Here is a 41,150-nt window from a genome sequence, read left to right as displayed (position 1 = left end):
GGAGCAGCTCGGCGGCGGCTACGCGGTCTCGAGCTGGATCGAGCAGACGGCGTACGAGGGCGCTGCCGCCATCGTGGCGGTCAGCGACGGAATGCGGCAGGACATCCTGCGCAGCTACCCCTCGCTCGACCCGGGCAAGGTCCGCGTGATCTACAACGGCATCGACGTCGAGTCGTGGCATCCCGTCGACGATCCCGAGATGCTCGCCCGTCTGGGCGTCGACGCGACCAAGCCGTCCGTCGTGTTCGTCGGCCGCATCACGCGCCAGAAGGGACTGCCGTACTTCCTGCGCGCCGCGGAGCGGCTTCCGGCCGACGTGCAGGTCGTGCTGTGTGCGGGCGCTCCCGACACGCCGCAGATCATGGCAGAGGTGGAAGAGCTGGTGCGCGGCCTGCAGGAGACCCGCGATGGAGTCGTGTGGATCGATCGGATGCTGTCGCGCCACGAGCTGTGCACGATCCTCTCGGCCGCGACGACGTTCGTCTGCCCCTCCGTGTACGAGCCGCTCGGCATCGTGAACCTCGAGGCGATGGCGTGCGGCGCGGCCGTCGTCGGCACCGCGACCGGCGGCATCCCCGAGGTGGTCGTCGACGGCGTCACCGGGCGACTCGTGCCGATCGACCAGGCGCAGGACGGGACCGGTACGCCGACGGATCCGGAGCGGTTCGTGGGCGACCTGGCGCGCGTGCTCACGGAGGTCGTCAGCGATCCCGAGCGGGCACGCGCGTACGGAGCGGCGGGGAGGATCCGGGCCACCGAGGACTTCAGCTGGGGCAGCATCGCCGAGCAGACGGCGGCCCTGTACGCGGAGGTCGCCGCCGGCGGCCGATAGGCTGGACGACATGCCGCAGGTGCTCGAATTCTCCGACGTCGTCGTCCGCAGGAACGCCAGGGACATCGTCGACCACCTCGATTGGACCGTCAGCGATGACCAGCGCTGGGTCATCCTCGGCCCCAACGGCGCGGGCAAGACGACGGTTCTCCAGCTGGCCGACACGCTGATGCACCCGACATCGGGCGTGGTCTCGATCCTGGGGGAGCGGCTCGGCCGCACCGACGTCTTCGAGCTGCGTCCGCGGATCGGCTTCGCCTCCTCCGCCATGGCGCGCCGCGTGCCGCCGGAGGAGTCGGTCATCAACGTCGTCCTGACCGCGGCCTACTCCGTGCTCGGCCGCTGGCGCGAGGACTACGAGGACATCGACGAGCGGCGCGCGCTGCGCGTGCTCGCCGAGTGGAAGCTCGACCACCTGGCCGATCGCACCTTCGGCACGCTGAGTGACGGCGAGCAGAAGCGTGTGCAGATCGCGCGGGCGGTCATGACCGACCCCGAGCTGCTGCTCCTCGACGAGCCCACCGCGAGCCTCGACCTCGGTGCCCGCGAGGAGCTCCTGTCGCTCCTGGGCGGCTACGCGCAGGCGCCGACCACGCCGGCGATGATCATGGTGACGCACCACGTCGAGGAGATCCCGGTCGGCTTCACGCACGTGCTGCTGCTCCGCGACGGCCAGGCCGTGGCCGCGGGTCCGGTGGCGGAGACCCTCACCGCCGAGAACCTCACCGACACCTTCGGCGTGCCCATCGACCTCACCGAGCACGACGGACGCTACGCCGCCCGCGCAGCGCACTGAGGCCGGTCGGGCTCGATTCCGCGTCTGAGCCCGGAGGCTGATAGAATCGCTCTTTGGTGCGCTCGCACCTCAGACTTTGTCCGTCCTGGCAAAATCCAGGGCATCACTTTCAAAGGACTTCCCATGAAGACTGACATCCACCCCGACTACCAGGCGGTCGTGTTCCGCGACCTCGGCTCGGGCGAGACCTTCCTCACCCGCTCGACGGTGACCAGCGACAAGACGATCGAGCTCGACGGCGTCGAGTACCCCGTCATCGACGTCGAGATCTCGTCGGCGTCGCACCCGTTCTACACGGGCAAGCAGCGCATCATGGACTCGGCCGGTCGTGTCGAGAAGTTCAACCAGCGCTTCAAGAACTTCGGCTCCAAGTAAGCAGCCCACGTGCAAGGCCCCGCTTCGGCGGGGCCTTCGCCGTTCCCGGGCGCGCCCGGGGCGTCACCTGATCGGCCAGCTGCCGTCGAGGCGCTCCTCGGGCTCGATGCGCCCGATCTGCACGAAGTAGTCGGTGAGGCTCGCGGCCTGGGCGCGCGCCCAGGCGATCTGCCGGGTGTGCAGCTCGTGCACGGTGTCGGGGAGCCACGGTGCGAATCGCTCCGCCAGGGCCTGGGCGACGCGGCCGGCGGCGACGGCGTCGGCACAGGCGTCGTGGGCGCCGTCGAGCCTCACGGCGTAGTGCTCCGCGACGACCGACAGCGTTCTCTTGCCGCGACGCCAGCGGTCGTAGGCCTTGTCGACCACGAGGGGATCGATCACGGGCGACGGCGAGACGATGGGGTCGACGCCGTGACGCACGGACTCGTGCTTGAGCAGCGAGAAGTCGTACGGCGCGTTGTAGGCGACGACCGGGATGCCGGCATCGAGCAGCCCTCGGACGGCGGCGACCACCTCACCGACCACGTCGGCGGCGGGGCGTCCGTGCGCGCGGGCGTGCGCCGTCGTGATGCCGTGCACCGCGGTGGCGCCTTCGGGGATCTCGACGCCGGGATCGGCGAGCCAGTCCCGGGCGCTCATGACCGACCCGGAGGCGTCGAGCACGCCGACGTGGGCGGTCACGATCCGGTCGCTCGTGACGTCGACCCCCGTCGTCTCGAGGTCGAACACGCCGACCACGCGCAGCCACTCGGGAGTGTCGAAGAGCGACAGGGTCTCGGGCTGCCGGCGTTCCATGCCTCACACGGTATGCGCCCGGTCCGACACGGCGTCCGAGGCGCTCCGGCGAGGCCGTCCTCGTAGACTCGGGGGGTGGCCTCCCCGAACCCGTACGCACCGCTGCTCGACGCGATCCCCGTCGAGCGGCGCGAGGTGCCGATCCTCGGCGGCACGACGGCGTTCTGGGTCTACGGGCCGGAGGACGCCGGCACCACGGTGATCGCCGTCCACGGCTTCCGCGGCGAGCACCACGGCCTCGAGCCTGTCGTCGCGCACCTGCCCGAGGTGCGGGTCATCTCACCCGATCTCCCCGGCTTCGGCGAGACGCCGCCGCTGCCCGGTGTGCGCCACGACATCGACGCCTACGCGGCCTGGCTTCGCGAGTTCGCTGCCGCCGTGGCTCCGGGTGCCGTCATCCTGGGCCACTCGTTCGGCTCGATCGTCGTGTCCGCGGCCGTCGCGGCGGGCCTCACCACCCCACGGGTGATCCTCGTCAACCCGATCGGCGCGCCCGCGCTCGAGGGACCCCGCGGACTCCTGACGCGACTCGCGGTGCTCTACTACTGGGCGGGCGCCCGCCTTCCCCAGCGCGTCGGCGACGCGCTGCTGAGGAATGGGCTCATCGTGCGCGTCATGAGCGAGTCGATGGCGAAGACGAAGGATGCCGCTCTCCGGCGCTTCATCCACGACCAGCACGACACCTACTTCTCGCGCTTCGCCGACCGCGACGTGCTGCACGACGCCTTCGTCGCCTCGGTGTCGCACGACGTCCGGGAGTTCGCGCCGCGCATCGCGCAGCCGACGCTGCTGGTGGCAGCGGTGCGCGACGACATCACGCCGATCGAGGCGGAGCGGCATCTCGCGACGCTCTTCCCCGATGCCGAGCTCGTCGAGATCGACGACGTCGGTCACCTGATCCACTACGAGACGCCCGCGGCCGCCGCGACCGCCATCACGCGGTTTCTTGCGCCTTCCGGGCCCGGTATGCGATGACGTTCATGCGGTTGCCGCAGTTGCCGGTGTCGCAGTATCGCTTGGAGCCGTTCTTCGAGTAGTCGATGTAGACCGCGTCGCAGTCGTCGGCTGCGCACACGCGGATGCGGCCGTACTCGTCGGAGCGGATGACGTCGACGAAGGCCATCGCCGACTCGACCAGCATGCGGGTGGCGAGAGGCGAGTCGTCGGACGTGGCGTGGATGTGCCAGTCGTACTCGTCGTGGATGACGAGCCGGGGGAGGGCCCGGCCGTCTGCGAGCATCGCGTTGACCAGGGGCACCGCGCCGGCGCGGTCCACGTCCCACAGATCACGCAGCCGTGAGCGCACGTCGCGAACCGCGGCGACCTCTGCCTCGTCGAGCCGGATCGATCCCGAGTACGGATTGGCGACGAGGAATGCACGCAGGTCGTCGGTCGTCTGCAGGGCGTCGTCGCCGTCATAGCCGGGGAGCGTGTTGACGAGGTCGACGACCATCATGAGCGTCCGCTTCGTGTCATGGATGAAAACCATGTTGACTCCTGACATCCTCTCCGATACCGTCACCAGTGTAAGCACAGTTCGCTCCTGACAGTCGGATGCCGCCCATGACCGTTTCGACCGCGTGCCTTCCGGTGATCACACCGGTCGCCGCATCCGCTCGACTGCGCACCACCGGCCTGCTGATGGCCGTCGCGTCCGCGCTCGCCTTCTCCTCGAGCGGGCCGTTCATCAAGCCTCTGCTCGAAAGCGGCTGGTCGCTCGGCGCGGCCCTGCTCGTACGGATGGGAGTGGCCGGGCTGATCCTCTCCCCGGCAGTGTTCCTCGCGATCCGGCGCAACCCGCGCTTCCTGCGACGGCACTGGCGGCTGATCCTCGGGTTCGGCCTGATGCCGGTGCTGGGGTGCCAGCTCTTCTTCTTCTCGGCGATGCAGCGGATGCCGGTGGCCGTCGCTCTGCTGATCCAGTACCTCGCTCCGGTCATGCTGGTCGGCTTCGTCTGGCTGCGCACCCGAAAGGCGCCGTCCGGGCTGGTGCTGTGGGGATCGGCGGTCGCGGTCACCGGACTCGTCCTCGTCGTCGACATCTCGGGCGCGTCCTTCGATCTCCTCGGCACGCTCTTCGCCCTCGCGGCGGCCGTGTGCGTGTGCGCCTACTTCGTGATCTCGGAGCGCGCCGGCGACGATCTGCCTCCGCTCGCCCTCGCCGCGAGCGGGCTGCTCGTCGGCGCCGCGATCATGGCGGTGCTGTGCCTCACGGGCGCGATGCCGTTCGAGGCGCCGCAGGTGACCGTCGAACTGGCCGGCGTCGCCGTGCCGTGGTTCGTCCCGCTGCTGTGGGTCGCCGGCATCGCCACGACGCTCGGCTACGCCCTCGGCGTGATGGCGGTGCCCCGCATCGGCTCGCGCGTGGCCTCGTTCGTCGGCCTGTCGGAGGTGCTGTTCGCCCTCGGGTTCGCGTGGGTCTTCCTAGCCGAGGTGCCCGCGCCGATCCAATTCGCCGGCGGAGCGCTCATCCTGGCCGGCGTGATCCTGGTGAAGGTCGACGACCTGCGCCGAGCGCTGGCCGCACCGGCGGCGCCGGTCGCGGCATCCGTCACCATGCCCTGATCGAACGCGTCTACGGCTCGCGGCGCGCGAGCTCCATGAGCGGCATCACGCGATGGGGGATCACCTCGCCCATGACCAGCGATGTCTCGGTGCGCTCGACGCCCTCGATCGCCAGGATGCGCGCGTCGGTGTCGAAGAGGTGCTGGGTGTCGCGGCACGCCACGCGGACGAGCAGGTCGACCTGCCCCGAGAGGCCGTGCGCCTGCACGATCTCGGGGACTCGCGCGAGTTCCGCGGTGATCCGCGGGAGGTCGGCCTGCCGCACGATGACGCTGATGAAGGCCTCGATCGGATACCCGAGCGACGATGAGGAGATCGCCCGCTCGTACGACAGGAACACGCCGGAGCGCTCGAGTCGGGCCATGCGCGCCTGGACCGTGTTGCGGGAGAGTCCGAGTCGTTCGGCGAGCGCGACGACGGTGGCTCGCGGGTCGGCCGAGAGGGCGGCGAGGAGCTCCAGGTCGACATGATCGAGGGCACTCATAGTGCGAAACGTTAGCACGGTTTGACCCGGGGTTAGTTGTCAACATGCTCAAGCAGAGCGCAGTTGCTTGAGCGAGGTGCGATGCCGACGTATTCTCGGGCTAGCCGGCGAAGCTGCCGGTCGACCACGACGCCCCCTCCTCACGAGGGAGGGTTGCACCGAGGAGTGATGGCGATGACGCACACACTGAACCCGACCGCCGAACTGGCGACCGACACCGAAGACGTCGCTCGGCTGGTGACCCCCGACGGCGAGCGCATCGCCGATCCGGAGCTGGACCGCTGGGTCGCGGATGTGGATGCCGCCGCCCTGCGCGCGCTCTACCGCGACATGGTGCTGCTGCGGCGCATCGACAGCGAGGGCATCGCCCTGCAGCGTCAGGGCCAGCTCGCGCTGTGGCCGCCGTGCCAGGGCCAGGAGGCCACGCAGATCGGCACCGCCCGCGCCCTCCGCGCCGACGACTTCGCGTTCCCGAGCTACCGCGAGACCGGCGTGGTCTTCGCACGCGGTGCGAAGCCCGCCGACTACGTTCTCGCCTGGCGCGGCGAGGAGCACTCGACCTACAACCCCTACGACATCAACACGGCGTCGCCGCAGATCATCATCGGAGCCCAGTCGCTGCATGCGGTGGGCTACGCGATGGGCATCCAGCGCGATGGAACCGACCAGGTCGCCGCGGCCTACTTCGGCGACGGCGCTTCCAGCCAGGGCGACGTCAACGAGGCGATGGTGTTCGCCGCCTCCTACGGCGCCCCGGTCGTGTTCGTGTGCAGCAACAACCAGTGGGCGATCTCCGAGCCCGTCACCGTCCAGGCGAAGTTCCCGATCGCCGGCCGCGCGCCGGGCTTCGGCATCCCGAGCATGCGTGTCGACGGCAACGACGTTCTCGCCTGCCTCGCCGCGATGCGGTGGGCGGTCGACAACGCGCGCAAGGGCAACGGTCCCGCGTTCATCGAGGCGGTGACGTACCGCATCGGGCCGCACACGACCTCCGACGACCCGACCCGCTACCGCGACAAGGAGGAGGTCGAGCGCTGGAAGGGCCGCGACCCGCTCGCGCGCATCGAGGCGCTCCTGCGCGCCCAGGGCGAGTTCGGCGACGACTTCGCCGCGGCCGTCGCCGCGGATGCCGACGCACTGGCCGCCGAGGTGCGCGCCGCCGCGCAGGGCGCGGTGACCCGCGACGCGATCACCGTGCTCGACAACGTGTACGCAGAACCGCACTCGGGCCTCGAAGAGCAGCGCGAGTGGTTCGGCGCCTACCTCGACGGCTTCGCGGCCGAGGACGAGGGGGCGGCGCGATGACGCGGCTCACCATGGCCAAGGCCATCAACGAAGGTCTCCGTCGCGCGATGGCCGACGACCCGAAGGTGCTCGTCATGGGCGAGGACATCGGAAAGCTCGGCGGCGTGTTCCGCATCACCGACGGACTCCAGGACGAGTTCGGCGCTCAGCGTGTGGTCGACACGCCGCTGGCCGAGTCGGGCATCATGGGCACCGCCGTGGGCCTCGCGATGCGCGGCTACCGCCCGGTCGTCGAGATCCAGTTCGACGGGTTCGTCTACCCCGCCTTCGACCAGATCGTGTGCCAGGTGGCCAAGCTCCACTACCGCACCCGCGGCAACGTGCGGATGCCGATCACCATCCGCATCCCGTGGGCGGGCGGCGTGGGCGCCGCCGAGCACCACTCGGAGTCGCCCGAGGCGTACTTCGTGCACACGTCGGGCCTGCGTGTCATCGCGGTCTCCAATCCGCAGGACGCGTACGTCATGCTGCGTCAGGCCATCGCGTCGAACGACCCGGTCGTGTACTTCGAGCCCAAGAAGCTGTACCACTCCAAGGGGGAGGTCGACCTCGACGTCGACCTCGCCGACGCCCCGCCGATGGGCCTGGCGCGCGTCGTGCGCGAGGGCAGCGACGTCACGCTGCTCACCTACGGCTCGCAGGTGGCGACGGCGATGGATGCCGCGACCGCGGCCGAGGACGACGGCGTGTCGATCGAGGTCATCGACCTGCGCTCGATCTCTCCGGTCGACTACCGCACGGTGACGGCCTCGGTCCGCAAGACCGGCCGCGTCGTCGTCACGCACGAGGCCGCCCGCGAGGCCGGCGTCGGAGCGGAGCTGATCGCCAGCGTGACCGAGCGGTGCTTCAACTACCTCGAAGCCGCCCCGCAGCGCGTCACAGGGCACGACATCCCGTATCCGCCTGCGAAGCTCGAGAAGCACTTCATCCCCGACCTCGACCGCATCCTCGATGCCGTCGATCGCGTGATGGACCGTCCGAACAGCCTCAGCGCGTTCGAGGAGCTCGGCACGTCCGACGGCGGTCGCGGATCGACCATGACGGGAGGCGTGCTGTGATCGAGGACTTCCGGCTCCCCGACCTCGGCGAAGGACTCCCCGAAGCCGAGATCGTGGCGTGGCTCGTCGCCGAAGGCGACACCGTCACCCTCAATCAGACCATCGCAGAGGTCGAGACGGCCAAGGCCGTCGTCGAACTGCCGTCGCCCCACGCGGGCAGGATCACGAAGCTCCACGCCGCCGCCGGCGACGTCGTCGAGGTGGGCTCGGTGCTCATCTCGTTCGACCTCGGAGGCGACAGCGCACCCGGGACACCCCCGGCGACCGAGGAGAAGCAGAGCGACGAGCCCGCGAAGGCGGAACCCAACCTCGTCGGCTACGGCGCGGCGCCTCGCGGCAGCGCGCGGCCCCAGCGGCGTTCGCGCGCCGCGGCCGGCCGCCCCGCGACATCCGACACCGCCGTTCTGGAGGCTGCGCCCCACGACGCGATCCAGGTCGCCGACGAACGGCCGCTCGAGCGGCCCCGCTCGACGCCCCCGGTCCGCCTGTTCGCGAAGCAGCTGGGCGTCGACCTGGCGCTGGTGGAGGCCACCGGAGCGAGCGGGATCATCACGCGAGCGGATGTCGAGGCCTACGCCGAGCGCGTGGGGGCGACGCCGGTCAGCTCGGCGCCCGCGCCGGAGCCCGAGTTCCAGCCCGAGCTGCGCATCGCCGCACCGAGGGGGGAGCGCACCACGCGCACGCCGATCAGGGGAGTGCGCAAGCACACCGCCGAGGCGATGGTGCGCAGCGCCTTCACCGCCCCGCACGTCACGACGTTCCTCACCGTCGACATCACGGCGACCACCGAGCTCATCGCGTCGCTCAAGGCGGACCGAGGTCTCCAGGAGCACAAGATCGGCGTGATGGCGGTCGCCGCGAAGGCCGTGTGCCTCGCCCTCGCCCGTCACCCCGAGCTCAACTCCCGCTGGGACGACGCCGCCGGCGAGATCGTGCAGCACCACTACGTCAACCTCGGGATCGCGGCGGCCACCGGCCGGGGCCTCGTGGTGCCGAACATCCGCGACGCGCAGGACCTCACGCTCGTCGAGCTGGCGGACTCGATCCGCACCCTTGCCGAGACGGCGCGCTCCGGCAAGACGCCGCCGGCCGACATGATGGGCGGAACGTTCTCGATCACCAATGTCGGCGTCTTCGGCGTCGACGCGGGCACACCCATCCTCAACCCGGGAGAAGCCGGCATCCTCGCGCTCGGCGCCGTGCGCCGTCAGCCGTGGGAGCACCGCGGCGAGATCGCACTGCGCGACGTCATGACGCTCGCGCTGTCGTTCGACCACCGCCTGGTCGACGGCGAGCAGGGGTCGAAGTTCATGGTCGAGGTGGCCGACGTGCTGCGCGAACCGGGTCGCGCCATGCTGCTGCGCTGACCTGGTTCAGACGAAAGGGCCGGGCGGAGGCATCCGCTCGGCCCTTGTCGTTGTCAGGCGGTGAGTGCCGCCAGCGCCATGGACTCGAGGATGCCGCGGACGGCACCTGCGTCGGGCTGGGCGCGCAGCGCACGGACGCTGTGCGGCGTCGAGTTGATGAGACCGAAGCACGCGTGCGCGCGCACGCGCAGGTCGGCCTCGGCACGGTCGGGGTGGAGGGCCGACAGGATGCCGATCCACGCCTCGACGTATTCGCGCTGCAGCCGGCGGACGGTGTGACGATCATCGTCGGCGAGGCTCGCGAGATCGCGGTCCTGCACCCGGATCACGTCGGCGTCGCTCAGGGCGAAGTCCACGTGGAACGCGATGATCGCTTCGAGCTGGGCCAGGGGAGACCCGCCGGCCGCGATCACGCGGCGACCGCCGGCGAGCAGGCGTTCGCTCACGCCGATCAGGATGGCGCCGAGCAGCGCCTGCTTGTTGGCGAAGTGGCGATAGAGAGCGGGACCGCTCACGCCGACCGCCCCGCCGAGATCCTCGAGGCTCACGCCGCTGAAGCCGCGTTCCGCGAAGAGCCGCGCGGCCTCGTGCAGGATCGACGCCTGACGGTCTGCTTTCGCGCGGTCGCGCTCGGTGACACCGCTTGTCATCTCAGTTAATCCTCGCTAACCTAGACTCCAGTTAGTGAACACTAACCAATTGCGTCGCGTCCGATCAACGAACGTGACGTGATCGTGACGTCGACGGAGATGACATGAGTGCGCTGACCACCGCGGTCGTCCACGACGAGAGCTTCGCCCGCACACGCGAGGCACAGGCCACGCTCGCCGCCCGGCTGCGCGAACGCCTGGCCGCGGTGGCGCTCGGCGGACCCGAGGCGTCGCGCGCCCGCCATGTGTCGCGGGGCAAGCTGCTGCCGCGTGATCGTGTCAGCCGCCTCCTCGACGAGGGGAGCCCCTTCATCGAGGTGGCCCCGCTCGCCGCCGACGGACTCTACGACGGCGACGCACCCGCAGCCGGCGTCATCGCCGGCATCGGCCTGGTGCACGGCCGCCAGGTGATGGTCGTCTGCAACGACGCCACCGTCAAGGGCGGCACCTACTATCCGATGACCGTCAAGAAGCACCTCCGAGCGCAGGAGATCGCCTTCGAGAACCGCCTGCCGTGCGTGTACCTCGTGGACTCCGGCGGCGCATTCCTGCCGAAGCAGGATGAGGTCTTCCCTGACCGCGATCATTTCGGCCGCATCTTCTTCAACCAGGCCAGGCTGTCGGCCGCCGGCATCCCGCAGATCGCGGCCGTCCTCGGCTCGTGCACGGCCGGCGGAGCCTACGTGCCGGCCATGAGCGATGAGACGGTCATCGTCCGCAACCAGGGCACGATCTTCCTCGGCGGCCCGCCGCTGGTGAAGGCGGCCATCGGGGAGGTCGTCACCGCCGAGGAGCTGGGCGGCGGCGAGCTGCACGCGAAGCGCTCGGGCGTCGTCGACCATCTCGCGGAGGACGACGAGCACGCGCTGGAGATCGTCCGCGACATCGTCGCCACGCTGCCGCTTCCGGCCGAGCCCGCGTGGGACGTCATGCCGAGCGTGCCGCCCGCCGTCGACCCGGATGACCTGTACGGGGTCGTTCCCGTCGACGTCAACCAGCCCTACGACGTCCGCGAGGTCATCGCCCGGCTGGTCGACGCGAGCCAGTTCCACGAGTTCAAACGCGAGTACGGCGAGACGCTCGTCACCGGGTTCGCTCGCATCCATGGCCACCCCGTCGGCATCGTCGCCAACAACGGCGTGCTCTTCGGCGAGTCGGCGCAGAAGGGCGCCCACTTCATCGAGCTGTGCGACCAGCGGGGCACGCCCCTGCTGTTCCTGCAGAACATCTCGGGCTTCATGGTCGGGCGGGATGCCGAGGCCGGCGGAATCGCGAAGGACGGCGCCAAGATGGTCACCGCTGTCGCCACCACGCGCGTTCCCAAGCTCACCGTCGTCATCGGCGGGTCGTTCGGCGCCGGCAACTACTCCATGTGCGGACGTGCCTACTCGCCCCGCTTCCTGTGGACCTGGCCCGCGAGCCGCATCTCGGTGATGGGCGGCCCGCAGGCAGCCTCGGTCCTCTCGACGGTCAAGCGCGATCAGCTCGAGGCGCGCGGCGAGGAGTGGTCGGCCGCCGACCAGTCCGAGTTCGAGGCGCCGATCCGGGCGCAGTACGAAGAGCAGGGAAGCCCGTACTACGCGACGGCCCGTCTGTGGGACGACGGCGTCGTCGACCCGCTCGACACCCGCGACCTGCTCGGACTCGCGCTGGACGTCGTCTCGCGCACCCCGCTGCCCGAACCGCGCTTCGGCGTCTTCCGGATGTGATCCCCGTGACCGATACGCACATGCCTCCATTCACCACCGTCCTCGTCGCAAATCGCGGCGAGATCGCACGGCGTGTGATCCGCACCCTCGGCCGGCTGGGCATCCGCTCGGTCGCCGTCTACAGCGACGCCGACGCCGGAGCCCCCCACGTGCGGGAGGCCGACGTCGCCGTCCGCATCGGGCCGGCCGCGGCATCCGCTTCTTATCTGGACATCGACGCGGTGATCGCCGCCGCACGCGAGAGCGGGGCAGAGGCCGTGCATCCGGGCTACGGCTTCCTCTCCGAGAACGCCGAGTTCGCGCGCGCCTGCGCGGAGGCCGGGATCGTCTTCATCGGTCCGGGGGAGCGCGCGCTCGAAGTGATGGGCGACAAGATCCGGGCCAAGGAACACGTGACCGGGCACGGTGTGCCGACCGTCCCCGGCTTCAGCGCGATCGGGATGACCGATGCCGAGATCGCCGAAGCGGCCGCGGAGACCGGCTACCCCCTGCTGGTCAAGCCGTCCGCCGGTGGCGGAGGCAAGGGAATGCAGGTGGTGCGATCGGCCGCCGACCTCTCCGACGCGCTGTCGACCGCGCGGCGGGTCGCGGCCGCCGCGTTCGGCGACGACAGCCTGCTGCTCGAACGGCTGATCGAGCGCCCGCGTCACATCGAGGTGCAGGTCCTCGCGGACGCGCACGGCGGCGTGATCCATCTCGGTGAGCGCGAATGCACGTTGCAGCGACGGCACCAGAAGGTCATCGAGGAGGCGCCGTCGCCGGTGGTGGACGCCGCGACCCGCGAACGACTCGGAGCCGCCGCCTGCTCCGCCGCCGCGAGCGTCGACTACGTCGGCGCGGGCACGGTCGAGTTCCTCGTGGCCGGCGATCGTCCCGACGAGTTCTTCTTCATCGAGATGAACACCCGGCTTCAGGTCGAGCATCCGGTGACCGAGCTCGTGACGGGCATCGATCTCGTCGAGCAGCAGCTGCGCGTCGCGGCGGGGGAGCCCCTCGCACTCGCGCAGGCCGATGTGCGCCTCGACGGCCACGCCATCGAAGCCCGCGTGTACGCCGAGAGCCCGGAGCGCGGCTTCCTGCCCGCGACCGGCGAGGTGCTGGTGTGGCGCCCTGCCGAAGACGTGCGGACGGATGCCGCAGTCGAGTCCGGCAGCGTCGTCACCTCCGACTACGACCCGATGATCGCCAAGGTGATCGCCCACGGCGCTGATCGCGAGCATGCGCTGCGGCGTCTCGACGAGGCCCTCGCCCGCACCGTTCTGCTCGGCGTCGACAGCAACATCGGATTCCTGCGCGAGCTGCTCGCTGACGACGACGTGCGCACAGCGCGGATGGACACGGGCCTCATCGACCGGATGCCGCCGTTCACCGCGTCCGAGCCCAGCGCGCTCGCCCTGGGCGCGGCCGTGGCGATGAGCCAGAACCCCCACCAGCCCGACGGACGGCGCCCGGCGGCCAGCCCGCTCTGGCTGGCCCCCTCCGGCTGGCGCGCCGGAGCTTCCGCGGCCACGCGCACCGTGGCCGTCGAGACGGAGCACGACGTCGTTCTCGTCGCCGCGCCGGATGCCGGACCCGCCGTGTCCGCCGGATCGCGCCTGCGCGGCGCGATGCCGCTGGGCAACGCCCTCGCGGACGGCGACGCCACGGCCGCCGTCGACGCTGACGGCTGGACCTGGGTGCACGCCGACGGCGCCACCCACCGCGTGCGCCCGCTTACGCGCCGCGACGCCATGGCGAAGCGCCTCGCCGCACGTGACCGTGACGCGGCCGCGACCGATCCCGAGCTGCGCGCACCGATGCCCGGCGCCGTCGCCGCGGTGCACGTCACGGACGGCACGACCGTCGCCGCCGGCGACCGCATCGTCACGATCGAGGCCATGAAGATGGAGCATCCCGTCGTCGCGCCCCACGCGGGGACCGTGCGCCTGGACGTCGCCGTCGGCGACCAGGTGCGCCGTGACCAGGTGCTCGCCCACGTCTCGACCGCAGAACCCGACACCCGCTCCTGAACACCCCGAGGAGAGCCATGGACCACGCAAACCTGACCGACGAGGAGCGCGAGCTCGCGCGTCTCGTGCGCGACTTCGCCGACGAGGTCGTCGCACCGCAGGCCTACGAGGCCGACCGCACCAAGACCCTGCCGATGGATGTCGTCGCGCAGATGGGTGAGCTCGGTCTCTTCGGGCTGCCGTTCCCCGAGGAGTACGGAGGGCAGGGCGGCGACTACTTCGCGCTCTGCCTGGCCATCGAGGCGCTCGGGCGGGTCGACCAGTCCATTGCCATCACGCTCGAGGCGGGAGTCAGCCTCGGCGCGATGCCGGTGTTCCGCTTCGGCACCGAGGAGCAGAAGCGCCAGCTGCTGCCCGACCTCCTGGCAGGCAAGGCGCTGGCCGGCTTCGGCCTCACCGAGCCGGAGGCGGGATCCGACGCCGGCGCCACGCGCACCACCGCCCGACTCGACGGCGACGAGTGGGTGATCAACGGCTCGAAGCAGTTCATCACCAACTCCGGAACCGACATCACGCGCTTCGTCACGGTCACCGCGGTCACCGGCGAGCAGAACGGGCGCAAGGAGATCTCGACCATCGTCGTGCCGTCCGGCACGCCGGGCTTCACCGTCGAGCCCGGCTACGACAAGGTCGGCTGGCATGCGTCCGACACCCACCCGCTGACGTTCCAGGACGCCCGGGTGCCCGCCGCGAACCTGCTGGGCGAGCGCGGCCGCGGCTTCGCGAACTTCCTCCACATCCTCGACGAGGGCCGCATCGCGATCGCCGCGCTGTCGACGGGTGCCGCGGAGGGATGCCTCGAAGCGGCGATCGACTACGCGAAGAAGCGCACCGTCTTCGGCGACGCGCTGTCCACGCGCCAGGGCATCCAGTTCCTGCTCGCCCGCATGCAGCTGCGCGTCCACAACGCTCGGCTGGCCTGGCACCACGCCGCGCGTCTCCGCGACGCCGGGAAGCCGTTCAAGACGGAGGCCGCGATCGCCAAGCTCACCGCGAGCGACGCGGCGATGGACAACGCACGCGACGCCACCCAGATCTTCGGAGGCAACGGGTTCATGAACGAGTACCCCGTCGCCCGGCACTACCGCGACTCCAAGATCCTCGAGATCGGCGAAGGCACGAGCGAGGTGCAGCTGCTCGTCATCGCACGGGGCCTCGGAGTAGCGTGACATCCGTGGAACCGACCGGCGAGATGCGCGAGATCCTGCAGCGCGGACTCTATTTCGACGAGCTCGAGGTCGGCTCTCGGTACCTCCATCGTCCCGGCCGGACGGCGACCGAGGCCGACAACGTGCTCTTCTCGTCATTGACGATGAACACCCAGGCGCTGCACCTCGATGCGGCGTTCTCGGAGGGCGAGCCGTTCGGGCAGCGGCTGATGAACTCCATGTGGACCCTGTCGACGATGGTCGGCGCGTCGGTGTCGCAGATCACCCAGGGGACGCTCGTCGCGCAGCTGGGCCTCACCGACATCGCGTTCCCCGCCCCGGTGTTCCACGGCGACACGCTGTACACCGACACCGAGATCCTGTCCAAGCGCCCGTCGTCGTCACGTCCGGGCCAGGGCATCGTGACGATGCGCCACACCGGCCGCAACCAGCAGGGCGTCGTCGTGGCGACGGCGACCCGCACGGCCCTGATGTGGTTCGCACCCGACGATGCGGTTCAGGATGCCGCAGCCGACACCGGAGGACGCCATGACGGATGATCGGTTCGGCCTCGGGCCGGCGCTGCTGTTCTGCCCCGCAGATCGCCCGGAGCGCTACGCCAAGGCGCTCGAGCGGGCCGACGCCGTGATCCTCGACCTCGAGGACGCCGTGGCCGCACCCGCGAAGGCCGCCGCGCGCGGCGCGGTCATCGAGTCCGAGCTCGATCCCGACCGCGTGATCGTGCGCGTGAACCCGCCGGGGACCGACGACTTCGTGTCCGACCTCGCCACCCTGTCGCAGACGGACTACCGGCGGATCATGGTCGCCAAGGCCGAATCTCCCAAGCGGCTGCAGAAGCTCGATCAGCGTTTCGAGGTCATCGCCCTGTGCGAGACCGCGAAGGGCGTCGCACAGGCCGACCGCATCGCCGCGCTGGCGAACGTCAGCGCGCTGATGTGGGGCGCGGAGGATCTGGTCGCGAGCATCGGGGGCACGTCGAGCCGCAAGCCGAACGGACGCTATCGCGACGTGGCGCGGTACGCGCGCGCCCGTGTGCTGCTCGCAGCGGCCGCACGCGGCAAAGCGGCGATCGACGCCGTGCATCTCGACATCGACGACACTCAGCGCCTGGCCATCGAAGCGGCGGATGCCGCGGCATCCGGCTTCTCCGCCACAGCGTGCATCCACCCGAGTCAGGTCGCGATCATCCGCGACGCGTACCGCCCGGATGCGAAGACCGTGGAATGGGCCGAGGCGGTCCTGGCCGCGGCGAAGAGCGAGCGGGGCGTGTTCACCTACGACGGGCGCATGGTCGACGAGCCGGTCCTCCGCCATGCCCGCGCGGTCCTGCGCCGGGCCGAGTGATGAACGACGCCGACGAGCTGCCGGCGGGGCTCGGCAAGGTCGCGACGCGGGCGCTGGCACTGAACGGCATCACCGGCTATGCGGCGCTCACCGAGCGCAGCGAAGGCGAGCTGCTCGCGCTGCACGGCGTCGGGCCGAAAGCGATCCGGATCCTGCGCGAAGAGCTCGCCGCGCGGGGTCAGTCGTTCGCCGCACCGCGCTGAGCGGCGATCTGACGAGCGATGCGACCGATCAGGTCGTAGGGCACGTCCTGCGCGTGCGGGAAGACGACCGAGTCCTTCTCGGCCCGGTACGGCGCGATCTCGGCCTCGAGCGGCTCCGGCAGTGCGGGAACCGGGTAGAGGCCGATGTGCTTCTTCCAGCCCGCGAAGTGCAGTGCATAGCGGCCGCCCAGCATGACCGCCGCGATGCCGTAGCGCATCTTCTCCTCCGGCGCGGTACCGGATTCGGCGGCAACAGCGTCCACGATCCGCGCGCGGATGCGCCGGAGACGTTCGGCGACCTCGGGCGGGAACCCCGCGATGTACTCATCGACGGTGGCGGCGTTCGGCATGCCGCCGAGCCTAGGCGGTCGATCCCACGTAGGACAGCAGCTGTACGCGGTCGCGCTCGAACAGCAGCTGGTGCGCGGAGCCGTTCGGAACGCGCTCGCCCTCGAGCGGCAGCGCACCGCCGGACGCGTGACGGATGACCTCGCGGATGAGCGCGCCGTGGGCCACGACGATGAGGGATGCCTCGGCCGGCGCGGTCGCGCGTCGATGATCGCGCACAGCCCGGCCGATCGCGGAGAGCGCCCGGGCACGGACGGTCGGCCACGGCTCGGCGCCGGGGACCTCCGCGGTGTTCCAGGGGCCCCAGCGGCGCAGGAACTCGTCGGCGCCGACCCCCTCCGCCTCGCCGTACGCCCGCTCGCGGAGTCCGCGATACAGGCGGGGCGGCTCGGCACCCAGTTCCGAGGCGATGATCTCGGCCGTCTCGCGGGCGCGGAGGAGGTCGCTCGCCGCGACAGTGACCGGGGTCGCGGCATCCCGTGCCTCACGCAGCGCGATCCCGGCTGCTCGCGCCTGGGCGCGTCCGGTCTGGTTCAACGGGATATCGGTCGATCCCTGGATGCGCCGGGCAAGGTTCCAGTCGGTCTCGCCGTGGCGGATCAAGGTGAGGACGGTCACCCTTCGAGACTAGGCGCCCCGGCCTGTCAGCCCGCTGAGGGCAGTGCGTCCGCGAGAGCGCGGAGGACTTCGCTCGTGCCGGCATCGATCTTCACGGTGGCCCGCGCGTCCGCGCGCGTCTCACCGCGGTTGACGATGACGACGGGCAGACGGCGGCGCCGTGCGCGCTCGAGCAGGCGGATGCCGGAGTTGACCACGAGGGACGACCCGGCGATCACGAGGCCCTCGCTGGCCTGCACGAGCTGCTCGGCCTCGCGGAACTTCTCGGCCGGGATGTACTCGCCGAAGAAGACCACATCGGGCTTGAGCATCCCGCCGCAGACCGTGCAGTCGGGGATCACGAATCCGTCCGTGCTCTCGGGGAGCACGTCGCCGTCGGGTCCGAGCGGAACGTTCTCGGGCACCGTGATCCACGGGTTGTCGAACTCGACGCGGCGTGCGAGATCGCGGCGGTCGAACACCTGCCCGCAGTGCGTGCAGAACACGCGGCGCATCGTGCCGTGGAGCTCGACGACCCGCCGGCTGCCCGCGCGCACGTGGAGCCCGTCGACGTTCTGCGTGATGACGCCGGTCGACACTCCGCTCTGCTCGAGCGCCGCCAGCGCCCGGTGCCCGGCGTTGGGCTCGGCGGCGGCGAAGGCCCGCCAGCCGAGATGGCTGCCCACCCAGTAGCGGCGCCGCGCGGCGTCGCTGGAGAGGAACTGCTCTGCCGTCATGGGAGTGCGCACGGGAGCGCCCTTGCCGCGGTAGTCGGGGATGCCGGAGTCCGTGGACACCCCGGCGCCGGTGAGGACGGCGATGCGGCGCCCGGCGAGGGCGGTCACGGCGCGGGAGACCGCCTCGGTCGCGGCGGCGTCGAGCTCGGTCACGATGGTCACACGATCACACCCCTTCGGCTCAGAGTGTAGGCCGCGCGGTTTACCGGGATGTTTCGCGTCGTGCGAGAGTGGGGCGATGCGGATCGAGCGGATCACCTCGGCGGACGACGAGCGGCTGGCCGACTACCGCGACCTCACCGATGTCGCGCTCCGGCGTGTCCTCGAGCCCGCGGGCGGGCTGTACATCGCGGAGTCCTCGAAGGTGATCGGCCGGGCGATCGCCGCGGGGCATGTGCCGCGCTCGGTCCTCGTGCAGGACAAGTGGCTTGCCGACGCCGAAGGCATCCTCTCCTCGCATCCCGAGGTGCCCGTGTATGTCGCCGACGCCTCGATCGCCGAGCAGCTGACGGGGTATGCCGTCCATCGCGGCGCCCTCGCGGCGATGCATCGTCCGGAGCTGCCGCCGGTGGCGGAGGTCATCGCCGACGCGCGGCTGGTGGTGGTGCTGGAGGACATCGTCGACCACACCAACGTGGGAGCGATCTTCCGCGCCGCTGCGGGTCTTGGTGCGGACGCGGTGCTGGTCAGTGCGCGCTGCGCGGATCCGCTCTATCGCCGCAGTGTGCGGGTGAGCATGGGCACGGTCTTCCAGGTGCCGTGGACGCGGCTGCCGGAGTGGGACGAGGCTCGAGGCATCCTGCACGGCGCCGGCTTCCACCTCGCGGCGCTCGCCCTCGCCGACGACGCCGTGCCTCTGGATGCCCTCCGCGAGCGGGTTCCGGGGCGGGTCGCACTCATTCTCGGCGCCGAGGGCGACGGGCTGAGCCGGGCGGCACTCGCCGCCGCGGACACGGCCGTCGTCATCCCGATGGCGGGCGCCGTGGACTCTCTCAACGTCGCCGCGGCCAGCGCGGTCGCCCTGTGGGAGCTCCGCTCGCGCTGAGCGGGCCGACCGGGTCAGGCATGCTCGCCCGGTCGCTCGGCAGGGTCGGGCCCGGGTGCGAGCGTGGTGACGGGCAGGACATCGGGACGCTTCGCGGTGATCGTGTCGCCCGACGACTGGTGGCGCAGACGCCGCAGCACCCACGGCATCAGGAACTCGCGTGCCCAGACCAGGTCGTGGGCGCGGGCCTCGCGCCACGTGCGGCGGGGGAACGGATCGGGCTGCATCGGCTGCAGGTCGTTGGGCACGTTGAGCGCGCGCAGCACCATGCGGGCGATCTCGTGGTGACCGAGCCGGTTGTAGTGCAGCCGGTCGTCGTCGAAGAAGCGCATGTCCTGCACCTCTTTCAGCGCCCACTGGTCGGCCACGATGCAGTCGTACTTGTCGGCGATGGCGCGGATGTTCTCGTTGTAGATCGCCACCTTGCCGCGGATGCCCCGGAACACCGGCGTGAAGTTCGTGTCGATGCCCGTGAACACGACCACCGTCGCGCCTCCGCTGCCCAGGCGCACCACAGCGTCCTCGAAATGCTCGGCCACCGCATCGGGGTCGGAACCGGGACGGATGACGTCGTTGCCGCCGGCGGAGAATGTGACGAGGTCGGGCTTGAGCGCGACCGCCGGCTCGATCTGCTCGGCGACGATCTGGCGGATGAGGCGCCCGCGGATGGCGAGGTTGGCGTACGCGAAGTCGCCGACCTGCTGCGACAGCACATCGGCGACGCGGTCGGCCCAGCCGCGGAAGCCGTTCGGCACCGATGGATCGGGGTCGCCCACGCCCTCGGTGAACGAGTCGCCGACCGCCACGTAGCGGCGCCACGGGTGCGGCTGCGGGTTCGGGACGTACGGAGTGCGGTTGTCGTCGCTGGATGTCATGGTTCCTCGGTTCGTGGCCGACAGACAGGCTACCGCGGGGTGCGGACGGGGGACGGATGCCGATGCTCGGGGTGCCTGGGCGGGCATTGTCGTCCCGCTCGGTTAAGGTTGTGACTCGTTGTGCGCGGCAGGCGGGGAGGTGCAATGGACGACGAGACGGTCCTCGACGCCACCCGTGAGGAGGCGCATTTCGGCAGCTTCGCCGCCGAACATCTCTCGCCCACCTACCCCCAGCGCGCCCCCTGGGGAACCGCGCAGCGCCTGCGCGCCTGGCAGGCCGAAGCGCTCGACCTGTACTTCGAGCTCGACGGCCCCGACGGGCCGGGCGGCGGGCCGCGCGACTTCCTCGCAGCGGCGACCCCGGGCGCCGGCAAGACGACGTTCGCGCTGCGGCTCGCGAGCGAGCTCCTGCGCCGGCGGATCATCGACCGGATCGTGGTGGTCGCGCCGACGGAGCACCTCAAGACCCAGTGGGCCGACGCCGCTGCGCGCGTGTCGATCCGCCTCGATCCCGCCTTCAGCAACCGGCACGTCGCGCCCGCCCGGCACTACCACGGGGTGGCGGTGACGTACGCGCAGGTCGCGGTGAAGGCATCCGTCCATCAGCGTCTCGTCATGGATGCGCGCACGCTGGTCATCCTCGATGAGGTGCACCACGGCGGCGACGCGCTCAGCTGGGGCGACGCGCTGCGCGAGGCGTTCAGCCGGGCGACACGGCGGCTGCTGCTGTCGGGCACGCCGTTCCGCAGCGACACGGCGCCCATCCCGTTCGTCGAGTACCACCCCGACGAGAAGGGCATCCGCGTCTCGCGCACCGACTACGCCTACGGCTATCGGCGGGCGCTCGAGGACGGCGTCGTCCGGCCCGTCATGTTCCTGGTGTACGCCGGGCAGATGCGATGGCGCACCAAGACCGGCGACGAGATGGAGGCGCAGCTCGGACAGGACAACACCAAGGACGTCACCTCGCAGGCCTGGCGCACCGCGCTCTCGCCCGAGGGGGAGTGGATCCCCGCGGTGCTGCGCAGCGCCGACCGGCGACTGTCCGAGGTGCGCGAGCAGGTGCCCGACGCCGGCGGGCTGGTGATCGCCACCGATCAGACGGCCGCGCGCGCCTACGCCGAGATCCTTCGCGGGATCACGGGCGAGCCGGTGACGATCGTCCTCTCCGACGAGGCCGAGGCGTCCTCGCGCATCGAGGCGTTCTCGCAGGACGAGAGCCGCTGGATGGTGGCCGTGCGCATGGTGTCGGAGGGGGTCGACGTGCCGCGACTGGCCGTCGGCGTCTATGCGACGTCGGCCTCGACCCCGCTCTTCTTCGCGCAGGCGATCGGGCGGTTCGTCCGCGCCCGACGGCGCGGTGAGACGGCGAGCGTCTTCCTTCCCAACGTGCCGCAGCTGCTCGCCCTCGCGAACGAGATGGAACGGCAGCGCGACCACGCCCTCGACCGCGACGGCGACGGCGACGAGTGGAACGCCGAAGAAGACCTGATGGATGCCGCCGAGCGCGAGGACAAGGCGTCCGATGCCCTCACGGAGGAGTTCGAGTATCAGGCGCTCGGCTCGCGGGCCCATTTCGACCGCGTGCTGTTCGACGGCAAGGAGTTCGGCCAGCTGGCCGTGCCGGGAACGCCGGAGGAGGAGGAGTTCCTCGGCCTGCCCGGACTGCTCGAGCCCGAGCACGTGCACGAGCTCCTCATGCAGCGACAGGCACGGCAGGGCCGCCATCGGCGCGTGCGGGAGGCCCGCGAGGCGCAGTCGCCGGGCGAGAGCGCCGAGCCGGCCCTGCCCCAGGCGCTCCATCGCTCGCTGAAGGAGCAGCGGCAGCTGCTGAACAGCCTCGTCGGGCTCTACGCCCGCCAGTCCGGCGAGCCGCACGGCCTGGTTCACGCCGAACTGCGACGCATCTGCGGCGGCCCCGCCGTGTCGCACGCCACGGTCGCCCAGCTGCAGGCGCGCATCGACGTGCTGCGCAAGCGGGTGCACTCCTGACCCTGCCGGTCCGGGATCCGGCGGCCTAGACTCCGGGGCATGCCCGCGGAGTACTCGTTCGTCTCTCGGTGGAGCGTGCCGGCGGCCGCCGACCGCACCTGGCGCGAGGTGGAGCGGGTGGTGACATCGCCGACCGCTGTGACGGCTGCCACCACGAGGTCCGGCGACAGCGGCCTCACGTGGTGGCGCGGCGTCCACGTCGAAGAGGCGCCGGCGACGCTCGAGCCCGGGGCGATCGTTCGCCTCGCCGTGCGCAGTCCCATCGGCTACCGTCTGCGCATCAGCTTGACGATCGTGGAGGTCGCGCCCGGGCGAGCACTCTCGGCGACCAGCGCGGGCGACCTGCGAGGTCGAGGACGCCTCCGCGTCGAGCGCGACGGGGACGCGGCATCCGTCGTCGTCTTCCACTGGGACGTCGCAACCGAGCGCCGCTGGATGAACGTCGGCGCCCGGGCCCTGCGCCCGGCGTTCGAGCGCGCCCACGCACATGTCATGCGGGCGGGGGAGCGCGGTCTGCGCGAGGAGCTCGCGCGTGACGCATCGGCCGGAGGTTCGGAGCCCCGAAATGCTGTCAATCAGGAGCGGCGGGGGCTGCGGCATCCGCTCGGTGGCTAGCGTGGAAGCGTCCCCCTGAACCCGGCCCGGAGGCCTTCTGTGAGCGTGCCCGTCGCCCCCACCCCCCGCGAACGACGTCGCTGGGAGCGCTACCTCGTGAACGAGCGGGCCGAGGCGCGGGTGTACCGCGAGCTCGCCGCCCGGCGGGAGGGCGAGGAGAGGGAGATCCTGTCGGCCCTCGCCGACGCGGAGGGCCGCCACGAGGCCCATTGGCTGCGACTCCTCGGCGGTGAACCGGCCCGCCTTCCTCGTCCCGATGCGCGCACCGTGATGCTCGGCTGGATGGCGAAGCGGTTCGGGTCGATCTTCGTGCTGGCGCTCGCACAGAGCGCGGAGGCGCGATCCCCGTACGACGACGAGCCCTCCGCGACCCCGGCGATGGGCGCCGACGAGAAGATCCATCACGAGGTCCTGCGCGGTCTGGCGGCGCGCGGGCGGCGACGGCTGTCCGGCACCTTCCGAGCAGCCGTGTTCGGGGCGAACGACGGGCTGGTGTCGAACCTCGCCCTCGTCATGGGCATCGGCGCGACGGGGGTCTCGGCGCCGTTCGTGCTGTTCAGCGGCATGGCGGGCCTCCTCGCCGGGGCGCTGTCGATGGGAGCGGGGGAGTACGTCTCGGTGCGCTCACAGCGCGAGCTGCTGGAGGCCACGGCACCGAGCGGCTTCGCCGACGGCGCGATCCCGCACCTCGACATCGACGCGAACGAGCTCGCGCTCGTCTACCGCACCCGCGGCATGGCGGAGGCGGAGGCCACTGAGCGCGCCCGCCGCGCCGTCGAGACCGCCAGGGCGCTCGGACAGGGACGCACCCACTCGTCGTCGATCGACATCGTCGACCACGGGGACGTCGTCGGCAGCGCCTGGGGTGCGGCTCTGTCCAGCTTCCTCTTCTTCGCCGCCGGCGCGATCATCCCGGTGCTGCCGTGGATCTTCGGGCTGTCCGGGCTCGCCGCCGTCGGCGTCGCGCTCGTCCTCGTGGGCATCGCGCTGATGTGCACCGGCGCCGCAGTGGGCGTCCTGTCGGGCGCGCCGCCCTTCCGTCGTGCGCTGCGTCAGCTCGCCATCGGGTTCGGCGCGGCGGCCGTCACCTATGCCCTCGGGCTGCTGTTCGGAGTCTCGCTCGCCTGACGCGCGCGGGGGTCCCGTCGATTCGTTCAACCCCAGGCGACGTGGTAATGTCATTCCTCGGTTGCGAAACCGAAATACACCTGCGCGGGTGGCGGAATAGGTAGACGCGCTAGCTTGAGGTGCTAGTGCCCGTATAGGGCGTGGGGGTTCAAGTCCCCCCTCGCGCACAGTAGGAAGAAGGCCCCCGAAAGGGGGCCTTCTTCGTCGAGAGGATAGGTTGGTCGGCATGTCTGCTTCCGACGTCGAGCTGCCCGAAGTCGCCTCCGTCGCCCGGGATCTCATCCGCTTCGACACCACGAACCACGGCGGCGGTCGCGCCTCGGGGGAGCGGGAGGCAGCGGAGTACGTCGGCGCCTACCTCGAGGGCATCGGCCTCGCTCCCGAGTACTACGAGCCGATCCCGCGCCGCACCAACGTCATGGCCCGCGTGCCGGGCCGTGATCGCTCGAAGCCTGCGCTGGTTCTGCACGGCCACCTCGACGTCGTGCCCGCCATCGCCGAGGACTGGAGCGTCGACCCGTTCGAAGGAGTCGTGCGCGACGGGCTGCTGTGGGGTCGCGGCGCCGTCGACATGAAGGACATGGACGCCATGATCCTCACGTCGGTCGGCGACATCCTGCGCGCCGGCGAGCAGCCCGAGCGCGACCTCGTGCTGGCGTTCTTCGCCGACGAGGAGAACGGCGGGGTCGAGGGATCGGCCCTGGTCGTCCAGAACAAGGCCGAGTGGTTCGACGGCGCCACCGAGGCCATCAGCGAGGTCGGCGGCTATTCGATCGCGGTGGGCGACCGACGCGCCTATCTCCTGCAGGTGGGCGAGAAGGCGCTGATCTGGATCCGGCTGGTCGCGCGTGGCCGCGCCGCGCACGGCTCGAGCTTCCACGGCGACAACGCCGTCACGAAGCTCGCCGCCGCGGTGGCCGCCCTCGGACGCACGGAGTGGCCCGTGACGCTCACCGACACGACGCGCGAGATGGCCGAGCGGCTGGGCGCGATCACGGGCGGGACGGGCGACGCCGACGAGGTCGCCGCCGCGACGGGCGCGGCATCCGGATTCCTCCGCTCCACCCTGCGGACGACCACCAACCCGACCGGCCTCACCGCCGGTTACAAGCACAACGTCATCCCTGACCGGGCGGAGGCCCTGATCGACGTGCGCGTGCTGCCCGGCACCGAGGACGCGGCACTCGCCGACATCCGGCGCATCGTCGGAGACGACGTCACGGTCGAGGTCGTGCACCAGGACATCGGACTCGAGGTGCCCTTCTCGGGCGACCTCGTCGACGCGATGGTGTCGGCCCTCGGCCGCCACGACCCCGGCGTGCCCGTCATCCCGTACCTGATGGGCGGCGGCACCGACAACAAGGCGCTCGCGTATCTCGGCATCGCCGGCTACGGGTTCGCGCCGCTGCGGCTCCCGGCGGATCTCGACTTCACCGGCATGTTCCACGGTGTCGACGAGCGCGTCCCCATCGACGCCCTCGTCTTCGGTCAGCGCGTGCTCACCGATCTCCTCCGCACGTACTGAGAGACAGCGGATGCCGCCACCCGGCATCCCGCACTGAAAGGCGCCCATGCTTCTCGAGGCGATCATCCTCGGCCTGGTCCAGGGACTCACCGAATTCCTGCCCGTGTCGTCGAGCGCGCACCTGCGCATCCTGGGTGAATTCCTGCCGTCGGCGCAGGACCCGGGAGCCGCGTTCACCGCGATCACGCAGATCGGCACCGAGGCCGCCGTCGTGCTGTTCTTCTGGCGGGACATCGTGAGGATCATCAGCCACTGGTTCCAGGCGCTGCTCGGCCGCATCCCGCGCAACGACCCCGACGCGAAGATGGGCTGGCTGATCATCGTCGGCAGCATCCCGATCGTGGTCCTCGGCCTGCTGTTCCAGGATCAGATCGAGACCACGTTCCGATCGCTGTGGCTGGTCGCCGGCATGCTCATCTTCTTCGGCGTCCTGCTGGGCATCGCCGATCACGTCGGCGCCAAGAAGCGCAAGCTGCGCGACATCACGGTCGGCCACGGCGTAATCTACGGGTTCGCGCAGTCGCTCGCACTGATCCCGGGCGTCTCGCGATCGGGCGGCACGATCACGGCGGGCCTCTTCATGGGATACGAGCGTTCGGCGGCCGCCCGCTACGCCTTCCTCCTGGCGATCCCCGCGGTGTTCGGCAGCGGGTTCTACCAGCTCTTCAAGAGCTGGAACGAGCCGGGGGTCTTCACGCTCGGCGAGACCGCGGCCGCCACCGGGGTCGCCTTCCTGGTCGCGCTCGGCGTCATCGCGTTCTTCATGAACTGGATCTCCAAGCACAGCTTCCTGCCCTTCGTCGTCTACCGCGTGGCGGTGGGTACGACGCTGCTGGTGCTGCTGAGCCTGGGCGTGATCTCGGCGTAGGCGCGGGACGGGGTCAGCGGCGGGGGTCGTCGCGGCCCGGCTTGGTCGGGCCGTCGCCGCCGCGGCGCAGGTAGCGCTCGAACTCCTGGGCGATCGCGTCACCCGAGGCCTCGGGGGAGTCCCACGTGTCGCGCGTGCGCTCCAGCTGACGGATGTACTCCGTCATCTCCTCGTCGTCGGCAGCGGCGGCGTCGATGGACGCCTCCCATGCCGCCGCCTCTGTCGCGAGATCGCCGCGCGGCACCGTGGCGCCGGTGAGGTCTTCGAGCCGGTCGAGGAGTGCGAGCGTGGCCTTCGGGGAGGGCGTGTGGCCGGCGACGTAGTGCGGCACGCTCGCCCACAGGCTCGCCGACGGGATGCCGGCCGCGTCGGCCGCGTGGCCGAGCACGCTCAGGATCCCCACCGGCCCCTCGTAGGTGCTGCGCTCGAGCTCGAGCGCCGTGCGAAGCGCGTCGTTGTCGCTGCCGGCGAAGACCGAGATGGGTCGCGTGTGCGGCACGTCGGACATCATCGATCCCATCGACAGAAATCCCGTGATGTCCTCGCGCAGCGCGATGTCGATGAACTCGGACGCGAACGCTTGCCATGCGCGCGCGGGCTCGACGCCGGTGAGGAGCCACAGCTGCGTGCCGCCGCGCGTCGTGCGCGTGGGACGGAGGAGGGATGCCTCGGGCCAGCGGAGCGACCGCTTGCCGTCCGCGTCGGAGGCGATCTGAGGGCGGGTGTACTGGTAGTCGAAGTACAGCTCGGGATCGACCGAGAACACCGTCTCGTACGTCCCGCCCTCGCGCAGCTGCGTGACGGCGGAGGATGCGGCCTCTCCGGCATCGTTCCACCCGTCGAAAGCGGCGACGAGCACCCGGCGTCCCAGTCCGTCCACAAGACCTCCTCCACCCGCGAGCGGGTCTTTCCAGGATAGGCCCGGCTCACCGCCTCCGGTCGTGTTCCCCGCGCGCGCCGGGCCTGCGCCCGGGCGGACCGGGCGAAGCGGTCGCGGGCCCCTGGGTAGCATGGAGCGGTGAGTGCCCCGTCATTGTCCGCCGTCCTGTGGGACATGGACGGAACCCTCGTCGACACCGAGCCCTACTGGATGGCCGCCGAGACCCCGCTGGTCGAGCGCTTCGGCGGAACGTGGTCGCACGAGCAGGCGCTCGCGCTGGTGGGCCTCGGGCTGGAGGACTCCGCCCGCATCTTCCAGAACGCCGGGGTGCGCATGAGCGTGGACGCGATCATCGACCACCTCACCGACGATGTCATGCGGCAGCTCGGCGAGACCGGAGTGCCGTTCCGTCCCGGCGCGCGCGAGCTGCTCGCGAGTCTGCGGGCGGCCGGCATCAAGACCGGGCTGGTGACGATGTCCATGCGGCGCATGGCCCGCACCGTGGTCGACCTCATCGACTTCGAGGCGTTCGACGTCGTCATCGCCGGCGACGACTCCACCCGACCCAAGCCCTTCCCCGACCCGTATCTGCAGGCGTGCGAGGCCCTCGGCGTGACGCCCGACGAGGTCGTCGCCATCGAGGACTCCCCGAACGGGCTGCGCTCCGCCGTCGCGTCGGGCGCCGCCACGATCGGCGTCCCGTTGATGGTGTCTATCGCCGGGGCGGGTGCGCACGCCGTGTGGCCGACCCTCGAGGGGCGCACCGCGCAGGACGTGGCATCCTTCCATGCCGAACACCGTGCCAAGGAGGCCGCCCAGTGACCGAACGACCCAGCGGACCGTTCCGCCTCGGCGACCGCGTGCAGCTCACCGGACCGAAGGGCCGCCTGCACACGATCACGCTGCGCGAGGGGGGCGAGCTGCACACGCATCACGGCGTGCTGAAGCACGAGCAGCTCGTCGGCCAGCCCGACGGCTCCGTCGTCGCGAACAGCAGCGGGCACGAGTATCTGGCGCTGCGTCCGCTTCTGCGCGACTTCGTCATGTCGATGCCGCGCGGTGCCGCGATCGTCTATCCGAAGGACGCCGCGCAGATCATCGCCGAGGCGGACGTCTTCCCCGGAGCCGTGGTCGTCGAAGCGGGCGTCGGCTCGGGCGCGCTGTCGCTCTGGCTCCTGCGCGCGATGGGGGCTGAGGGCCGGCTGATCTCGTTCGAGCGCCGGCCCGAGTTCGCCGACGTCGCGCAGGCGAACGTCGAGACGTACCTCGGCGAGACCCCTGCGCATTGGAGCGTCGTGGTCGGCGACCTCGTCGAGTCGCTTCCGGATGCCGTCGCCCCGGCGTCCGTCGACCGCGTGGTGCTCGACATGCTGGCGCCCTGGGAGTGCGTCGACGTCGTCGCCGACGCCCTCACGCCCGGCGGAGTCGTGCTCTGCTACGTCGCCACGGCGACGCAGCTGAGCCGCGTGGCCGAGTACCTCCGCGGCACCGGGCTGTTCACCGAGCCCGAGGCCAGCGAGACGATGGTCCGCGGCTGGCACGTCGAGGGCCTCGCCGTGCGGCCCGACCACAGGATGGTGGCGCACACCGGCTTCCTGATCTCCGCCCGGCGACTGGCGCCCGGTGCCGTGCCGCCCGAGGTCAAGCGCCGCGCCTCGAAGACCAGCTACGGCGACGAGGACGTCGAGCTGTGGACGCCGGGGGCGGTGGGCGACCGGCAGATCACCGACAAGAATCTCCGCAAGCGCGTGCGCGAGGCGCAGCGGGCCGCTGAGGGCGCGCGTCAGGCCGCCCAGGGCTCCGAGGACCCGCGGGGCGAGTAGCGCGCGGCGCGTCTCGCGATGCCGCCTAGACTGTTGCGGTGCGCAAGATCCCCGCTGCCCTCGCGATCCTCGGGCTCGCGACCGTCGGCCTCGCCGGCTGCTCGCTGCTCCCCGGAAACCCCGATTGCTCCCAGGTCGTCTCCGACGCCGAGCTCCTCGACGTCGTCGACGTGAGCGGTGAGGTGGGCACGGCTCCCGACGTCGAGCTGTACACCCCGTTCCACACCACCGACGGCTCGTCGGCGGTCCTGGAGCAGGGCACCGGCGATGCCGTGATCACCCGCGACGACCAGCTCGTCGTGATCGACTTCACTCTGATCTCGGGCGAGACCGGCGAGACCATCGTCGCCAGCCCGTACTCCGGCGACCTGTCGAACGTGCTGGGCATGCCGCAGATCACGCAGACGTTCCCGTCCTGGGAGGAGGCGCTGCAGTGCGCGTCCGAGGGGTCGCGGATCGTCGTGTCGATGCCCCCCGAAGCCATCGAGGCCGAAGCCGCCGCGAGCATCGGCCTGGCGGAAGACGAGTCCGCGGTGGCCGTGATCGACGTCCACAAGGTCTACCTCGGCGCTGCCGACGGCGCGAACCAGTTCAACAGCGGAACGGGGCTGCCCACGGTGGTCCGCACGCCCGATGGCCACCCGGGACTGATCATCCCCGGCGGCGACGCCCCGGACGAGCTCGTGGTGCAGACCATCAAGAAGGGCGACGGCGAGGTCGTCACGGGCGAGCAGCCGGTGCGCGTCCACGCGCTCGGCGTGCCGTGGGGCGAGACCGACCCGGTGAAGAACACGTGGGACGCGCAGCCCGAGTCGATCACCCTGCAGGCCGACCCGGCCCTCTCGGAGGCGCTGGTCGGTCAGACCGTCGGGTCGCAGGTGCTCGTCGTCGTGCCCGCCGAGCAGAGCGGCACCGACCAGGCGACGGTCTTCGTGTTCGACATCCTCGGCGTGGACGCGAGCGCCGCGCAGTAGGCGAATCCGCCCGCCCGCACCGACGAGGCGGCGGCTGCCGACCCTAGGATGATGGGGTGCCCGCGAACGCCCCTGCCAAGTCTCCTCCCGAGGAGAGGCTCGTCAACCTGGTCGTGGCCCTCATGGCCACCGACCAGGGGCTGACGAAGGACACCATCCTGTCCTCGGTCGCCGGCTACCGCGAGCAGAGCGAATCCGGCGCGTCGAAGGACGCGCTCGAGAAGATGTTCGAACGCGACAAGGAGAGCCTCCGGGGCCTGGGCGTCCCGATCGAGACGATCGGCGACTGGGCCGACCCCGACGACCTCCGCGAGGCCCGCTATCGCGTTCCGACTGCGGAGTACGCCCTCCCCGAGGACATCGAGTTCACCCCCGCCGAGCTGGCGCTGCTGAACCTCGCCGGCGGCGTGTGGAGCGAGAGCTCCATGTCCGACGACGCCCGCAGCGGCCTGCGGAAGATCCGCGCCCTGGGCATCCCCGTCGACGAGCCGATCATCGGCTACTCGCCGCGCATCAGCCTGCGCGAGCCGTCGTTCCCCGACCTCCAGCGCGCCATCGAGCAGAGCCGGGTCGTGCGATTCCCGTACCTCAAGCCCGGAGAGGCGGCGCCCCGCACGCGGCGCGTACAGCCGCTCGCGCTCGTCGACTACGAGGCTCGCTGGCACGTGTTCGGCATCGACCTCGACGTGCAGGCGGATCGCACGTTCCTCCTGTCGAGGATCGTCGGACCCGTCGCCGCGACGCGCGAGACCTTCGATCCGGCCCTTCGCGAAGGCGCGGGGGAGCGGGCGCTGCGCGGGCTCGACGACCTCGCCGCGCGCAGCACGTCGCTCCTCGAGGTCAATCCCGGCACCGAGGCCGCCCTGCGGCTGGCACGTCGCGCGCAGCCGGCGGAACAGGGGATCCGCGTCCCTTACGTCGACATCCACATCTTCGCCGATGAACTCGCGTCGTACGGACCGGAGGTTCGCGTCGTCGAGCCCGCCGAACTGCGCGACCAGGTGATCGAGCGGCTCGCTGCCGCTCGCGACGTCAACGGAGAGATCTCATGACCGTCCGGCGCTCTCTCGTCGCGACCGATCGCGCCGCACTGATGCTCCAGCTCGTGCCGTACCTGATCGGCAAGGGCGAGGTCTCCGTCGCGGAGGCGGCCGACGAGTTCGACGTCAGCCCCGACCAGATGCGCTCGATGGTCGAGAAGCTGACCGTGATCGGGCTGCCCGGCGACGGCGGCTACTGGCAGATGGCGAACGACCTCTTCGACATCGACTGGGATCTGCTCGATCAGCGCGATCTCATCGTCATCACCAACTCCGTCGGGCTCGAACGGTCTCCGAAGCTCACAGCGCGCGAGGCGGCCGCTCTCCTCGCCGGGCTGCAGCTGGCTCGCACCATCCCGGGCGTGGGCGACACCGACCTCTTCACAGGACTCCTCGGCAAGCTCGCGCGCGGTGCGTCGAGCGCCCCGGCGGAGGTGATCGTCGCACCGGGTCCGGTCGACACCGTCCGCGACGCGGTGGCCTCCGCGCTCCGACGCGGCGTCGCCGTCTCGTTCACCTACAAGGCCCCGGATGCCGCGCCCACCACGCGCACCGTCGACCCGGTCAAGGTGCACATCGCCGACGGCCAGTGGTACCTGCAGGGGTGGTGCCATCTGCGCGAGGCGATGCGCACGTTCCACCTCGACCGCGTGAGCGAGCTGGAGCTGACCGACATCCCGATCACGCACGCGGGGGAGCCGGCCGGAGGGTGGTTCCAGTCCGGCGAGGGCGACATGGTCGTCCGCATCCGGTTCGACGAAGCCGTGGGTCCGCTGCTCGGCGACTACCTCGACCGCGCGTCGCTGCAGACGGCGGACGGCGTGACCGTCGCCACCATGCGCGTGGCCGACGAGTACAGCCTGCGCCGGCTCGTGGCGAAGCGGGGCGGCGAAGTGGAGGTCCTCGAGCCCGCCGCCGCACGTCGCGCCGCCGCCGAGTGGGCAGAGGCCGGTCTGAGTCAGTACCGATGACCCCTCCGCCGACACGTTCCGCCGGGCGCGCTTCGCCGCGCCGGGGCGGGTTACACTGAATCCGGACCCGCCGAAAGGAAATCGACATGCTGCAAGGCCTCACGGGGTGGCACTTCCTGATCATCCTCGCTGTGATCCTGCTGCTGTTCGGCGCGGCGAAGCTGCCTGCGCTGGCCAAGAGCATGGGTCAGTCCGCTCGCGTCTTCAAGGGTGAGATGAAGGCGATGAAGGACGAAGACACGTCCAAGACCGACGCCGACTCGGCGCCCACCGCCGCCTCGGTCGAGGCTCCGTCGACGGAGATCCGGACGGACGCCGGCGGTAGCGCCGAATCCAAGCCCTGACCCGCTGTGGCAACAGCGGGGCCGCCGCGCGTAGGAGGGCCCGACCCGACGCGGCGTGAGAAGCGCATGTCGCTCGGGCAGCACCTGGTGGAGCTCCGCCGGCGCCTGATGTGGGCCGCCCTCGCCCTGGTCGTGGGCATGGTGGTGGCGTTCTTCATCACCGACCCCGTCATCTACCTCATCACCGATCCGATCCGCGTCGTCGCGGAGACGCAGGGCGAGGAGGGCAGGGTCGAGTTCATGTACCAGACCATCACCGGCCCGTTCGACATGCGGCTTCGGATCGCGTTCGCGATCGGCATCCTGATCTCTGCGCCGGTGTGGATCTGGCAGATCTGGGCGTTCATCATGCCCGGGCTCACCCGCAAGGAGGTCCGCTACACGGTCGGCTTCATGGCGGCGGCGATCCCGCTGTTCTTCGCGGGCTGCTACGTGGGGCTGCTGATCATGCCGCATGTGGTGGAGCTCATGGCGACCTTCGTGCCGCAGGGCGGCGCACAGTTCTACGACGCGCTGTTCTACTACGACTTCGTCTTCAAGCTGCTCGTGGTCGTCGGCGTCTCCTTCATCCTCCCGGTGTTCCTCGTGGCGATGAACCTCGCGGGCGTCATGTCCGGCCGCGCCATTCTGAAGGGCTGGCGCGTCGCCGTGCTCATCTCGGTCATCTTCGCCGCCCTCGCGACGCCGGCCGCCGACGTGGTGAGCATGCTCATGCTCGCCGGCATCCTCGTGGTGCTCTTCTTCGCCGCCGCGGGGCTGTCCCTGCTGTTCGATCGCCGCAAGGCCAAGCGCGACGCGGAGTACCTTCCGCCCGAGGCCGCGGTATGACCGGCCCCGGTCCGTCCGAGCGTTACGCCCGAGCGCAGGCGGCCGCCGCACTCGACCGGAGTCATCCGATCACGGCCGCGTTCGCGGCATCCCAGCGCTTCACTCTCGACGACTTCCAGATCGCCGGATGCCGCGCCCTGGAGGAGGGCCGCAGCGTCCTGGTCGCTGCACCGACCGGGGCGGGCAAGACCATCGTCGGCGAGTTCGCGGTGCATCTCGCGATGCGCGAGCCGGCCGTCGGCGGATACGGCGACAAGGCGTTCTACACGACGCCCATCAAGGCGCTCTCGAACCAGAAGTTCCGTGAGCTGCAGGACGTGTACGGCCCCGACGAGGTGGGCCTGCTCACGGGAGACACGAACATCAACGGCAGCGCACGGATCGTCGTCATGACGACCGAGGTCCTCCGCAACATGCTCTACGCGGATTCTCCCGCGCTGCGCGGCCTCCGGTATGTCGTGATGGACGAGGTGCACTACCTCGCCGATCGCTTCCGCGGCGCGGTGTGGGAGGAGATCATCATCCACCTGCCGCCGAGCGTCAAGCTGATCTCGCTGTCGGCGACCGTCTCCAACGCCGAGGAGTTCGGCGACTGGCTCGACACCGTCCGCGGCGACACCGAGGTCATCGTGTCCGAGACGCGGCCGGTGCCCCTGGAGCAGCATGTGCTCGTGCGGGGCGATCTGCTGCCGCTGTTCGACGACCGCGCCGGTATCGCCACCGCCCAGGTGAACCAGGAGCTCATGCGCATCCGGTCGTTCAAGGGTGCGAATTACGAGCGCAACCACCGCGTGCAGGCTGCGAACAGTTCCCGGCAAGCTGGGTACGAGGCATCCCGACGCCGACCGAACCGCGGTGGGAAGCGCCCGGTGCGGTCCGCCAACGTGCAGCGCATCGAGCGCCTCGACCGGCCGGACGTCGTCGAGCTGCTGGCGCGCGCCAACCTGCTGCCGGCGATCTTCTTCATCTTCAGCCGCGTCGGCTGCGACGCCGCGGTGCAGCAGGTGCGCCGCGCGGGCGTGCGACTGACCTCGCAGGAGGAGCGCAGCGAGATCCGCGCGATCGTCGAGGAGCGCACGCGGAGCCTCCACGACGAGGACCTCGCCGTGCTCGGCTACTGGGAGTGGCTCGACAACCTCGAGCGGGGAGTGGCCTCGCACCACGCCGGTCTGCTGCCCGCGTTCAAGGAGGTGGTCGAGGACCTCTTCCAGCGCAAGCTCGTGAAGGTCGTCTTCGCGACCGAGACGCTCGCCCTCGGCATCAACATGCCGGCACGCACGGTCGTGCTCGAGAAGCTCGAGAAGTTCAACGGCGAAGCCCGCGTCGCGATCACGTCGGGGGAGTACACCCAGCTCACCGGTCGTGCGGGCCGGCGCGGCATCGACGTCGAGGGGCACGCGGTCATCCAGTGGACCGAGGGGCTCGACCCGCAGGCTGTGGCCGCGCTGGCTTCGCGGCGCACCTATCCGCTCAACTCCAGCTTCCGGCCGACGTACAACATGGCCGTCAACCTCATCGACCAGTTCGGCCGAGCGCGCGCCCGCGAGATCCTCGAGTCCTCGTTCGCGCAGTTCCAGGCGGACCGTGCTGTGGTCGGGCTCGCTCGCCAGGTGCGCGAGCAGGAGGAGTCGCTCGCCGGCTACGAGCAGGCGATGACGTGCGACCGCGGCGACTTCGCCGAGTATTCGTCCATTCGGCGCGAGCTCAGCGACCTCGAGAAGCTGAACCGGAAGGACGCCGGCGCCTCGCGGCGCACGCGCGATGAGCGCCAGCGCCAGATCACGAGCCTGCGCAAGCGGATGCAGCGCCACGCGTGCCACCAGTGCCCCGACCGCGAGAAGCACGCCCGCTGGGCGGAGCGCTACTGGAAGCTCCGGCGGACGGTCGACAAGATCCGCCAGCAGATCGACACCCGCACGGGCACGGTGGCCCGGATCTTCGACCGCGTGGTCGACGTGCTCGACGAACTCGACTACGTCCGCATCGACGACGACGGCGTGACCACGCTCACGCCCTCCGGCCGCACGATGCGCCGGATCTACGGCGAGCGCGACCTCCTGGTCGCCGAGTCGCTGCGGCGCGGCCTGTGGAAGGACCTGGACGCCCCGTCGCTCGCCGCGCTCGCCTGCTGTCTCGTGTACGAGCCGCGGCGCGACGACGCCGGGCCGGGCGAGCGCGGCCTGCCGCGCGGGCCGTTCCGCACCGCGTTCACCGAGACCCTCGACCTGTGGCAGCGGCTCGACGACCTCGAGCGCGAGCATCGGCTGCCCGGATCCGAGCCCGTCGCTGCCGGACTCGCCCAGGCGATGCACTCGTGGGCCCGCGGAGCCATGCTGGACCGCGTGCTGAGCGAGGCCGACATGGCGGCCGGCGACTTCGTGCGCTGGTCGAAGCAGACCATCGACCTCCTCGACCAGCTGTCGATCGTTGCCGACGCTCCGCTCGCATCGACCGCACGCAAGGCGCTGGAGTCGGTCCGCCGCGGGATCGTCGCCTACTCGGCCGTCTGACAGCGGCCGTCCAGTTCCCGCCGCTTAGGGTATTCACGTGCCTCTCGCCGCCGCGCCGCGCCCGCTCCTGCCCCTCTGGGCCGCCGTCGTCGCGTCCGTCGCCGCAGGTGCGATCCTCGACCTCGCCTACCCGTCCGTCGGCTGGTGGCCGCTCGCCTTCGTCGGCGTCGGCCTCTCGCTCGTCGCGCTCATCGGGCGCTCGGTGTGGGGTGCGCTGCTCGTCGGATTCGTGTTCGGCGCCACGTTCTACCTGATCCACATCATGTGGATCACGCGCTATCTCGGCATCGTCCCGTGGTTCGCCCTCGCCGGCATCGAGACGGTGTTCATGGCGGTCGGGTCGATCCTGCTGACACTGGCGTATCGCTGGATGCCGCGGCTCCTCCCGTCGCGATGGGCGTCGCTCATCGCCCTGCCACTGCTCGTGGGCGGGCTGTGGACGGCCCGTGAGCTGTTCATGGGCTCCTGGCCCTACACCGGCTTCCCGTGGGCCAGGATCGGCATGAGCCAGTCCGAGAGCCCGCTCGCGCACATCGCCTCGTGGACGGGCGTCGCCGGCCTCACGTTCCTCATGGTGGCGTTCACCGCAGCGGCCATCGAGTGGGGCCGCGCCGCGCGGCTCCGCGACGTCCGCACCGCGCTCCCGGCGATCGGCCTGGCCGCGCTGCTCGTCCTGGTGCCCGCCTTCCCGACTACTTCCGCCGGCACGCTCCGGGTGGGCAGCGCCCAGGGCAACGGACCGTCCGGCTACTTCGACCCCCGTGACCGCAACGATGTGCTCAACGCGCAGCTCGAGGCATCCGCTCCGCTCCTCGACGAGGATCTGGACGTGCTGCTCTGGCCGGAGGGCGGCATCGACTCCGATCCGACGACGAACGAGAGCACGGCGCGCACCCTCGATGCGCTCTCGGAGCGGATCGACGCGCCGCTCATCGTCAACGCGGCGACCACGCGGGGCGACGACATGTTCAACACCTCCATGCTGTGGAAGAGCGGGGAGGGCGTGGTCCAGTACCACGACAAGTCGAACCCGGTCCCGATGGGGGAGTACGTGCCGGATCGCTGGTTCTACGAGAGCCTCGCGCCCGACCTGATCGGACTGATCCAGCGCGAGTACACGCCCGGCACCAACGCGCCGCTCCTCGACCTGGACGGGATCGGCGTGGGGCTCGCGATCTGCTTCGACGTCATCTACGACGAGGTGATCTGGGCGGGGGCGCAGGACGGCGCCGAGCTCTACATGTTCCAGACGAACAACGCCGACTTCCGCGACACCGACGAGAATCTGCAGCAGCTGGCGTTCGCACGCATGCGCGCCATCGAGACCGGACGCTCGGTCGTGAACCTGTCGACCGTCGGAACCAGCCAGGTCATCGCCCCGGACGGCACGACCATCGACGGGCTGCCGGCGGGGGAGGCCGGCCACATGCTGAACGACGTACCGCTGCGAACCGGGCTCACGCCCGCGGTGATCGCCGGCGCGTGGGTGCAGGCGCTGCTCGGCTGGGGGAGCCTGATCGCACTCATCGCCCTCGGCGCCGCGGTGAGCGTCGTCGGCCGCCGGGACGCGAGAACGCCGGCTCCCATGGGAACCGGCGTCGCGCAGGCGGCTGACTGAGCGTCAGGCGCTGATCTTGTCGAGGGTGACGTCCTCACCGGCGCCGCGGCGGGCGCGGACGTAGGCGAGGCGCTCCTCCAGGAGCTCTTCGAGCTCGGGAAGGGTGCGGCGCTCGAGGAGCATGTCCCAGTGCGAGCGCGGGATCTTGTCACCCGAGTGGTCGACCGTCGCGGTGCCCTCGCCGACGCGCAGAAGCGCCTCCGCACCACAGGTGCGGCACTCCCACGCCGGGGGAACCTCGGCGTCGGCCGCGAAAGTCAGTGTCGTGTCTCGTCCGCAGGACGTACACGTGTAGATGTGCTGTGCACGTTCATGGAACACGACGCCCTCTTCGCTCTGTAGGCTCTGGGCGCCGAGTCGGATGCCGCGCAAACTGCGGTCTGCCATTTTGTGGTCCTCTCGTCGCTGTATAGGTATAACCAAGCGACCTGGGGGGATCATCCGAAAGGGGCTTGCGCGAGCGCCTTTCACAGTGGATGCACAGCGGGGGAGTGCTGGTTCGGGCGCCGCCGCGCGCGACCCGGTCAGGCGAGCGTGCGCAGCGCCACGTCGGCCCGATCCGTGACGACGCCGTCGACCCCGGCGCCCACGAGCCTGCGCATGTCGTCGGGCTCGTTGACGGTCCACACGTGCACCTCCACGCCGTGCCGGTGGGCCGCGCTGATCAGCCTCGGCGTGAGGACCCGCAGGCGCCCTTGCCGCTCGGGGATCTGCAGCGCGTCGACGCCGTCGAGCGCGCGCCGTACGAGGCGGTCCGACCTCACGGCGAGGGCGGCGAGAAGGCGGCCGATCGTCGCAGACCCGGCCGACGTCGCGGGACGGATGCCCCGTGCCGCCGCTTCGGCCGCCGCCAGAGCGGTGCGCCGTCGCTGGTCGGAGAAGCTGGTGAGCAGGACGCGCTCCCCGTGCGGCGCGACCAGACGACCGACGGGCACAGCGGCAGCCTCGGCCTTCACGTCCAGGTTGAACCTGAGGGTCGGGAAGGTCTCCAGCGCCTGCGCCAGAGTGATCAGTCCGCCGCGGTCCGCCATCTGCTCGCCGAGTTCCGTCGAGGTGATCGCCGAGACCAGACGTGCATCGCCCGTCACGCGGGAGAGGTCGTCGTCATGGAACAGCACCACCACTCCGTCGGAGGTCACGTGGCAGTCGGACTCGACGTATTCGGCGCCCGCCGAGTGTGCACCGGCGACGGCGGCGAAGGAGTTCTCCACGACGCCGTGCGCGGCATCCTCCGCGGCCACCAGCCCCCGGTGCGCGAGGACCCGCGGGGTGCGGGCGCCCTCGAACCAGGGATGCGTCACGGAACGGGAGGCTCGACGCCCTGCCGCGGCCGGGGCGCGTCGCTCGTTGCGCCGGCGGCGCCGCCGAGGAACGAGCCGCTCAGGCCCTTGAGCGCCTCGGTGAACTCGCTCGGGATGATCCAGAGCTTGCTCGATGCGCTGTCGGCGATCTTGGGCAGCGTCTGCAGGTACTGGTAGGCGAGCAGCTTGTCGTCGGGGTTTCCGATGTGGATGGCGTCGAAGACGGTCTGGATCGCCTCCGCCTCACCCTGCGCCCGCAGCACCGCGGCCTGCTTGTCGCCCTCGGCCTTGAGGATCTCGGCCTGGCGCTGACCCTCGGCCGTGAGGATCGCGGACTGCTTGGTGCCCTCGGCGGTGAGGATGAGGGCGCGGCGGTCGCGCTCCGCGCGCATCTGCTTCTCCATCGAGTCCTGGATGCTGTGCGGCGGGTCGATCGCCTTCAGTTCGACGCGTCCGACCCGGATGCCCCACTTGCCCGTCGCCTCGTCGAGGACGAGGCGCAGCTGGCCGTTGATGTTGTCGCGGCTGGTCAGCGCCTCTTCGAGGTTGAGACCGCCGACGACGTTTCGCAGAGTGGTCGTGGTGAGCTGCTCGACGGCACCCAGGTAGTTGGCGATCTCGTACGTCGCGGCGCGGGCGTCGGTGACCTGGAAGTACACGACCGTGTCGATGGAGACGACGAGGTTGTCCTCGGTGATGACGGGCTGCGGCGGGAACGACACGACCTGCTCGCGCATGTCGATGAGCGGCCGGAGCCGGTCGACGAACGGCACCAGGAGGTTGAGGCCCGGGCTGAGCGTCTTGTGGTAGCGGCCGAGGCGCTCGACGATTCCGGCACTGGCCTGCGGGATGATCCGGATCGAGCGGACGAGCACGACCAGCACGAAGATGAAGACCGCGATCGCGAGGAGCCAGGCGACCGTGGTGGGGATCAGGTTGTCGAGGTCGCTCATGCGCGGGGGTCCTCCGTGGGGAATGCGGTCGGGGCGTCGGAGCGAACGACGGCGGTGGCGCCGTCGATGCGGGTGACGTGGATGGGGGTGCCCGGCTCGAGCTCGCCGGCGTCGGAGCGGGCGGTCCACACGTCGCCGTTGGCGAGCTTGACCTGGCCGCCGTGCCTGCTCACCGTCGCGAGCACGCGACCGTGAAGGTCGATGAGCGCGTCGACGTTCGACTTCGTGGGATCCTCGCCGCGGCGGAGGCGGCGCAGCAGGGGCGGACGGAGGAACAGGACGAGCACCGCGGCCACGACGCCGGCGACGATCACCTGCAGCCAGATCGGCGCACCCAGCAGGCCCGAGCCGAGGCCCGCGAGACCGCCGATGCTCAGCATCAGGAAGGTGAAATCGAGCGTCAGCATCTCGATCACCAGGAAGGCCAGGATCAGCACCAGCCACCCGATCCAGGCCCAGTCTTCGATCGTCTGGATGAGCTCCACGATGTGCCTCCTTGAGCTTCGAACCTACCAGGTAGGGTCGAGGGCGTGACTGAGACATCCCCCACGCTTCCTGCCGGTTCGCTGAGCGGCAAGACCGCACTCGTGACCGGCTCTTCGCGCGGTATCGGAGCCGACACCGTGCGCTATCTCGCCGAGGCGGGCGCGAACGTCGTCATCAATTACCGCAACAAGGCTCCGCGCGCCGAGAAGCTCGCCACCGAGCTGCGCGCGCTCGGCGTCGAGGTGCTCGTGGTCGGCGCAGACCTCACCGATCCGGAATCGGTTCAGGCGATGTTCGACGAGGTCGCCCGCGCATTCGGCGGCCTCGACATCCTCGTGCTCAACGCCTCCGGCGGCATGGAGTCGGGGATGGCCGAGGACTACGCCCTGCAGCTCAACCGCGACGCGCAGGTGCGCGTGCTCGAGACGGCCATGCCCCTCCTCGGGGAGGGATCGCGCGTGGTGTTCGTGACGAGCCACCAGGCCCACTTCATCCGCACCACCGCCACCATGCCGGAGTACGAGCCGGTGGCGCTCTCGAAGCGCGCCGGCGAGGACGCGCTGCGCGACCGCATCCCGGCGCTGGCCGAGCGGGGCATCGAGTTCGTCGTCGTGTCCGGCGACATGATCGAAGGCACGATCACCGCGACCCTGCTGGAGCGCGCGAACCCGGGGGCCATCGCCGCCCGCCGTGACGACGCCGGCAAGCTTTACAACGTGTCGGAGTTCGCCGCCGAGGTGGCCTCCGCCGCCCTCGACCCCGTCCCGGCGGACAACACCCGCCTCGTGGGCGACACGAGCTCCTTCGCGGGGGAGTGACGCGTGCGCGCACACGACATCGACACGCTCGTCTCGGTCGGTCGGCCCGTCATCGCGCCCGACGGCTCCTTCGCCGTGTTCGCCGCATCGCGGCCCGACCTCGAAGCCAACCGCGCCGTCGGACAGCTCTGGCGCGTCGAGCTGCCCGACAGCACCCCGCGCCGGCTGACGCGCGGCACCGCCGACTCCTCGCCCCGGCTGTCGCCCGACGGG

44 protein-coding genes and 1 tRNA gene (1 of these 45 cut by a window edge) are annotated in these 41,150 nt (G+C 70.8%); 32 read left to right on the top strand and 13 right to left on the bottom strand.

The window, feature by feature from the left end; all coding sequences use genetic code 11:
- The 3 genes from glgA to JX005_RS09020 form a co-directional block, all read left to right on the top strand.
- The coding region (glgA, locus tag JX005_RS09030) for a glycogen synthase (RefSeq protein WP_214467142.1) at positions 1-832 on the top strand (832 nt) is incomplete at its 5' end.
- Between the two features lie 10 nt (positions 833-842).
- On the top strand, positions 843-1,628 hold the full coding sequence (locus JX005_RS09025) for an ABC transporter ATP-binding protein (protein WP_214467141.1): 786 nt from the start codon (positions 843-845) through the stop codon (positions 1,626-1,628).
- A 123-nt stretch (positions 1,629-1,751) separates the two neighbouring features.
- Entirely contained in the window at positions 1,752-2,003 is a 252-nt protein-coding gene (locus JX005_RS09020; RefSeq protein ID WP_106813808.1) for a type B 50S ribosomal protein L31, read from the top strand.
- Between the two features lie 63 nt (positions 2,004-2,066).
- On the opposite strand, the gene JX005_RS09015 is transcribed toward JX005_RS09020, so the two are convergent.
- Positions 2,067-2,798 carry a 3'-5' exonuclease gene (locus tag JX005_RS09015; protein WP_214467140.1) on the bottom strand — a complete coding sequence of 244 codons (732 nt, stop codon included), beginning with the start codon at positions 2,796-2,798 and terminating at the stop codon, positions 2,067-2,069.
- A gap of 75 nt (positions 2,799-2,873) precedes the next feature.
- On the opposite strand from JX005_RS09015, the gene JX005_RS09010 reads away from it, so the two are divergent.
- On the top strand, positions 2,874-3,773 hold the full coding sequence (locus tag JX005_RS09010) for an alpha/beta fold hydrolase (protein ID WP_214467139.1): 900 nt from the start codon (positions 2,874-2,876) through the stop codon (positions 3,771-3,773).
- On the opposite strand, the gene JX005_RS09005 is transcribed toward JX005_RS09010, so the two are convergent.
- Positions 3,733-4,287, bottom strand: coding sequence for a CGNR zinc finger domain-containing protein (locus JX005_RS09005; protein ID WP_214467138.1), 555 nt, complete (start codon positions 4,285-4,287; stop codon positions 3,733-3,735). The genes JX005_RS09010 and JX005_RS09005 overlap by 41 nt on opposite strands.
- A gap of 74 nt (positions 4,288-4,361) precedes the next feature.
- Between JX005_RS09005 and JX005_RS09000 the strand changes: the two genes are divergently transcribed.
- Entirely contained in the window at positions 4,362-5,363 is a 1,002-nt protein-coding gene (locus tag JX005_RS09000) for an EamA family transporter (RefSeq protein ID WP_214467137.1), read from the top strand.
- A gap of 10 nt (positions 5,364-5,373) precedes the next feature.
- On the opposite strand, the gene JX005_RS08995 is transcribed toward JX005_RS09000, so the two are convergent.
- A complete protein-coding gene (locus JX005_RS08995; RefSeq protein WP_214467136.1) occupies positions 5,374-5,847 on the bottom strand; it encodes an Lrp/AsnC family transcriptional regulator in 474 nt (157 codons plus the stop codon).
- Between the two features lie 168 nt (positions 5,848-6,015).
- On the opposite strand from JX005_RS08995, the gene pdhA reads away from it, so the two are divergent.
- The 3 genes from pdhA to JX005_RS08980 are packed head-to-tail and all read left to right on the top strand — an operon-like array spanning position 6,016 to position 9,577.
- Positions 6,016-7,152, top strand: a complete 1,137-nt coding sequence (gene pdhA / locus JX005_RS08990) for a pyruvate dehydrogenase (acetyl-transferring) E1 component subunit alpha (protein ID WP_214467135.1) — start codon at positions 6,016-6,018, stop codon at positions 7,150-7,152.
- Positions 7,149-8,210: an alpha-ketoacid dehydrogenase subunit beta gene (locus JX005_RS08985; RefSeq protein ID WP_246533705.1), complete on the top strand. Its 1,062-nt coding sequence runs from the start codon at positions 7,149-7,151 to the stop codon at positions 8,208-8,210. The genes pdhA and JX005_RS08985 overlap by 4 nt, the downstream gene beginning before the upstream one ends.
- Entirely contained in the window at positions 8,207-9,577 is a 1,371-nt protein-coding gene (locus JX005_RS08980) for a dihydrolipoamide acetyltransferase family protein (RefSeq protein WP_214467134.1), read from the top strand. Before JX005_RS08985 ends, JX005_RS08980 begins: the two co-directional genes overlap by 4 nt.
- A 53-nt stretch (positions 9,578-9,630) precedes the next feature.
- Here JX005_RS08980 and JX005_RS08975 read toward each other — a convergent pair whose 3' ends face one another.
- The gene (locus JX005_RS08975) at positions 9,631-10,227 is read right to left on the bottom strand and encodes an SACE_7040 family transcriptional regulator (protein WP_214467133.1); all 597 of its coding nucleotides are present in this window, start codon (positions 10,225-10,227) and stop codon (positions 9,631-9,633) included.
- Positions 10,228-10,331: 104 nt separating this feature from the next.
- Here JX005_RS08975 and JX005_RS08970 point away from each other — a divergent pair, with 104 nt between their 5' ends.
- From JX005_RS08970 to JX005_RS08945, 6 genes are read left to right on the top strand one after another with little or no spacing between them, the layout of a single operon-like run.
- A complete protein-coding gene (locus JX005_RS08970; protein ID WP_214467132.1) occupies positions 10,332-11,936 on the top strand; it encodes a carboxyl transferase domain-containing protein in 1,605 nt (534 codons plus the stop codon).
- Positions 11,937-11,956: 20 nt separating this feature from the next.
- Positions 11,957-13,945, top strand: coding sequence for an ATP-binding protein (locus JX005_RS08965; protein ID WP_214467131.1), 1,989 nt, complete (start codon positions 11,957-11,959; stop codon positions 13,943-13,945).
- Positions 13,946-13,962: 17 nt separating this feature from the next.
- Positions 13,963-15,114: an acyl-CoA dehydrogenase family protein gene (locus tag JX005_RS08960; RefSeq protein WP_214467130.1), complete on the top strand. Its 1,152-nt coding sequence runs from the start codon at positions 13,963-13,965 to the stop codon at positions 15,112-15,114.
- Between the two features lie 23 nt (positions 15,115-15,137).
- Positions 15,138-15,653, top strand: a complete 516-nt coding sequence (locus tag JX005_RS08955) for a MaoC family dehydratase (RefSeq protein WP_214467174.1) — start codon at positions 15,138-15,140, stop codon at positions 15,651-15,653.
- Positions 15,643-16,458: an HpcH/HpaI aldolase/citrate lyase family protein gene (locus JX005_RS08950; protein WP_214467129.1), complete on the top strand. Its 816-nt coding sequence runs from the start codon at positions 15,643-15,645 to the stop codon at positions 16,456-16,458. The genes JX005_RS08955 and JX005_RS08950 overlap by 11 nt, the downstream gene beginning before the upstream one ends.
- A complete protein-coding gene (locus JX005_RS08945; protein ID WP_214467128.1) occupies positions 16,458-16,661 on the top strand; it encodes a helix-hairpin-helix domain-containing protein in 204 nt (67 codons plus the stop codon). Before JX005_RS08950 ends, JX005_RS08945 begins: the two co-directional genes overlap by 1 nt.
- On the opposite strand, the gene JX005_RS08940 is transcribed toward JX005_RS08945, so the two are convergent.
- The 3 genes from JX005_RS08940 to JX005_RS08930 are packed head-to-tail and all read right to left on the bottom strand — an operon-like array spanning position 16,637 to position 18,496.
- Complete coding sequence (locus JX005_RS08940; RefSeq protein WP_214467127.1) at positions 16,637-17,011, bottom strand: iron chaperone; 375 nt, start codon at positions 17,009-17,011, stop codon at positions 16,637-16,639. The two genes, JX005_RS08945 and JX005_RS08940, sit on opposite strands and share 25 nt — an antisense overlap.
- Positions 17,012-17,021: 10 nt before the next feature.
- The gene (locus JX005_RS08935; protein ID WP_214467126.1) at positions 17,022-17,627 is read right to left on the bottom strand and encodes a histidine phosphatase family protein; all 606 of its coding nucleotides are present in this window, start codon (positions 17,625-17,627) and stop codon (positions 17,022-17,024) included.
- A 26-nt stretch (positions 17,628-17,653) separates the two neighbouring features.
- The gene (locus JX005_RS08930; protein WP_372447331.1) at positions 17,654-18,496 is read right to left on the bottom strand and encodes a Sir2 family NAD-dependent protein deacetylase; all 843 of its coding nucleotides are present in this window, start codon (positions 18,494-18,496) and stop codon (positions 17,654-17,656) included.
- 85 nt (positions 18,497-18,581) lie between these two features.
- On the opposite strand from JX005_RS08930, the gene JX005_RS08925 reads away from it, so the two are divergent.
- Positions 18,582-19,388 (top strand): TrmH family RNA methyltransferase, encoded by an 807-nt coding sequence (locus JX005_RS08925; RefSeq protein ID WP_214467124.1) that lies wholly within the window; start codon positions 18,582-18,584, stop codon positions 19,386-19,388.
- A gap of 14 nt (positions 19,389-19,402) precedes the next feature.
- Here the strand turns inward: JX005_RS08925 and JX005_RS08920 are convergent, their stop codons facing one another.
- Entirely contained in the window at positions 19,403-20,263 is an 861-nt protein-coding gene (locus tag JX005_RS08920; RefSeq protein WP_214467123.1) for an SGNH/GDSL hydrolase family protein, read from the bottom strand.
- 144 nt (positions 20,264-20,407) lie between these two features.
- Here JX005_RS08920 and JX005_RS08915 point away from each other — a divergent pair, with 144 nt between their 5' ends.
- The 6 genes from JX005_RS08915 to JX005_RS08890 all read left to right on the top strand — a co-directional run bounded on the left by JX005_RS08915 (position 20,408) and on the right by JX005_RS08890 (position 26,391).
- Positions 20,408-22,255, top strand: a complete 1,848-nt coding sequence (locus tag JX005_RS08915; protein WP_214467122.1) for a DEAD/DEAH box helicase — start codon at positions 20,408-20,410, stop codon at positions 22,253-22,255.
- Positions 22,256-22,294: 39 nt separating this feature from the next.
- The gene (locus JX005_RS08910) at positions 22,295-22,870 is read left to right on the top strand and encodes an SRPBCC family protein (protein WP_214467121.1); all 576 of its coding nucleotides are present in this window, start codon (positions 22,295-22,297) and stop codon (positions 22,868-22,870) included.
- Positions 22,871-22,909: 39 nt separating this feature from the next.
- Positions 22,910-23,998, top strand: a complete 1,089-nt coding sequence (locus JX005_RS08905) for a VIT1/CCC1 transporter family protein (protein ID WP_214467120.1) — start codon at positions 22,910-22,912, stop codon at positions 23,996-23,998.
- 82 nt (positions 23,999-24,080) lie between these two features.
- Positions 24,081-24,165, top strand: a tRNA-Leu gene (locus JX005_RS08900).
- A gap of 59 nt (positions 24,166-24,224) precedes the next feature.
- Positions 24,225-25,523: a M20/M25/M40 family metallo-hydrolase gene (locus tag JX005_RS08895; protein ID WP_214467119.1), complete on the top strand. Its 1,299-nt coding sequence runs from the start codon at positions 24,225-24,227 to the stop codon at positions 25,521-25,523.
- A 46-nt stretch (positions 25,524-25,569) separates the two neighbouring features.
- Entirely contained in the window at positions 25,570-26,391 is an 822-nt protein-coding gene (locus JX005_RS08890) for an undecaprenyl-diphosphate phosphatase (RefSeq protein ID WP_214467118.1), read from the top strand.
- A gap of 13 nt (positions 26,392-26,404) precedes the next feature.
- Here JX005_RS08890 and JX005_RS08885 read toward each other — a convergent pair whose 3' ends face one another.
- Positions 26,405-27,271 (bottom strand): PAC2 family protein, encoded by an 867-nt coding sequence (locus tag JX005_RS08885; protein WP_214467117.1) that lies wholly within the window; start codon positions 27,269-27,271, stop codon positions 26,405-26,407.
- Between the two features lie 138 nt (positions 27,272-27,409).
- Between JX005_RS08885 and JX005_RS08880 the strand changes: the two genes are divergently transcribed.
- From JX005_RS08880 to lnt, 9 genes are all read left to right on the top strand, one after another.
- Complete coding sequence (locus JX005_RS08880) at positions 27,410-28,093, top strand: HAD family hydrolase (protein ID WP_214467116.1); 684 nt, start codon at positions 27,410-27,412, stop codon at positions 28,091-28,093.
- Entirely contained in the window at positions 28,090-29,094 is a 1,005-nt protein-coding gene (locus tag JX005_RS08875) for a tRNA (adenine-N1)-methyltransferase (protein WP_214467115.1), read from the top strand. The genes JX005_RS08880 and JX005_RS08875 overlap by 4 nt, the downstream gene beginning before the upstream one ends.
- A 38-nt stretch (positions 29,095-29,132) precedes the next feature.
- The gene (locus tag JX005_RS08870; RefSeq protein ID WP_214467114.1) at positions 29,133-30,068 is read left to right on the top strand and encodes an FKBP-type peptidyl-prolyl cis-trans isomerase; all 936 of its coding nucleotides are present in this window, start codon (positions 29,133-29,135) and stop codon (positions 30,066-30,068) included.
- Between the two features lie 56 nt (positions 30,069-30,124).
- Positions 30,125-31,120 (top strand): helix-turn-helix transcriptional regulator, encoded by a 996-nt coding sequence (locus tag JX005_RS08865; protein ID WP_214467113.1) that lies wholly within the window; start codon positions 30,125-30,127, stop codon positions 31,118-31,120.
- The gene (locus tag JX005_RS08860; RefSeq protein WP_214467112.1) at positions 31,117-32,079 is read left to right on the top strand and encodes a helix-turn-helix transcriptional regulator; all 963 of its coding nucleotides are present in this window, start codon (positions 31,117-31,119) and stop codon (positions 32,077-32,079) included. Before JX005_RS08865 ends, JX005_RS08860 begins: the two co-directional genes overlap by 4 nt.
- Before the next feature lie 86 nt (positions 32,080-32,165).
- Entirely contained in the window at positions 32,166-32,423 is a 258-nt protein-coding gene (tatA, locus tag JX005_RS08855) for a Sec-independent protein translocase subunit TatA (RefSeq protein ID WP_214467111.1), read from the top strand.
- Positions 32,424-32,489: 66 nt separating this feature from the next.
- Positions 32,490-33,251: a twin-arginine translocase subunit TatC gene (gene tatC / locus JX005_RS08850; RefSeq protein WP_214467110.1), complete on the top strand. Its 762-nt coding sequence runs from the start codon at positions 32,490-32,492 to the stop codon at positions 33,249-33,251.
- The gene (locus tag JX005_RS08845; RefSeq protein ID WP_214467109.1) at positions 33,248-35,761 is read left to right on the top strand and encodes a DEAD/DEAH box helicase; all 2,514 of its coding nucleotides are present in this window, start codon (positions 33,248-33,250) and stop codon (positions 35,759-35,761) included. The genes tatC and JX005_RS08845 overlap by 4 nt, the downstream gene beginning before the upstream one ends.
- Before the next feature lie 37 nt (positions 35,762-35,798).
- Positions 35,799-37,379, top strand: a complete 1,581-nt coding sequence (gene lnt / locus JX005_RS08840; RefSeq protein ID WP_214467108.1) for an apolipoprotein N-acyltransferase — start codon at positions 35,799-35,801, stop codon at positions 37,377-37,379.
- Between the two features lie 3 nt (positions 37,380-37,382).
- On the opposite strand, the gene JX005_RS08835 is transcribed toward lnt, so the two are convergent.
- The 4 genes from JX005_RS08835 to JX005_RS08820 form a co-directional block, all read right to left on the bottom strand.
- Positions 37,383-37,766 carry an RNA polymerase-binding protein RbpA gene (locus tag JX005_RS08835; RefSeq protein WP_214467107.1) on the bottom strand — a complete coding sequence of 128 codons (384 nt, stop codon included), beginning with the start codon at positions 37,764-37,766 and terminating at the stop codon, positions 37,383-37,385.
- Between the two features lie 137 nt (positions 37,767-37,903).
- Positions 37,904-38,680: a glycerophosphodiester phosphodiesterase family protein gene (locus JX005_RS08830; RefSeq protein WP_214467106.1), complete on the bottom strand. Its 777-nt coding sequence runs from the start codon at positions 38,678-38,680 to the stop codon at positions 37,904-37,906.
- The gene (locus tag JX005_RS08825) at positions 38,677-39,633 is read right to left on the bottom strand and encodes an SPFH domain-containing protein (protein WP_214467105.1); all 957 of its coding nucleotides are present in this window, start codon (positions 39,631-39,633) and stop codon (positions 38,677-38,679) included. The genes JX005_RS08830 and JX005_RS08825 overlap by 4 nt, the downstream gene beginning before the upstream one ends.
- Positions 39,630-40,118, bottom strand: coding sequence for an NfeD family protein (locus tag JX005_RS08820; RefSeq protein ID WP_214467104.1), 489 nt, complete (start codon positions 40,116-40,118; stop codon positions 39,630-39,632). Before JX005_RS08820 ends, JX005_RS08825 begins: the two co-directional genes overlap by 4 nt.
- Before the next feature lie 45 nt (positions 40,119-40,163).
- Between JX005_RS08820 and JX005_RS08815 the strand changes: the two genes are divergently transcribed.
- Both JX005_RS08815 and JX005_RS08810 read left to right on the top strand, forming a co-directional pair.
- The gene (locus JX005_RS08815; protein WP_214467103.1) at positions 40,164-40,937 is read left to right on the top strand and encodes an SDR family oxidoreductase; all 774 of its coding nucleotides are present in this window, start codon (positions 40,164-40,166) and stop codon (positions 40,935-40,937) included.
- A 3-nt stretch (positions 40,938-40,940) separates the two neighbouring features.
- Positions 40,941-41,150, top strand: the 5' portion of a protein-coding gene (locus JX005_RS08810) for a S9 family peptidase (RefSeq protein ID WP_214467102.1). Its footprint extends 1,779 nt past the window's final position; 210 of the gene's 1,989 nt are visible here — the first part of the coding sequence; its start codon is at positions 40,941-40,943; the stop codon falls past the right edge of the window.

It is taken from the genome of Microbacterium flavescens (assembly GCF_018588945.1).
Lineage (GTDB): Bacteria > Actinomycetota > Actinomycetes > Actinomycetales > Microbacteriaceae > Microbacterium > Microbacterium flavescens.
Note: the sequence above shows the minus strand (reverse complement) of the source record. Positions and strands in the feature narration are given on the sequence as shown.

Coding starts and splice junctions, on each gene's coding strand:
- JX005_RS09025 (WP_214467141.1), top strand. CDS start 843: ATGCCGCAGGTGCTCGAATTCTCCGACGTCGTCGTCCGCAGGAACGCC.
- JX005_RS09020 (WP_106813808.1), top strand. CDS start 1,752: ATGAAGACTGACATCCACCCCGACTACCAGGCGGTCGTGTTCCGCGAC.
- JX005_RS09015 (WP_214467140.1), bottom strand. CDS start 2,798: ATGGAACGCCGGCAGCCCGAGACCCTGTCGCTCTTCGACACTCCCGAG.
- JX005_RS09005 (WP_214467138.1), bottom strand. CDS start 4,287: ATGGTTTTCATCCATGACACGAAGCGGACGCTCATGATGGTCGTCGAC.
- JX005_RS09000 (WP_214467137.1), top strand. CDS start 4,362: ATGACCGTTTCGACCGCGTGCCTTCCGGTGATCACACCGGTCGCCGCA.
- JX005_RS08995 (WP_214467136.1), bottom strand. CDS start 5,847: ATGAGTGCCCTCGATCATGTCGACCTGGAGCTCCTCGCCGCCCTCTCG.
- pdhA (WP_214467135.1), top strand. CDS start 6,016: ATGGCGATGACGCACACACTGAACCCGACCGCCGAACTGGCGACCGAC.
- JX005_RS08985 (WP_246533705.1), top strand. CDS start 7,149: ATGACGCGGCTCACCATGGCCAAGGCCATCAACGAAGGTCTCCGTCGC.
- JX005_RS08975 (WP_214467133.1), bottom strand. CDS start 10,227: ATGACAAGCGGTGTCACCGAGCGCGACCGCGCGAAAGCAGACCGTCAG.
- JX005_RS08970 (WP_214467132.1), top strand. CDS start 10,332: ATGAGTGCGCTGACCACCGCGGTCGTCCACGACGAGAGCTTCGCCCGC.
- JX005_RS08965 (WP_214467131.1), top strand. CDS start 11,957: ATGCCTCCATTCACCACCGTCCTCGTCGCAAATCGCGGCGAGATCGCA.
- JX005_RS08960 (WP_214467130.1), top strand. CDS start 13,963: ATGGACCACGCAAACCTGACCGACGAGGAGCGCGAGCTCGCGCGTCTC.
- JX005_RS08955 (WP_214467174.1), top strand. CDS start 15,138: ATGCGCGAGATCCTGCAGCGCGGACTCTATTTCGACGAGCTCGAGGTC.
- JX005_RS08950 (WP_214467129.1), top strand. CDS start 15,643: ATGACGGATGATCGGTTCGGCCTCGGGCCGGCGCTGCTGTTCTGCCCC.
- JX005_RS08945 (WP_214467128.1), top strand. CDS start 16,458: ATGAACGACGCCGACGAGCTGCCGGCGGGGCTCGGCAAGGTCGCGACG.
- JX005_RS08940 (WP_214467127.1), bottom strand. CDS start 17,011: ATGCCGAACGCCGCCACCGTCGATGAGTACATCGCGGGGTTCCCGCCC.
- JX005_RS08925 (WP_214467124.1), top strand. CDS start 18,582: ATGCGGATCGAGCGGATCACCTCGGCGGACGACGAGCGGCTGGCCGAC.
- JX005_RS08920 (WP_214467123.1), bottom strand. CDS start 20,263: ATGACATCCAGCGACGACAACCGCACTCCGTACGTCCCGAACCCGCAG.
- JX005_RS08915 (WP_214467122.1), top strand. CDS start 20,408: ATGGACGACGAGACGGTCCTCGACGCCACCCGTGAGGAGGCGCATTTC.
- JX005_RS08910 (WP_214467121.1), top strand. CDS start 22,295: ATGCCCGCGGAGTACTCGTTCGTCTCTCGGTGGAGCGTGCCGGCGGCC.
- JX005_RS08895 (WP_214467119.1), top strand. CDS start 24,225: ATGTCTGCTTCCGACGTCGAGCTGCCCGAAGTCGCCTCCGTCGCCCGG.
- JX005_RS08890 (WP_214467118.1), top strand. CDS start 25,570: ATGCTTCTCGAGGCGATCATCCTCGGCCTGGTCCAGGGACTCACCGAA.
- JX005_RS08860 (WP_214467112.1), top strand. CDS start 31,117: ATGACCGTCCGGCGCTCTCTCGTCGCGACCGATCGCGCCGCACTGATG.
- tatA (WP_214467111.1), top strand. CDS start 32,166: ATGCTGCAAGGCCTCACGGGGTGGCACTTCCTGATCATCCTCGCTGTG.
- tatC (WP_214467110.1), top strand. CDS start 32,490: ATGTCGCTCGGGCAGCACCTGGTGGAGCTCCGCCGGCGCCTGATGTGG.
- JX005_RS08845 (WP_214467109.1), top strand. CDS start 33,248: ATGACCGGCCCCGGTCCGTCCGAGCGTTACGCCCGAGCGCAGGCGGCC.
- JX005_RS08835 (WP_214467107.1), bottom strand. CDS start 37,766: ATGGCAGACCGCAGTTTGCGCGGCATCCGACTCGGCGCCCAGAGCCTA.
- JX005_RS08825 (WP_214467105.1), bottom strand. CDS start 39,633: ATGAGCGACCTCGACAACCTGATCCCCACCACGGTCGCCTGGCTCCTC.